The sequence below is a fragment of the Pseudomonas syringae group sp. 26L6 genome, from assembly GCF_032587815.1.
GTDB classification, from domain to species: Bacteria; Pseudomonadota; Gammaproteobacteria; order Pseudomonadales; family Pseudomonadaceae; genus Aquipseudomonas; species Aquipseudomonas amygdali.
The window spans coordinates 228,713-285,852 of record NZ_JAWHPJ010000057.1 but is presented as its reverse complement, the minus strand read 5'-3'; the positions used below and the strand labels follow the sequence as shown (position 1 = coordinate 285,852).

The 57,140-nt window shown below is 58.8% G+C and carries 54 protein-coding genes and 2 pseudogenes (2 of these 56 running past the window's edge); 27 read left to right on the top strand and 29 right to left on the bottom strand.

Annotated features, from left to right (window positions below; genetic code table 11):
- Together folE2 and RYA97_RS26245 are read right to left on the bottom strand one after the other, a co-directional pair.
- A protein-coding gene (folE2, locus tag RYA97_RS26250; protein ID WP_316893354.1) for a GTP cyclohydrolase FolE2 crosses the window boundary here: on the bottom strand, window positions 1–372 show its 5' end (the start). Its footprint begins 534 nt before the window's first position; only the first 372 of its 906 coding nucleotides appear in the window; the start codon lies at window positions 370–372; its stop codon lies off the left edge, out of view.
- Window positions 373–546: 174 nt separating this feature from the next.
- Window positions 547–1,455 (bottom strand): LysR substrate-binding domain-containing protein, encoded by a 909-nt coding sequence (locus tag RYA97_RS26245; RefSeq protein WP_004667697.1) that lies wholly within the window; start codon window positions 1,453–1,455, stop codon window positions 547–549.
- Between the two features lie 205 nt (window positions 1,456–1,660).
- On the opposite strand from RYA97_RS26245, the gene RYA97_RS26240 reads away from it, so the two are divergent.
- The 12 genes and pseudogenes from RYA97_RS26240 (at window position 1,661) to RYA97_RS26185 (ending at window position 14,498) form a co-directional block, all read left to right on the top strand.
- Window positions 1,661–3,181, top strand: a complete 1,521-nt coding sequence (locus tag RYA97_RS26240) for an ABC transporter substrate-binding protein (protein ID WP_005779677.1) — start codon at window positions 1,661–1,663, stop codon at window positions 3,179–3,181.
- A gap of 102 nt (window positions 3,182–3,283) precedes the next feature.
- Window positions 3,284–4,201: an ABC transporter permease gene (locus RYA97_RS26235; protein ID WP_003348343.1), complete on the top strand. Its 918-nt coding sequence runs from the start codon at window positions 3,284–3,286 to the stop codon at window positions 4,199–4,201.
- Window positions 4,202–4,209: 8 nt separating this feature from the next.
- Window positions 4,210–5,118 (top strand): ABC transporter permease, encoded by a 909-nt coding sequence (locus tag RYA97_RS26230; protein WP_016981365.1) that lies wholly within the window; start codon window positions 4,210–4,212, stop codon window positions 5,116–5,118.
- Between the two features lie 16 nt (window positions 5,119–5,134).
- Entirely contained in the window at window positions 5,135–6,136 is a 1,002-nt protein-coding gene (locus tag RYA97_RS26225) for an ABC transporter ATP-binding protein (RefSeq protein WP_005779681.1), read from the top strand.
- Complete coding sequence (locus RYA97_RS26220) at window positions 6,133–7,146, top strand: ABC transporter ATP-binding protein (protein ID WP_005757498.1); 1,014 nt, start codon at window positions 6,133–6,135, stop codon at window positions 7,144–7,146. The genes RYA97_RS26225 and RYA97_RS26220 overlap by 4 nt, the downstream gene beginning before the upstream one ends.
- Window positions 7,143–8,570, top strand: a complete 1,428-nt coding sequence (locus RYA97_RS26215) for a M20 family metallopeptidase (RefSeq protein WP_005744235.1) — start codon at window positions 7,143–7,145, stop codon at window positions 8,568–8,570. The genes RYA97_RS26220 and RYA97_RS26215 overlap by 4 nt, the downstream gene beginning before the upstream one ends.
- Entirely contained in the window at window positions 8,567–9,718 is a 1,152-nt protein-coding gene (locus RYA97_RS26210) for a M20 family metallopeptidase (RefSeq protein ID WP_005779688.1), read from the top strand. Before RYA97_RS26215 ends, RYA97_RS26210 begins: the two co-directional genes overlap by 4 nt.
- A gap of 125 nt (window positions 9,719–9,843) precedes the next feature.
- Complete coding sequence (locus RYA97_RS26205) at window positions 9,844–11,367, top strand: amidase (protein WP_046832682.1); 1,524 nt, start codon at window positions 9,844–9,846, stop codon at window positions 11,365–11,367.
- 329 nt (window positions 11,368–11,696) lie between these two features.
- Window positions 11,697–13,067 carry a DUF6861 domain-containing protein gene (locus RYA97_RS26200; RefSeq protein ID WP_010200327.1) on the top strand — a complete coding sequence of 457 codons (1,371 nt, stop codon included), beginning with the start codon at window positions 11,697–11,699 and terminating at the stop codon, window positions 13,065–13,067.
- On the top strand, window positions 13,067–13,540 hold the full coding sequence (locus RYA97_RS26195) for a hypothetical protein (protein ID WP_004665578.1): 474 nt from the start codon (window positions 13,067–13,069) through the stop codon (window positions 13,538–13,540). The genes RYA97_RS26200 and RYA97_RS26195 overlap by 1 nt, the downstream gene beginning before the upstream one ends.
- 101 nt (window positions 13,541–13,641) lie before the next feature.
- Window positions 13,642–14,102: pseudogene (locus tag RYA97_RS26190) on the top strand (SMI1/KNR4 family protein).
- 132 nt (window positions 14,103–14,234) lie between these two features.
- On the top strand, window positions 14,235–14,498 hold the full coding sequence (locus RYA97_RS26185; RefSeq protein ID WP_316893365.1) for a contact-dependent growth inhibition system immunity protein: 264 nt from the start codon (window positions 14,235–14,237) through the stop codon (window positions 14,496–14,498).
- A gap of 124 nt (window positions 14,499–14,622) precedes the next feature.
- On the opposite strand, the gene RYA97_RS26180 is transcribed toward RYA97_RS26185, so the two are convergent.
- From RYA97_RS26180 to RYA97_RS26695, 16 genes and pseudogenes are all read right to left on the bottom strand, one after another.
- A complete protein-coding gene (locus RYA97_RS26180; RefSeq protein ID WP_046832683.1) occupies window positions 14,623–16,992 on the bottom strand; it encodes a glucose/quinate/shikimate family membrane-bound PQQ-dependent dehydrogenase in 2,370 nt (789 codons plus the stop codon).
- Window positions 16,993–17,130: 138 nt separating this feature from the next.
- Complete coding sequence (gene phnP / locus RYA97_RS26175; RefSeq protein WP_005779697.1) at window positions 17,131–17,880, bottom strand: phosphonate metabolism protein PhnP; 750 nt, start codon at window positions 17,878–17,880, stop codon at window positions 17,131–17,133.
- Complete coding sequence (gene phnN, locus RYA97_RS26170) at window positions 17,871–18,437, bottom strand: phosphonate metabolism protein/1,5-bisphosphokinase (PRPP-forming) PhnN (protein ID WP_004665582.1); 567 nt, start codon at window positions 18,435–18,437, stop codon at window positions 17,871–17,873. Before phnN ends, phnP begins: the two co-directional genes overlap by 10 nt.
- Window positions 18,437–19,582, bottom strand: coding sequence for an alpha-D-ribose 1-methylphosphonate 5-triphosphate diphosphatase (locus RYA97_RS26165; RefSeq protein ID WP_005732942.1), 1,146 nt, complete (start codon window positions 19,580–19,582; stop codon window positions 18,437–18,439). The genes phnN and RYA97_RS26165 overlap by 1 nt, the downstream gene beginning before the upstream one ends.
- On the bottom strand, window positions 19,576–20,292 hold the full coding sequence (phnL, locus tag RYA97_RS26160; RefSeq protein ID WP_005744242.1) for a phosphonate C-P lyase system protein PhnL: 717 nt from the start codon (window positions 20,290–20,292) through the stop codon (window positions 19,576–19,578). The genes RYA97_RS26165 and phnL overlap by 7 nt, the downstream gene beginning before the upstream one ends.
- Before the next feature lie 41 nt (window positions 20,293–20,333).
- Complete coding sequence (gene phnK / locus RYA97_RS26155; RefSeq protein ID WP_005744244.1) at window positions 20,334–21,155, bottom strand: phosphonate C-P lyase system protein PhnK; 822 nt, start codon at window positions 21,153–21,155, stop codon at window positions 20,334–20,336.
- Window positions 21,152–22,024: an alpha-D-ribose 1-methylphosphonate 5-phosphate C-P-lyase PhnJ gene (locus tag RYA97_RS26150; RefSeq protein WP_162491491.1), complete on the bottom strand. Its 873-nt coding sequence runs from the start codon at window positions 22,022–22,024 to the stop codon at window positions 21,152–21,154. The genes phnK and RYA97_RS26150 overlap by 4 nt, the downstream gene beginning before the upstream one ends.
- Before the next feature lie 11 nt (window positions 22,025–22,035).
- On the bottom strand, window positions 22,036–23,115 hold the full coding sequence (locus tag RYA97_RS26145; RefSeq protein ID WP_016981356.1) for a carbon-phosphorus lyase complex subunit PhnI: 1,080 nt from the start codon (window positions 23,113–23,115) through the stop codon (window positions 22,036–22,038).
- Window positions 23,115–23,711, bottom strand: coding sequence for a phosphonate C-P lyase system protein PhnH (gene phnH, locus RYA97_RS26140; RefSeq protein WP_005744247.1), 597 nt, complete (start codon window positions 23,709–23,711; stop codon window positions 23,115–23,117). The genes RYA97_RS26145 and phnH overlap by 1 nt, the downstream gene beginning before the upstream one ends.
- A complete protein-coding gene (gene phnG / locus RYA97_RS26135) occupies window positions 23,711–24,175 on the bottom strand; it encodes a phosphonate C-P lyase system protein PhnG (RefSeq protein WP_005744248.1) in 465 nt (154 codons plus the stop codon). Before phnG ends, phnH begins: the two co-directional genes overlap by 1 nt.
- Window positions 24,176–24,189: 14 nt before the next feature.
- On the bottom strand, window positions 24,190–24,924 hold the full coding sequence (phnF, locus tag RYA97_RS26130; protein ID WP_002553871.1) for a phosphonate metabolism transcriptional regulator PhnF: 735 nt from the start codon (window positions 24,922–24,924) through the stop codon (window positions 24,190–24,192).
- Window positions 24,925–24,960: 36 nt separating this feature from the next.
- Window positions 24,961–25,749, bottom strand: a complete 789-nt coding sequence (gene phnE, locus RYA97_RS26125; protein ID WP_002553872.1) for a phosphonate ABC transporter, permease protein PhnE — start codon at window positions 25,747–25,749, stop codon at window positions 24,961–24,963.
- A 28-nt stretch (window positions 25,750–25,777) separates the two neighbouring features.
- Window positions 25,778–26,788 (bottom strand): phosphonate ABC transporter substrate-binding protein, encoded by a 1,011-nt coding sequence (phnD, locus tag RYA97_RS26120; protein ID WP_004658078.1) that lies wholly within the window; start codon window positions 26,786–26,788, stop codon window positions 25,778–25,780.
- A gap of 38 nt (window positions 26,789–26,826) precedes the next feature.
- Complete coding sequence (gene phnC / locus RYA97_RS26115) at window positions 26,827–27,660, bottom strand: phosphonate ABC transporter ATP-binding protein (RefSeq protein ID WP_005744249.1); 834 nt, start codon at window positions 27,658–27,660, stop codon at window positions 26,827–26,829.
- A 257-nt stretch (window positions 27,661–27,917) separates the two neighbouring features.
- Window positions 27,918–28,682, bottom strand: a complete 765-nt coding sequence (locus tag RYA97_RS26700) for a methyl-accepting chemotaxis protein (protein ID WP_371321914.1) — start codon at window positions 28,680–28,682, stop codon at window positions 27,918–27,920.
- A gap of 93 nt (window positions 28,683–28,775) precedes the next feature.
- A pseudogene (locus tag RYA97_RS26695) lies at window positions 28,776–29,807 on the bottom strand (cache domain-containing protein); the annotation flags it as partial.
- 333 nt (window positions 29,808–30,140) lie between these two features.
- Here RYA97_RS26695 and RYA97_RS26105 point away from each other — a divergent pair.
- The 3 genes from RYA97_RS26105 (at window position 30,141) to RYA97_RS26095 (ending at window position 33,577) form a co-directional block, all read left to right on the top strand.
- Window positions 30,141–30,968 carry an HDOD domain-containing protein gene (locus RYA97_RS26105; RefSeq protein ID WP_005744253.1) on the top strand — a complete coding sequence of 276 codons (828 nt, stop codon included), beginning with the start codon at window positions 30,141–30,143 and terminating at the stop codon, window positions 30,966–30,968.
- 159 nt (window positions 30,969–31,127) lie between these two features.
- Window positions 31,128–33,101 (top strand): DNA topoisomerase III, encoded by a 1,974-nt coding sequence (locus RYA97_RS26100; RefSeq protein WP_005744254.1) that lies wholly within the window; start codon window positions 31,128–31,130, stop codon window positions 33,099–33,101.
- A gap of 77 nt (window positions 33,102–33,178) precedes the next feature.
- Window positions 33,179–33,577, top strand: a complete 399-nt coding sequence (locus RYA97_RS26095) for a RidA family protein (protein ID WP_004658073.1) — start codon at window positions 33,179–33,181, stop codon at window positions 33,575–33,577.
- An 8-nt stretch (window positions 33,578–33,585) separates the two neighbouring features.
- Here RYA97_RS26095 and RYA97_RS26090 read toward each other — a convergent pair whose 3' ends face one another.
- From RYA97_RS26090 to RYA97_RS26080, 3 genes are all read right to left on the bottom strand, one after another.
- A complete protein-coding gene (locus RYA97_RS26090) occupies window positions 33,586–33,897 on the bottom strand; it encodes a DUF6482 family protein (RefSeq protein ID WP_029240937.1) in 312 nt (103 codons plus the stop codon).
- A 106-nt stretch (window positions 33,898–34,003) separates the two neighbouring features.
- The gene (locus RYA97_RS26085) at window positions 34,004–35,800 is read right to left on the bottom strand and encodes a methyl-accepting chemotaxis protein (protein WP_005744256.1); all 1,797 of its coding nucleotides are present in this window, start codon (window positions 35,798–35,800) and stop codon (window positions 34,004–34,006) included.
- A gap of 164 nt (window positions 35,801–35,964) precedes the next feature.
- Window positions 35,965–37,578, bottom strand: a complete 1,614-nt coding sequence (locus RYA97_RS26080) for a methyl-accepting chemotaxis protein (RefSeq protein WP_005744258.1) — start codon at window positions 37,576–37,578, stop codon at window positions 35,965–35,967.
- Between the two features lie 210 nt (window positions 37,579–37,788).
- Between RYA97_RS26080 and RYA97_RS26075 the strand changes: the two genes are divergently transcribed.
- Window positions 37,789–38,733 (top strand): DNA/RNA non-specific endonuclease, encoded by a 945-nt coding sequence (locus RYA97_RS26075; protein ID WP_005744259.1) that lies wholly within the window; start codon window positions 37,789–37,791, stop codon window positions 38,731–38,733.
- 135 nt (window positions 38,734–38,868) lie between these two features.
- Here RYA97_RS26075 and RYA97_RS26070 read toward each other — a convergent pair whose 3' ends face one another.
- From RYA97_RS26070 to RYA97_RS26040, 7 genes are all read right to left on the bottom strand, one after another.
- The gene (locus RYA97_RS26070) at window positions 38,869–39,789 is read right to left on the bottom strand and encodes a substrate-binding domain-containing protein (protein WP_005732958.1); all 921 of its coding nucleotides are present in this window, start codon (window positions 39,787–39,789) and stop codon (window positions 38,869–38,871) included.
- A gap of 17 nt (window positions 39,790–39,806) precedes the next feature.
- Window positions 39,807–41,792: a methyl-accepting chemotaxis protein gene (locus RYA97_RS26065; RefSeq protein WP_016981350.1), complete on the bottom strand. Its 1,986-nt coding sequence runs from the start codon at window positions 41,790–41,792 to the stop codon at window positions 39,807–39,809.
- 199 nt (window positions 41,793–41,991) lie between these two features.
- On the bottom strand, window positions 41,992–42,828 hold the full coding sequence (locus tag RYA97_RS26060; RefSeq protein WP_005732959.1) for a DUF1206 domain-containing protein: 837 nt from the start codon (window positions 42,826–42,828) through the stop codon (window positions 41,992–41,994).
- Between the two features lie 110 nt (window positions 42,829–42,938).
- On the bottom strand, window positions 42,939–44,030 hold the full coding sequence (locus RYA97_RS26055) for an SMP-30/gluconolactonase/LRE family protein (protein WP_005779725.1): 1,092 nt from the start codon (window positions 44,028–44,030) through the stop codon (window positions 42,939–42,941).
- Between the two features lie 122 nt (window positions 44,031–44,152).
- Window positions 44,153–44,422, bottom strand: a complete 270-nt coding sequence (locus RYA97_RS26050) for a hypothetical protein (protein WP_005744266.1) — start codon at window positions 44,420–44,422, stop codon at window positions 44,153–44,155.
- A gap of 25 nt (window positions 44,423–44,447) precedes the next feature.
- Window positions 44,448–44,966: a DUF2778 domain-containing protein gene (locus RYA97_RS26045; RefSeq protein WP_005744267.1), complete on the bottom strand. Its 519-nt coding sequence runs from the start codon at window positions 44,964–44,966 to the stop codon at window positions 44,448–44,450.
- Window positions 44,967–44,989: 23 nt separating this feature from the next.
- Window positions 44,990–45,502, bottom strand: a complete 513-nt coding sequence (locus tag RYA97_RS26040) for a type VI secretion system tube protein Hcp (protein WP_316893348.1) — start codon at window positions 45,500–45,502, stop codon at window positions 44,990–44,992.
- Window positions 45,503–45,844: 342 nt separating this feature from the next.
- Between RYA97_RS26040 and RYA97_RS26035 the strand changes: the two genes are divergently transcribed.
- From RYA97_RS26035 to RYA97_RS26025, 3 genes are all read left to right on the top strand, one after another.
- Complete coding sequence (locus tag RYA97_RS26035) at window positions 45,845–46,216, top strand: hypothetical protein (RefSeq protein WP_016981345.1); 372 nt, start codon at window positions 45,845–45,847, stop codon at window positions 46,214–46,216.
- A gap of 1 nt (window position 46,217) precedes the next feature.
- On the top strand, window positions 46,218–46,400 hold the full coding sequence (locus RYA97_RS26030; protein WP_004665593.1) for a DUF1289 domain-containing protein: 183 nt from the start codon (window positions 46,218–46,220) through the stop codon (window positions 46,398–46,400).
- Between the two features lie 106 nt (window positions 46,401–46,506).
- Window positions 46,507–47,760, top strand: a complete 1,254-nt coding sequence (locus RYA97_RS26025) for an MFS transporter (RefSeq protein ID WP_005779730.1) — start codon at window positions 46,507–46,509, stop codon at window positions 47,758–47,760.
- A gap of 6 nt (window positions 47,761–47,766) precedes the next feature.
- On the opposite strand, the gene RYA97_RS26020 is transcribed toward RYA97_RS26025, so the two are convergent.
- On the bottom strand, window positions 47,767–48,507 hold the full coding sequence (locus tag RYA97_RS26020; protein WP_005779731.1) for a carbon-nitrogen hydrolase family protein: 741 nt from the start codon (window positions 48,505–48,507) through the stop codon (window positions 47,767–47,769).
- 162 nt (window positions 48,508–48,669) lie between these two features.
- On the opposite strand from RYA97_RS26020, the gene RYA97_RS26015 reads away from it, so the two are divergent.
- The 8 genes from RYA97_RS26015 to RYA97_RS25980 all read left to right on the top strand — a co-directional run.
- Entirely contained in the window at window positions 48,670–49,971 is a 1,302-nt protein-coding gene (locus RYA97_RS26015) for an Nramp family divalent metal transporter (RefSeq protein WP_002553892.1), read from the top strand.
- Window positions 49,972–50,195: 224 nt separating this feature from the next.
- Window positions 50,196–52,307, top strand: a complete 2,112-nt coding sequence (locus RYA97_RS26010; RefSeq protein ID WP_005779733.1) for a TonB-dependent siderophore receptor — start codon at window positions 50,196–50,198, stop codon at window positions 52,305–52,307.
- A 38-nt stretch (window positions 52,308–52,345) separates the two neighbouring features.
- On the top strand, window positions 52,346–53,074 hold the full coding sequence (locus RYA97_RS26005) for a DUF4198 domain-containing protein (protein ID WP_005746838.1): 729 nt from the start codon (window positions 52,346–52,348) through the stop codon (window positions 53,072–53,074).
- 272 nt (window positions 53,075–53,346) lie between these two features.
- Window positions 53,347–54,213 carry a formyltetrahydrofolate deformylase gene (purU, locus tag RYA97_RS26000; protein ID WP_004658059.1) on the top strand — a complete coding sequence of 289 codons (867 nt, stop codon included), beginning with the start codon at window positions 53,347–53,349 and terminating at the stop codon, window positions 54,211–54,213.
- Complete coding sequence (gene folD, locus RYA97_RS25995) at window positions 54,210–55,112, top strand: bifunctional methylenetetrahydrofolate dehydrogenase/methenyltetrahydrofolate cyclohydrolase FolD (RefSeq protein ID WP_005746839.1); 903 nt, start codon at window positions 54,210–54,212, stop codon at window positions 55,110–55,112. Before purU ends, folD begins: the two co-directional genes overlap by 4 nt.
- Window positions 55,094–56,335, top strand: coding sequence for an FAD-dependent oxidoreductase (locus RYA97_RS25990; protein ID WP_016981343.1), 1,242 nt, complete (start codon window positions 55,094–55,096; stop codon window positions 56,333–56,335). Before folD ends, RYA97_RS25990 begins: the two co-directional genes overlap by 19 nt.
- Window positions 56,336–56,348: 13 nt before the next feature.
- The gene (locus RYA97_RS25985) at window positions 56,349–56,654 is read left to right on the top strand and encodes a sarcosine oxidase subunit delta (RefSeq protein ID WP_002553898.1); all 306 of its coding nucleotides are present in this window, start codon (window positions 56,349–56,351) and stop codon (window positions 56,652–56,654) included.
- On the top strand, window positions 56,651–57,140 hold the beginning of the coding sequence (locus tag RYA97_RS25980) for a 2Fe-2S iron-sulfur cluster-binding protein (protein WP_016981342.1). It continues 2,417 nt past the right edge of the window; the window shows 490 of its 2,907 coding nt (coding positions 1–490); the start codon lies at window positions 56,651–56,653; its stop codon lies beyond the right edge, outside the window. The genes RYA97_RS25985 and RYA97_RS25980 overlap by 4 nt, the downstream gene beginning before the upstream one ends.

The following is a 57,140-nucleotide window of genomic DNA, read 5'->3' as shown; positions in this document are numbered from 1 at the left end:
GCTGAGCCCTTCGGTAATCAACGCCGGGCGACGGCACAGCAGATTGAAGCTCAGGGTGAGCCGGGCGCGGCTGGAATGGCAGTCCAGGTGACTTTCGACCATGGCTTCCATCAGCGCACCCAGCGTATCGGGGCTCAGTATCTGGTACTCGGCATACCTGTCGAGGAGCCGGTAGAGCCGCGACATATGGATACCTTTGACACTCGGATCGGCCAGATCGACTTGCAGATCGACATGCGCATGGACCGGGTGCCGGACGCCCGCTTCGGCCAGCCTGACAGGCACTTCGACGCCCTGCATGCCGACCCAGTCAAGTGAAACCAGGGCCGAGGAAACTTCCGTCAGGGCAACGTCTGGGAGGGGGTTGTTCATGTGCGTCAGTCGTCTCTTTGGCGAACCTCGCCGAGGGGGCGAAGCCTGATGTTGGCGGTTCAAGGCCGCACAGCGTGCAGCCGCAAATTCGTTACACTATAACATCATGCTTATGGACTTCATCAACCAAACGCTACCAGCCCGTTACAGCGCACCACCGACGCCACCTGCGTGTCAGGTCTTTGCCAGCTCCTCGATCAGAAAATCCCGAAAGGCCGCAACCGCTGCGGGCAGGTTGCGGCCGGCCATGCTTTGCAGTTCGATACGACGCGCCTTCATGCCTTCGTCGCTGATCGGCAGCGACTTGAGCTGTTTTTCGTGTGCGCGCTTGTCCAGCGTCATCTCGCTGGACAGGCTGATACCGCCCTCCTCACGTACAAACCGCAGTAGCGCGCCAATGTAATTGCTGGTCAGCACCGGATCGAACAGCAGACCCTGCACCCCGCAACAGATGTCGAACAACTGGCGCAAGGTCGTGTCGGGATTGGTCAGGGCGATGGCATAGGGTTGCAGCTCGGCCAGCGAGACTTCGGTGCGTGAGGCCAGCGGATGGTTATGACTGACCACCGCGCAGATCGCGCCGCTGTGAATGTGCTCGACCTTGATCTCGTTCTGCGGTGTCAGGCTGAAGGTCAGACACAGGTCCGCATCCCCGGAGCGCACCCGCTCGGTGGCCTGCGCCGGAGCACAAACCTCCATCGAGAAATGGATACCCTGATACTGCCGCCGAAAACGCGCAATGCACTGCGGCAGAAAATCCAGGGCAAAGCCCTCCGAGCATGCGATGCGCACATGCCCACGCTGCAAGCCTTGCAGCTCGGTGATTTCCAGTACGACCTGCTCGGCTTCCAGCTGTGATTTGCGCGCATAGGCTGCCAAACGGATACCCGCCTCGCTAAGCATCATGCCGCGTGCCTGGCGCTCGAACAGCACGGCATCCAGCTCGCGCTCCAACTTGCTGATCTGCCGACTGACTGCCGAGGACGCGACATTGAGCCGTATCGACGCCTCGCTGATCGACCCGCAACGCGCCACTTCAAGGAAGTAGCGCAACGCGGTGGACTGTACGCCGTAGAGTTGCATCGCGGCTCCTGCGTTGCCTTTTCGGCAATGAAAGGTTCGAAATATTGTGCTTGTGGCATTGATACGCTTTGCCTAGAGTCATGTCGAGGCGCAACATCAATACAACCCAATCAAAAGAACACTGCAGCCTCGTTTCTCCCCTCTTCTCGCATTTGCGACCCCACTGCCCTTTGATACATCCACTTTGCCTTTTGGAGACGACGGCATGGGAATCAAGGGTTTCGCTCGCAGCATCGCGCTATTGAGCCTGTTCAGCAGTTTTTCCGCCCTGGCTGGCAAGGCCGACGACACACTGGTCTACGCCTCCGACAGCGAACCGGAGAACATCAGCCCCTATCACAACGACCTGCGCGAGGGCGTGATTCTCGGTCGCCTGATCTGGGACAACCTGGTCTATCGCAACCCGGACAATGGCGAGTACCAACCCATGCTCGCCACCAGCTGGAAGCAGGTCGACGACACCACCATCGATTTCCAGCTGCGCGAGGGCGTGAAGTTTCACAACGGCGATCCGTTCACGGCAGATGACGTGGTATTCACCCTCAATTACGTGGTATCGCCCGAATCCAAGGTGGTCACGGTACAAAACGTCGACTGGATCAAGAGTGCCGAAAAACTGGGTGACTACAGCGTACGCCTGCACCTGAAAAAGCCTTTCCCGCCTGCGCTGGAATACCTTTCCAACGCTGTGCCGATGTTCCCGAAAAAGTATTTCGAAGAGGTCGGGATGGCAGGCTTCAGCCGTAAACCAATTGGCACGGGGCCTTACAAGGTGACGGCCATTGCTACCGGTGAAGGCGTGAAGATGGACAAGAACCCAGATTACTTTCAGGGCAGCCCACAGGGCCAGCCGAAGATCGCTCACATCAATTTTCGCGTGATTGCCGATGCTGAAACACGTCTGGCCGAGCTGATGACCGGTGGCATCGACTGGACCTGGCGCGTAGCGCCGGATCAGGCCGAAAACCTCAAAGCCATGCCCAACCTGGTGGTCACCAGCGGCGCGACTATGCGTATCGGCTTTCTGATTCTGGATGCGCGCGGCACCTCCAGCGCCGACTCGCCGATGAAACACCTGAAAGTACGCCAGGCAATCAACTATGCGATCAACCGTGACGGTCTGGCCTCGCAACTGGTCGGTGGCGAAAGCAAACCATTGCAGGTCGCCTGCTACCCCGGTCAGTTCGGTTGCGACACCAGCGCAGCCACGGTCTACAACTATGACCCGGCCAAGGCCAAGGCGCTGCTCGCCGAAGCGGGTTACCCGAACGGCTTTGAAACCGAAATATTCGCCTACCGCGACCGCGACTACGTTGAAGCAATCATCGGCAACCTGCGTGCAGTCGGCATCAACGCCAAGCTGCGCTACCTCAAGTACGCGGCCCTGCGTGACCAGCAGCGTGGCGGCAAGGTGCCAATGTCTTTTCAGGCCTGGGGTTCGTTCTCGATTCTCGATACATCGGCCTCGGCCGGCACCTGGTTCAAGGGCAACCCGGACGACAACATCAAGGACCCGCAAGTCCAGGGCTGGCTGCAGACCGCCGACAATGCACTGGACCCGCAGGTGCGCAAGGACAATTACCGCAAGGCCTTGCAGCGCATCAGCGAACAGGCGTACTGGGCACCGTTGTTCAACTACTCGATGAACTACGCCTACGTCTCGGACCTGAACTTCAAGCCGTATCCGGACGAGCTGCCGCGCTTCGTACTGTCGAGCTGGAAATAGATCGTTAGTGAAGTTATTTGGCGAGACCTGCTGTGAGGTACGTGACGCGCCTTGCAGCATCGTCAGCCAACCCGTCATTCCCTGAACACAAGGTCACTTGCCATGTTCGGATTTCTCTTGCGCCGCCTGGGCATTGCCCTGTGCGTAGCGATCACCGTGTCGGTGATCAGCTTTTCCCTGCTGCACCTGTCCGGCGACCTGGCCACCGCCATCGGCGGGCCGGAAGCCAGCAGCGAGCAGATCGAACAGATCCGTGTGCAATACGGCCTCAACAAACCATTGGTGACCCAGTATTTCGAATGGTTGGCCGACGTGGTACGCCTGGATCTGGGTGACTCGTTCTTCTTTCAGGAATCGGTCTACAACCTGATCGCCTCGCGCCTGTCGATTACCCTCGGGCTGGGCGCAATGGCCCTGAGCATTGCGCTGCTGATTGCCATTCCGTTGGGCGTACTGGCCGCCGTGAAGCGCGACACGTGGATTGATCGCCTGGCGCTGAGCATCGCGGTACTGGGTCAGGCGATGCCGAGTTTCTGGTTTGCGCTGATGCTGATCGTGGTGTTCTCGGTCACCCTGAAATGGCTGCCGGTATCGGGCAACTCGACCTGGGCGCACTTCGTCATGCCTGCCATCGCGCTGGGTTATTACGCCACACCGGCGATCATGCGCCTGACTCGCGCCGGCATGCTCGACGTGCTCAATTCCGATTACATCCGCACAGCGCGTGCCAAGGGCCTGCGCCCCGCCACCGTGCTGTTCAAGCATGCGTTGCGCAACGCGTTGATCCCGGTGGTGGCACTGGCCGCCGTGGAGTTCGGCTTCATGCTTGGCGGCTCGGTGGTCATTGAAACAGTGTTCTCGCTGCAAGGCATCGGCCAACTGGCCTGGGATGCGATTGCCCGTGACGACTTCCCGGTGGTGCAGGCGGTCGTGCTGTTGATCGCGGTGATCTACATCGTCCTCACCCTGCTGGCCGACGTGCTCAACGCATTGCTCGACCCGCGCATTCGCGTGAAATAGGAGGCCACATGAGCACAACCACCTCATCGCCGCTGCTGATCAACGATTACCAGCCACCGGCGCGCAGTGTCTGGCGCACCCTGCGCAACAGCTTCGCGCACCGCGGTTTTGCCATCGGCGCGGTGTTGTTGCTGATCATCCTGTTCGGCGCACTGTTCGCCCCCTGGCTGGCCCCCTACGACCCTTACACGCAGGATGTAATGCTGCGCATGAAACCACCGGTATGGATGGCCAACGGCACCTGGGACTATGTGCTGGGCACCGACAAACTGGGCCGCGATTACTTGTCACGCCTGCTGTACGGCGCACGCATCTCGCTATTCATCGGTTTCTCGGCGGCGCTCATCTCTGGCGTCATCGGCACCATCATGGGCCTGCTGGCCGGCTACTTCGGCGGCAAGACCGACGCTGTGATCAGCTACCTGATCACCACGCGCCTGGCAATGCCAGTGGTGATGATCGCACTGGCCTCTGCATCGCTGATCGGTGGCTCGCTGAAAGTGGTGATCGTGCTGCTTGGCTGCCTGCTCTGGGACCGCTTTGCCGTGGTGGTCCGCGCTGCTGTGCAGCAGATCCGCGACGCTGAATACGTTGCCTCGGCCCAGGCGCTGGGCTGCTCGACGCTGCGCATTCTGGCCAGCGAAATTCTGCCTAATCTGGTCGGCGCACTGATCGTGGTTGCCACGCTGGAGATGGCCCACGCGATCCTTCTGGAATCGGCGCTGTCGTTCCTCGGGGTCGGCGTACAGCCACCGATTCCGTCCTGGGGCCTGATGATCGCCGAAGGCAAACCGTACATGTTCTTTTCCCCTTGGGTTATCGCGATTCCCGGCATCGCCCTGATGGTGCTGGTGCTGGGCATCAATCTGGTCGGTGACGGCCTGCGCGACCTGATCCTGCCCGACGGGCGCAACTGACAGAGGAGATACGCACATGGCGCTGTTGCATGTTGAAAACCTGCGTGTCGAGATTCCTCTCGGCCAAGACACGCTGCACGCAGTGCGCGGCCTGGATTTTCAGGTCGAGCGCGGCGAAATGCTGTGCATCGTCGGCGAGTCCGGCTGCGGCAAATCCCTGACTTCGCTGGCACTCATGGACCTGCTGCCGCGCAAGGCCCGGCGTACCGCAACGACGCTGAGCCTGGACGGCATCGATATGCTGACCCAGAGCGAGCGGCAGATGTGCGACCTGCGCGGCAACCGCCTGGCGATGATCTTTCAGGAGCCGATGACCTCTCTGAACCCGGCCTACAGCATCGGCGATCAGCTCAGCGAAGTGCTCACCCGACACCGCAAGGTGTCCCGCAAGGAGGCCCTGCAGCGCGCCGCGCAGATGCTCGAAAAAGTCGGGATCAGCAACGCCAGCGAACGCCTGCGTCAGTATCCACATCAATTGTCGGGCGGCCTGCGCCAGCGGGTGATCATCGCCATGGCACTGATGTGCGAACCGGACGTGATCATCGCCGACGAGCCGACCACCGCACTGGACGTGACCATTCAGGCACAGATCCTGCGCCTGATCCGCGACATTCAGAAGGAGCTGGGTCTGGCCGTGATCTTCATCACCCACGACCTGGGGCTGGTGGCACGTATCGCCGACCGGGTTGCGGTGATGTACGCCGGACAGATCGTCGAAACCGCCCCGGCGGTCGAGTTGTTCGGGAACCCGCAACACCCCTATACCCGCGGCTTGCTGGCGAGCATACCGATCCCCGGACGCACTCAACCGGGTCAGCCGCTGGGTTCGATTCCGGGGCTGGTGCCCAGCCTGGTGGGCGAGCAGCATGGCTGTGCATTTCGCAATCGCTGCTCGCTGGCAATCCCGGCCTGCGCCGAAGACGTGCCGCCAATCAATAGCCAGGACCACATGACCCGCTGCCTGTTTGCTTCAACGGGCGAAGAAACTGTATTGCACCGTGAGGGCATGACGTCATGAACAATCAGGCCCTTAACACGAGTGTCAAAAAAGACATTGCTCTGGAGCTGTGCGACATCCGTCGCGAATTCAGCATCAGCCGTGGCTTTTTCAAACCCAATGCCACTTTGAAAGCCGTCGACGGAGTGTCACTGCGCCTGATGCGCGGCGAAACCCTCGGGCTGGTCGGCGAATCGGGATGCGGCAAGAGCACTCTGGCCAAGATGCTGCTGGGCCTGCTCGCGCCCAGCAGCGGCGATGTGCTGGTCAACGGCAAACACCTCGCCGGAACCGACCGCAAGGAGATGGCACGGCGCATCCAGCCGATCTTTCAGGATCCTTACTCGTCGCTCAACCCGCGCAAGACCCTGCGCGAAATCGTCACTCTGCCGCTGATCGTGCATGACATCGGCACCCATACCGAACGTCGCCAGCGTGCCGAGGCGATGATGGACGTGGTCGGCTTGCCCAAGCGCGTGATCGACAGTTACCCGAGCCAGCTTTCCGGTGGCCAGCGCCAGCGGGTAGCGATTGCCCGGGCCCTGGTGATGCGCCCGGATGTGTTGATTTGCGACGAGCCGACCTCGGCACTCGACGTTTCGGTGCAGGCGCAAATTCTTAATCTGCTACAGGACCTGAAACAGGAATTCGGCCTGACGTACCTGCTGATCAGCCACAACCTGGCCGTCATCGAACACCTCGCCGACCGCGTCGCGGTGATGTACCTGGGGCGGATTGTCGAAGAGCGCAGCCGCGAATCGCTGTTCGCCAGACCCGGTCATCCCTACACGCAAGCGTTGCTGGACTCGGTACTAACCCCTGACCCGCATCTGGGCATTCCCGATCTGGGTTTGCACGGGACCTTCCCCAATCCTATGTCGCCGCCATCCGGCTGTGCCTTTCACCCGCGCTGCCCGGCCTGCATGGCGGTGTGCAAGGAGAAGTCTCCGGTGACTGGCCGCATGGAAGGCGGAACCGTGCGCTGCCACCTGCGCGACACCTCGAAAACCCTGGAGCTGATGCCCTCATGAGTAGCCGTTCGCACGCCATCGAAAACGTCACTGAACAGTTCGACAACGGCGCATTTTTCGCCCTGCTTGGCGAAAGCGTCGCCTATCCGACCCAGAGCCAGGAGGCCGAGAGCCTGCCGGAGCTTTATCGCTATCTGCACGAATTCATTACACCGCATGTCGAGCGTCTGGGTTTCAGCGTGGCGGTGCATGACAACCCGGTCGCCGGGCGTGGCCCCCTTATGATCGCGACCCGTATCGAAGACCCGGCCCTGCCGACCCTGCTCAGTTATGGTCATGGCGATGTGGTTCGCGGTTATGACGCGCAGTGGCAACCGGGCTTGTCGCCGTGGCAGGTCATCGAACGTGGCGAACGCTGGTACGGGCGTGGCACTGCGGACAACAAGGGCCAGCACCTGATCAACCTGACCGCTCTGGAGCAGACCCTCAAGGCACGCGACGGCAAGCTGGGTTTCAACGTCAAACTGCTGCTGGAAATGGGCGAAGAAGACGGCTCGCCGGGTCTTGGCGCGTTCTGCCAGGCCCACGCAGAAGAACTCGCCGCAGACATTTTCATCGCCTCCGACGGCCCACGCCTGGCAGCGGCGCGCCCTACCCTGTTTCTTGGCTCGCGCGGGGTGTTCAACTTCGAGCTGACGGTGAACCTGCGTGAAGGCGCGCACCATTCCGGCAACTGGGGCGGGCTGCTGGCCAACCCAGGCATCATTCTGGCCAACGCAATTGCCAGCATGGTCGATGCGCATGGCCGGGTGAAAGTCGCGGGCCTGATGCCGACAGCCATCCCCGATGCCGTGCGTACTGCGTTGGCGGATATCGAGGTCGGCGGCGGCCCCGGCGACCCGGACATCGACGCTGGCTGGGGCGACCCGGCGCTGTCGCTCAGCGAAAAAGTTTTCGGCTGGAACACCCTCGACGTTCTCGCCTTCAAGACCGGCAACCCGGACGCCCCGGTACACGCCATTCCCGGTAAAGCGCACGCGTTATGCCACATTCGCTTTGTGGTCGACAGCGATTACAACGCGTTCATTCCCGCCGTGCGTGCACACCTGGATGCGCACGGTTTCACCCAGGTCGAAGTCCGTCAGACGCGCATGGACGTAATGCACGCCACGCGCCTGTCACCCGACAGCCCGTGGGTCGGTTGGGCACTGGCATCGCTGGCCGTCACCACCGGCAAGAAGCCGGCACTGCTGCCCAATCTGGGCGGCTCGCTGCCCAATGACGTGTTCGCTGAAGTGCTGGGCCTGCCGACTGTCTGGGTGCCACACTCGTACCCGGCGTGCTCACAACATGCCCCCGACGAGCATTTGCTGGCACCGGTGGTCAAAGAAAGTCTGCAAATCATGGCCGGACTGTTCTGGGACCTGGGAACGGACGGCGTACGGCTGACCCGCGAGCATCGGATACAGGAGCTGAGTGAATGAATGAGGCACAACGGCAGGCCACCGACTGGCTGAGCGGGCAGTACGAGGCAATGGAGAAGCTGTTGCAGAGCCTGGTCGATACCGACTCCAACAGTTACGACAAGGCCGGAGTGGATGCGGTCGGCGAACTGCTCGCCGCGCAATTGCTGGCCGACGGGATCAGCGTCGAACGTATCCCGGTTGAGGGTTTCGGCGATGTGCTGCTGGCTGAATTGCCCGGCGGCCCCGGCAAGCCGGTGCTGCTGCTCGGCCATCGCGACACGGTATTTCCCAAAGGCACCACGTCCACTCGCGGCTATACCAAAAATGCCGAACTGGCTTATGGCCCTGGCGTGGCCGATATGAAAGGCGGACTGGTGCTGAACTGCTTTGCGCTGAAAGCGTTGAAGCGCATCGGCCCGCTGCCATTTCCGGTACAGATCCTCTATACCGGAGACGAAGAAATCGGCTCCGCCAGCGCTCGTGTTCACATCGAAAAGTACGCACGCCAGGCTCGCGCGGTGCTCAACCCGGAACCGGGACGCGCCAGCGGCAACGTGGTCAGTGCCCGCAAAGGCGGTGCCACGCTGATCATCGAAGTCAGCGGCCGCGCGGCGCATTCCGGGGTCAATCACGCCGACGGTGCCAGCGCGATTCAGGCGCTGGCGCACAAGGTGATCAAGCTGCATGCGTTGACCGACTACGCAGCGGGCATTACCACCAACGTCGGCTTGATCTCGGGCGGCACCTCCAGCAACACCGTTGCACCCAGCGCCACGGCGAAGCTCGATGTGCGCTTTGTCGAACTGCGCCAATGGGATGAAATTCTCGCCGCCGTCCAGGCCATTGTCGCCGAAGAGGAACTGCCCGGCACATCGGCCAGACTGCTGGAAGCCACGACCTTCCTGCCCATGGAAGCCCGGCACAGCACTGAACTGCTGAGTATTTATCAAGGTCTCGCGCAGGAACTGGGTTTCAGCGTGGAAGGTGAGTTCACCGGCGGCTGCGCCGACTCGGGCTTCACCGCCAGCCTGGGTATCCCTACCCTGTGCGGCCTCGGCCCGGTCGGCGGCAAGGTACACACCGACCGTGAGTATCTGGAGCTTGATACCCTGGTGCCCAGAGGCCAGGCGCTGGTGGCGACGATATTGGCGCTGGGGGATGCTTGAAGAGACTGCCCACGTGCTGCGCCCGACCTGGAAAAAGAGGCGCGACGCAGGTGTGTGACGCAGAGCGTCACGAAATGCATTCCCACGCGGAGCGTGCGGAACGATGACATTCGGGAGAACATTCCATGCAAAACCCATCCGAGCTCCTTGGCAAATCCGCCACCGAACTGCGTGCGCTGATCGGCAACAAACAGATCTCGCCAGTGGAATTGCTCGACGCCTGCATTGAGCGCATTGAAACCCTCAATCCGAAAATCAATGCGTTCGCCGCCACCTGTTTCAAGCGCGCCCGCGACGAGGCGCTGCTGGCCGAGCATGCAGTCCTGCAAGGCAAACCGCTGGGGCTGCTGCATGGCCTGCCAATCGGCATCAAGGATCTGGAAGAAACTGCCGGGGTACTCACCACTTACGGCTCACAATTGTTCCGCGACAACATCCCCGCGCAGGACAACCTGTTCGTCGCCCGCCTGCGTGCTGCCGGGGCAATCGTCGTCGGCAAGACCAATGTCCCGGAACTCGGCGCCGGAGCCAACACCCGCAACGTAGTCTGGGGCGCGACCGGCAACCCGTTCAATCCGGAACTCAACGCAGGCGGTTCCTCGGGTGGTTCAGCCGCCGCATTGGCTGTGGACATGGTGCCGTTGTGCAGCGGTTCAGATACCGGTGGTTCGTTGCGCATTCCCGCAGCACTGTGTGGCATCGTCGGCCTGCGACCCTCACCCGGCTTGGTACCGAGCGAACGCAAAAAACTCGGCTGGACGCCGATTTCCGTTGTTGGCCCGATGGGTCGCAATGTCGCCGACACGCTGCTGCAACTGCGCGCCAGCGCCGGGCTGGGGCAGTCTGATCCGTTGAGCTATGCCATTGCCGATGACGAATTTGCACCACGCACCGTCGACCTCAGCCAATTGCGGGTCGGCTACAGCGAAGACTTCGGCGCCTGCGCAGTCGATGACACAATCCGTGCCGTTTTCCGGGAAAAAATTAACGCACTGAGGCCGCTCTTCAAATCCTGCGAAGCCATCGACCTGAATCTGGGCAGCGCCCATCGCACCTTCGATGTACTGCGTGCCGAAGCCTTCGTTGCAGGGTTGCAGGACGCCCATGACCGCGACCCCGATGCGCTGGGACCCAACACCCGCGCCAACTTTGAGATGGGCGCCGCCATGTCGCTGCAGGACTGCGTCAAGGCGCACGGCGAGCAGAGCCGGATCTTTCGCGGTTTCCAAAAGCAATTCGAACACTACGACCTGATCCTCGCCCCGACCACGCCAGTCTCGCCCTTCCCGTGGAGCGAACTGTACCTGCGCGAAGTCAACGGTGTACCACTGGACAATTACTATCGCTGGCTGGCGCTGTGCTACACCATCACCCTGACCACCAACCCGGCACTGTCCCTGCCCTGCGGCACCGACCACAACGGCATGCCGTTCGGGTTACAGGTGATCGGCGGGTTCCGCGGCGACGCAAAACTGCTCGCCTGCGCCGAAGCGCTCGAACAGGCGACGACGAATGACCCACGCTTGTCCCGCCCACGCCCGGACCTGCAAAAATTGCTGGCCTCGGCGGTCGACCTGACGCACATCGTCACGCACCCACCGGTTTACGGCGGATCGAGAACGGGCAAGCCGGAGATTGGGGCGATGTAGTTGGGGATGTGTGAAGGAGCAAGACCAGACGCTCAAAAAACGTGCCGCACTTAACTTTTTAGCGATCAACCAAAAAAATTTTCAAACCACAGCGGTGAGAAAAAGCGCCGGTAATTCAATGCGTCACTTAGCTATCACAGTCGTGAACATCCAACTGCTATCTCATTGACATCATTGCGATCGTCGCACAAATGAGAAAAATGGCAGTATCTGAGATCGAATTGGCATGCCAGACGATCAGGCAAAGGTTACCTCTAGCGCAGGCTGTAGTCCGATGACTAAAGGATCGAGAATCGGAATTTACTCTTTTCAAGGACAGAGATGAATAAATGGATCTTTTAGCCAACGTCCCCAAATGGGACGACATCGAGCGAACACTCGATAACAAATTCAACCATCTGAATCAGTCTTTCGATCAAGGCTGGGAAAGCGCTTTCGATGGTTGGAACGGTTTCACTCGACGAGTCAGTAACGAGGCCACATTGGCCTTCGGCAGTATCGGCGGAAACCGCATCGAATCGGTGAAGTTGGCGATGGCCAAGTCCTATCCGATCATCCAGCTAAATCTGATGCGCAAATGGGCTTCCATAGACATTACGGAAATCCTTCCCGTCTTGCTGCAACTGGTCAAAGAGGTCGCCATGATCATGGGCGGCAGCGTGGCCGTCGGGACTCTTGTTGGTGGTGCGGCTGGGTCGCTAGCGTTCGGAGCGGGCGCTGTACCAGGAGCAATAGCAGGCAGCGGCATAGGCTTACAGGTCGGCAACCTGATTCTGTTGGGCATGGGGCTTTCAGCCATCGCTGATTATTTTTATCAAGGCCTCCCAGCTTGTCTCGCAACCCTTTATGAAGGCATGGTCACAGCCTGGAACGCAGAGGAAGGTGTCAAACCGCCGGGGCTCGATCCCACAGGCGCTTCTGCGTGGTTGATTGATGAGCGTATAGACGCTGCCGCGCGGCAACTTGCCAGAGGTCAGGAGCAATTAGTCATGCTCCTGCTGACTGCCATCGTTACCTACATCACACGAGGTCAGATCAAGGCCGGGATCGTAGGCAGCCTGGATGGCATTGCGGCACGTAGCGCAAAGCTTCAAGCGGACATGACTAATAAACAAATTGCGGGTTGGTTGGCTCGGAATGAGCAGAAGTTGCTGGCTCATCCTGAGTTGCGGAGGAGTGAGCCTTCACCGCTCCGGGGAGTGATGGACACCCAAGAGCCGCCAACTACACCCTCGCCATCTAATCGGCCAGATGCAAAAAAAGAATCCAACGACGTGGCAAATACCTCATCAAAACCAGAGTGGCTGCAGCGACTCGATGCAGGTAACGAGTTTAATAGAGTTCAATCAAAAAATTACCCCTACAATGAGGTCTACATACAGAGGCCTGACGGCAATGGCTATTACCGACTAGATTCATACAACCCAACAACTGGGGAAATCATATCACGTAAATTAACTCAATTTTCAAAGATATATGAATCCACCGCCAAAAGCTATATAAATGAAGCAATATCAAAGTACCCGAGTGGCTCTACTATAGCGAATGTTCCATCCAGTGGTTCTTTGGCAGGACAAAAATTACAGGGCGCTTTGATACTGGAAGTTCCACCTCAAACAGGTATAATACCCCAAACTATTTTAGACTCTGCAGACAAAGCAGGAGTTTTAATTAGAGATATCAACGGAAAGGTGTATTGATGAGTCCTTCTATTTTCTATTGCAAGTCCTGGTTCCGCCTTAAGCATCGTGCAATCGACCCTATGGACGAGGCTACCGCCAACGCTTTGCATTTGGCTAAAAAGCCTTATACAGCGTTGATAGGCTCAGACTCTAAACCAGCTTGTTTCGTAGAAATGATTTTAGACAAGAACATGGTGGGCGTTGGATTTCTGGATGACCATCAGCGCGAATACCTTACCTATCAGTTTCAATGCCTGGATTCAGAAACGCTTTTCCTCACGATGGCAACCCATCGTGAATTTGATGACGCTGGGAAAATCTCAGTTGGAACCAGCTACATCTTCAAAGAAAGCGGCGAGCTTTTGATTCGTCGGGAGCAGCTAAACCCACATAAGCTTGAGGAAGCCAAATCGCATTTCGAGCCTAAAGACAATTACGAAAAAATCCCCGAGTTCGGCGATTACTCAAACGTAACCAAAGTCAACAGATGAGCGTGGAAAGCCTCTAGCAAATACTGAACTATTTGAATTTTCAGGAGCAGATACAGGAGGTGGAACTAGATTTAACTGCGCGAATACTCACGAGTAATGAAATGACTAATTTGACAGCATTTGATCTTGGAAACCTTATGAAGACAAATGAGAATGTAGCAGCATTTTGAACACCTGCCGACGCTGTGGCCGATGAGTTGATTATTAAGGCAGAACAGCGTTTAGGTCACCCACTGCCTGACTCCTACAAATGGTTTTTACGGAATTATGCGGGAGGAGAAGTAGGCACCGAGGAGATTTGCAGTATCTACGGCATGGACTTCGATAGCATACAGGGTGGAGATATTGTCTTCCAACATATTAACGAACTCAAAAACAAGTCGACCACCCCAGAAAAATTGGTCATCAGCAGAACGGACCTTGGCGAAGTTTTCTTCTTTGACTATAATACTTACAAAACAATGAATGCCAGATCTTCTTGAAAATACCTTCAGGAGCAGCGATCCTCTATGCAGCGAATTTTTATGAGTATCTTGTCAAAAGAATAATCGCCCACTCCTAAACGCAAAGCCAAACTGCAGCCTAATAACATCCCATCAACAATTCCGCCTCGCCCATTCATATCAAGTAGATTCGCACCTTATATCATCAATTATCAAAAATTTAAGCCTGCCCCCATAACAAAAAGCCGGACATCCTCATAAAAACAGATCAATACGCCAACCTGAGCCGATTACTAGGCTGCTATTTTCATCAGGACTGGACGGAAGAGTTCTCGGACAGCAATCACGTGTTTGAAGAGATCGTAAAATGTGAACCCTTGAGCTGTTTGCGAGATAGCGTAAAAGAAATTGAGCATCTGTTAAGCCAGCCCATGACAGAAACAGACTACAGCGAAATAATGACAACCACATTGGGGTGCTATTTCGAGCCCAGCAGTGAACACACTCATTATTAGGATTGGCTATCCAAAATGGCCATTTACTTCACAAGCCAACAATAGCATCCATCTGTCCGCGAGACATCCAGCATGTGACATGACAAATCGAGGGGCAAAATCTGCCCCTCGACGTTGAAGCACGTTACTTGGGTAACGCGTAGGCAATCACGTAATCGCCACGATCCGGCGATTGGCGGGCACCGCCGGCGGTGAGCAGGATGTACTGCTTGCCGGTTTTGGGCGACACGTAGGTCATCGGGCCGGACTGGCTGCCGACTGGCAGACGGGCCTTCCAGATTTCATTGCCATTGCCGCTGTCGAAGGCGCGCAGGTAGAAGTCCTGGGTACCGGCGAAGAACAGCAAGCCCGACTGGGTAGACAACGAAGCGCCCAGCGTCGGCATGCCAATCGGAATCGGCAGGCCCATGCGGATGCCCATCGGACCTGTGTCTTTCACGGTGCCGACCGGAACCTGCCACATCAGCTTTTTGGTTTTCAGGTCAATCGCCGACATGGTGCCGAACGGCGGTGCCTGGCACGGAATGCCAACGGCAGACAGGAAGCGCTGGCGCATGGCACCAAACGGCGTGCCGGTCTGCGGCACGACGCCCATTTCGATACCACTGGCACCGGCGGCGATCTTGTCGCGCGGGATCATGTAGTTGGCCAGGCCCAGGCGCATGTCATTGACGAACATATAGTTGTTGGTCGGGTCGGCCGAGACGCTGCCCCAGTTCATGCCGCCCAGCGAGCCGGGGAACTGCAACGCAGGGTCCAGGCCTGGCGGTGTGTAAACGCCCTCGTGACGCATGCCTTTGAAAGCGATGCGGCACATCAGTTGGTCGAACGCCGTGGCACCCCACATGTCGGACTCTTTGAGGGTCTGGTTGCCAATCGACGGCATGTCCACCGAGAACGGCTGGGTCGGCGAATAGCGCTCGCCCGGCACATTACCCTGCGGCACAGGGCGTTCTTCGACACGCGAAATCGGCACGCCGGTTTCGCGGTTGAGCAGGAAAATCTCGCCCTGCTTGGTGACTTGCGCCAATGCTGGCTGCGTACCGCCCTTGCCGTCCGGGATGTCATACAGCAACGGTTGCGCCGGAATGTCGAAGTCCCACAGATCGTGGTGGGTCATCTGGAAGTTCCAGCGAACCTGACCGGTCTTTACGTCCACCGCAACGACTGACGAAGACCATTTGTCGTCCTGCTCGGTACGCGTCCCGCCGAAGAAATCGGGTGTGGCGTTACCGGTCGGCAGGTAGATCAGGCCGAGCTTGTCATCGTAGGACATGGCCGACCAGACGTTCGGCGTGCCACGCGTGTAGGTTTCGCCTGCTGGCGGACGCTTGTTGGTATTCGGGTTACCCGGATCCCATGCCCAGACCAGCTCGCCGCTGTGTACGTCGAAAGCACGCACCACGCCTGGAGGTTCGCCGGTGGAGAAGTTGTCGGCAACCCGACCGCCCACCACAACCACATTGCCCGCCACCAGCGGCGTCGAGGTCTGCTGGTAGTAGCCTTCCTTGACTTCGCCCATGTCGGTTTTCAGATCGACTACGCCTTGATTACCAAAGTCCTTGCAGGTTTCGCCGGTCCTGGCATCGAGTGCGATCAGGCGAGCGTCGCCAGTCGGCAGAAACACGCGTGTGGCGCACGCGGCGGCTGGCTGGGCAGGTGCGTCGGGTGCAGCTGCGGGTGCGGCGAAGTAGCCCAGGCCTCGGCAGCGCTGCCAGTTGGGCGCACTGCCCTGCGGGTCGAACTTCCAGCGCTGAGTGCCGGTGTCAGCATCCAGTGCGAATACTTTGCCGTAGGCGGTGCAGGTGTAGACCGTGTCGCCGACCTGCAGCGGGGTGTTCTGGTCTTCTGCACCGGCACCTGTGCTCTGCGGAATGTCGCCGGTGTGGAAGGTCCAGGCAACCTGCAGCTTGTCGACGTTGCTCTTGTTGATCTGGTCCAGAGCAGCGAACCGGTTACCTGCCGGCGTATTGCCCCAGTGTGCCCAGTCCTTCTGCTCGGCACCCGGCGCCACCGGGACAATAGGCGGCACGCTGCTGGCGCTGACCACATGGCTCGGAACGAACATGTAGCCAATGGTCGCCACAACACCGATGGCCAGCATGCCGGCCAGGCCATATGCGCCACGACCCGCCTGAGCACCCGAAGCGCGCACCAGTGCCGGGTAGATCAGCGCAATCACCAGGCCGATCACGGCAAAGGTCAATAGGCGGGACACCAGCGGCCAATAGTGCAGGCCTGCATCCCAGATAGCCCAGATGGCGGTCAGTACCAGGGCGATGCCATACAACAAAGCACCTTTGGGTTTGCGCGCGGCGATCAGCGCACCACTGATCAGCATCGCCAGTCCCATCAGCAGGAAGAACCAGCTGCCGCCCAATGTCACCAGATAGCCGCCGCCACCTGCCAGACCGAGCCCGATCAGGGCGATCAGTACTCCCAGCCCAAGCAGCAGCAACCTGCCGCCAGTTCCTGTGTCTTGCTTGTTTGTCATTTTTCAAACCTGTCGGATTTTTACAGCCGAACAGAATGTACCAAACGGTTCATAATGACAAATTGTCGCAGGCTGCCAAGCTTCTGGAACAGGCTTTTGCGGGCGATCAGCGCACAGTTTTTGCGTTTATGCGCACGCCTATAGCGCCATGCCGTCCCGACCGATCAATACATGGCCCGGCAGTCCTGGCGGCAGCCCCATCAACCACGCATCCAGCGTATGGCCGATGTGCGTCAATACCGCCTTGCCCGGTCGCAACTGGTCGATGGTTTGCAGCGCCAGGGTCAGGTCATTGTGATTGCGTGGCGGCTGAGGCTGTGGGGGCATGGAACAATCGAGAATCAACACATCCAGCGGTTGGCGTTGCAAAAACTCGCAGGTCGCGTCGGGCAAGCCGACTGTGTCGGTCAGGTAGGCAAAACGTTGCCCGTCGCCTTCAAACATGTAGCCGAACGTGGGCTTGGAGTGCGTCAGCGGCAACGCCGTGACCTGCAGTGCGCCCAGTGCCCGGGTTTCGAAGGCTGCAAACGGCTGGCTGAAATCGAGAATGCCGGGGTGCTTGTAGAGGTCGGCCAGGCCTTCCGGGTCCGCCGGGCCGTGGACCGGAATCACCAGCCCCTGGCCCCAGCGCAGATGCAGCAGGCCCTGGGCATGGTCGGCATGGTAATGCGTCTGCAGGATGCCATTCAGGCTGCGCGGCGGGAAACGTTCGGTAAGGTCGGTCAGGCCGCTGTCGATCAACCAGCGCTGATCGGCGCATTCAATCAGCGCACTGCACGGCAAGCGTCGCAGGTCCTGATTCGCCCGCGCCGCCGAGCAGGCCGGGCACTGGCAACCGTAGACCGGCACCTGTCGTGCGTCACCGGTGCCCAGCAGGGTCAGGCGCATGCGTCACGCCGCTCCATCAGGCCGATAAGCGTGGCGACGGTCTGTTGCAGATCACCCGAATTATCCAGCGGGAAGACCTGCGGATTGTTCGCCAGTAAATCCCCGGCAAAGCGCGAGTTGCGCGCTAGGCGCTCCTCGATTTCCGCAAGGGTTTCCCTGTTGCGCGCCAACAGCCGTTGGCGCAGCACGTCCTGATTGACGGTCAGCAGCACCGCCAGCAGCGTCGGGTAACGCAATTGCGCTTTCTGCAGATGCGCCCGGGAGCCGTTGATCAACACGTCGTGGCCCTCCAGCAGCCACTGATCGATCTCGATGGGGATGCCGTAGTGCAAGCCATTGGCCTGCCAGCTCAAGGCAAACGCGCCACGCTCGCGCATCTGCTCGAACTGTTCGACCGTCACCGCCTGTGCCGCCTCGCCCACCGCTTCGGCAGAACGGGTGATCACCCGCCGTACAACCCGGCAGTTGCGTTGCGCCAGCGTTTCACGGGCTGCATCCAGCAGGCTGTCCTTGCCTGAACCGGACGGCCCGATGAGATAGATCAACCTGCCAACCATCAAAACACCCTCTTGCCTTGTCGCCAGACCTTGTCGATAACCGGCAGGCCTGCATGATTGCGCGCCTGAATCAGATCAGCGCGCAGACCGATGCGAATCTCGCCCCGATCCGCCAACCCTGCCGCAACGGCGGGCGTGCGGCTGACCATATTGATCGCGTGCGGCAGCTCGCAGTCGTTGTCCTGTTCGGCCAGCATGAACGCGGCCTGCAACAGGCTGGCCGGGTAGTAATCGCTGGACAGAATGTCCAGCAGCCCGTGTCGGGCCAGCGATGCTGCCGCCACGTTACCGGAGTGCGAGCCGCCGCGCACGATGTTCGGTGCGCCCATCAGCACACTCATGCCCAGTTGCCGACAGCCGCGGGCCGCTTCGAGTGTGGTCGGGAATTCGGCGATGTTCATGCCGAAACCTGCCGATTCCTCGACATGTGCCATGGTTGCGTCGTCGTGGCTCGCAATCGACAGGCCGCGCGCCAGGCACAGTTCGACAATCGCGCGCCGGTAGCGGTCGGCATACTCGGTGGAATTGGCCACCTGTTCGACGATAAAGCGGTCCATTTCCTCATGACTCATGTGGTACTTGCCCATGTAGTACTCGCGGTACTTGGACTCCAGGGCAAATTGGCGCTGGCCGGGCGCGTGGTCCATCACCGAAACCAGTTGCACCAGTGGCTGGTCCACCAGGTCACGAAACACGCTCAGGGTATCCGGATGACTGACCTCACAACGCAGGTGCAACAGGTGCTCGGCGCGGGTCAGGCCCGCTGCGTTGGCGTCGGCAATCGCCTGAAGCATTGCGGGCAGTTGCTGCATGCGCTTGCCTTTGGGGTTGATGTCGCCAATAGACAGTGCATCGAACACCGTGGTAATCCCGGCCGCGACAATTTGCGCATCATGGCTGATCACCGCCGACATCGACGGCCAGTCGACACCCGGCCGCGGCGACAGGTGCTTCTCCAGATTGTCGGTGTGCAACTCCACCAGGCCCGGCAGCAGGTAATCGCCCTGCATGTCCTGAGCCTGGCTCAGTTGGCTGCGCCCGCTCTGAACCTCGGCAATCAGGCCGTCGCGGACCACGACTGTGCCGACGAACACCTGCTCGGCAGTCACCACACGGGCGTTACTAAAGATCTGTTCGTTCAGCATTGCAGCAACTCCTTGGCGGTGAGGTCCACCGGGCTCATGTCGAGTTGACGATTGGCGACTGCCTCACGGGCGTCGCGGTCATGAAAAATACCGATCAGTGCGGCACCGGCCTGTTTGGCCTCGTCGACCAGCTCCAGCACCACCTGACGGTTGGCGTCGTCCAGCGAAGCCGTCGGTTCGTCGAGCAATAAAACCGGCCACGGCACCATGAATGCCCGGGCGATGTTGATACGCTGCTGTTCACCACCGGAAAAGGTGCTGGGAGCCAGTGGCCAAAGGCGCTGGGGAATGTTCAGCCGGTTCAGCAGCAGTTGCGCGCGCTCCTGAGCCTGTTCGCGCGACCATCCGCGTGCGAGTGCCGGCTCCATCACTACATCCAGGCTGGAGACACGCGGAATGACGCGCAAGAACTGGCTGACATAGCCGAGCGTTTTGCGCCGCACCTCAAGCACCTGGCGCGGGGTTGCCCCGACCAGTTCGGTCCACTCGCCTTCGTGCTGTACGCGGATGCTGCCAGCGGCAGGCAGGTAGTTGCCGTACAAAGTGCGCAACAATGTGCTTTTGCCCGCGCCGGACTGCCCGCTGAGCACCAGGCATTCGCCAGCGCGCACCGAGAAACTGAGCCCGCGCAGCACATCGAGGACCACGCCGTTGTGCTGGTGCAGGGTGAAGGTTTTCGACAGGTCACGGACCTCGATCAAGGTTGTCATCGGGCTCACCTCTTCTGTACAGGCTGTTCGGACAGTGCGGCTCATGGCTGCAATACCGAGGACACCAGCAGTTGTGAATACGGATGCTGCGGGTCATCGAGAATCTGGTCAGTCAGGCCGCTTTCGACCACTTCCGAGCGACGCATGACCATCAGCCGATCAGCCAGCAACCGTGCGACCGCCAGGTCGTGAGTGACGATGACCACGGCCAGGTCCAGCTCTCGAACCAGACCACGCAACAGGTCGAGCAACCGCGCCTGCACCGACACGTCCAGCCCGCCGGTGGGTTCGTCCATGAACACCAGTCTGGGGCTGGACACCAGGTTGCGGGCGATTTGCAGGCGTTGCTGCATGCCGCCGGAAAATGTGCGCGGCAGATCATCAATGCGCAGCGGGTCGATCTCGACCTGGCTCAGCCAATCCAGCGCTGCACTGCGCAATTGCTGATAATTGCGCACGCCCTGGGCCATCAGGCGCTCGCCGATATTGGCTCCGGCAGAGACGCCCATGCGCAAACCGTCACGCGGGTTCTGCTCGACAAAGCCCCACTCGGTACGTAACAAGGTGCGACGTTGCGCCTCACTGGAACTGTACAAATCAAACCAGTTGCCATCCTTGCTTCGATAATCGATGTTGCCGCGATCCGGCGGGCAGCGCCCGCTCAACAGCGACAGCAGCGTGGACTTCCCCGAGCCGGACTCGCCAACGATGCCCAGCACTTCGCCGGGGTACAGATCGAAACTGACGTCCTGACAGCCCTTCTGCACACCGTACAGGCGAGTCAAGCCGCGTACCTTGAGCAGCGGCTGCACAGCGTCAGGAAGGCGCCCGCCCGCCGCGTCCAACGAACGTGCACTGATCATCGGTCGTTCTCCTGCTGCTTGACGCGCTGGGCGCAGTAATCGGTGTCGGAGCAGACAAAGCTCTGCGTCCCGGCATCGTCGAGAATCAGCTCGTCGAGAAAGGACTCATGGCTGCCGCAGATTGCGCAGGACTGCTCCCAGCGCTGCACTTCAAACGGGTGATCTTCAAAGTCCAGACTTACCACCCGGGTAAACGGCGGTACGGCATACAGACGCTTTTCCCGTCCCGCACCAAACAGCATCAGCGCAGGGCTCATGTGCAGCTTGGGGTTGTCGAATTTAGGGATCGGCGACGGGTCCATCACGTAACGCTCATCGACCATCACCGGGTAGGCGTAACTGGTAGCGATGTGGCCGAAGGTAGCGATGTCTTCGTAGAGCTTGACGTGCATGACGCCGTAATCGTCCAGCGCGTGCATGGTGCGGGTCTCGGTTTCCGAAGGCTCGATGAAACGCAGCGGCTCGGGAATCGGCACCTGATAGACCATGATCTGATCGGCGTGCAACGGTGTTTCCGGAATGCGGTGACGGGTCTGGATGACAGTCGCCTCGGGGGTGCGCTCGGTGGTGGCGATACCGGCCGTACGGGCAAAGAAACGCCTGATCGAGACTGCGTTGGTGGTGTCGTCAGCGCCCTGGTCGATGACCTTGAGCACATCATCGGCACCCAGGATCGCAGCGGTCAGCTGCATCCCGCCGGTGCCCCAACCATAAGGCAGCGGCATCTCGCGCCCGCCGAACGGTACCTGATAACCGGGAATCGCTACCGCCTTGAGCAAGGCACGGCGAATCATGCGTTTGGTCTGCTCGTCCAGATACGCGAAGTTGTAGGCGTCATCCCGTGCGGACCTTTGCTCTGCGGTGTTCATCGGTGCATTAGTCATTGGTCGCTCTCCGGTTGCGGTGCGGACTTGCGCAGCTTGCGGATCAACTCCAGCTCGGACTGGAAGTCCACGTAATGCGGCAGCTTGAGGTGCGAGACAAAACCGGCCGCCTCGACGTTGTCGCAATGCGCCAGCACGAACTCTTCCTGCTGGGCCGGCGAGCGGACTTCTTCGTTGAATTCCCCGGCGCGCAACGAGCGGTCCACCAGCGCCATGCCCATTGCCTTGCGCTCTGCGTTGCCGAATGCCAGGCCGTAGCCACGGGTGAACTGCGCAGGTTCGCTGGCCGAGCCGACGAACTGGTTGACCATCTCGCACTCGGTCACTTCGATGTCGCCGATCACAATCGAAAAACCCAGTTCTTCAGGCTCTATCCAGACCTCTACCTCGCCGATGCGGATTTCCCCGGCGAACGGATGGTTGCGGCCGTAACCACGTTGGGTCGAATAACCCAGCGCCAGCAGGAAACCCTCATCGCCACGGGCCAGCGCCTGCAAACGCTGGGCACGACTGGACGGATACTCCAGCGGTTCGCGGGTGATGTCCGCGACGCTCTCGCCATCGTCCACTTCAGGTTTGATCAACCCTTCTTTGGCCAGCAACCCCAGCACTCGCGGGCAGGGTTGCAGCGTTGCATCCGGCGCCACGTCCGGGCCAGGGTGCTCGCCTTCGGCCAGCAAGGTGAAATCCAGCAGGCGGTGGGTGTAGTCAAATGTCGGGCCCAGCAATTGCCCGCCGGGGACGTCCTTGAACGTGGCAGACAAGCGCCGGTTGAGCTGCATGTTCGAGGTGTCGATGGGCACGCTGGCGCAAAAACGCGTCAGCGTCGTTCGGTAGGCGCGCAGCAGAAAGATCGCTTCGATCAAATCCCCCGCCGATTGCTTGATCGCCAGTGCGGCCAGCGGCGGGTCGTACAGCGAACCCTCGCTCATGACTCGCGCAACCGCCAGTGGCAACTGCTGGCGGATCTGCTCGACATCGAGCTCGGCAATGCTTGTATCGCCACGGCGCTTGTTGGCCAACAGGCGGTGGGCGTTATCGATGGCCTGTTCGCCACCCTTCACGGCGACGTACATCAGGCACACTCCTGCACGCGGGTGCTGCGTGGCAAGCCGAGCATCTGGTTGCCCGACACAAAGAACACGTCCAGCCCACAGGGGAAGACATTCCGTGCTTCACGCTCGGTCCAGAACGCTTCGTCCAGCGGCAAGGCCACAGAATTTTGCTGCTCGATGCCGGGACCGCTCCAGGCAAGGGTCTGTCCGCCTTGCAGGCCTGGCAACTGAATCAGCAAGGTGCAGGACTGATCAGGGTAACGGTCGTTGCCGGTATCGAAACCGTGCAGGTCCCCGACAGTCGACGCATCGAGCAACGCGAAACGGGCAGCACTCCGGTCAGTGACAATCGGGCTGCCGCAATGAAAGGCAATATTCGCGCGAATCGCCGGGGTATCAAACTCAGGGGCAAGCCAGAGCGGAGTGTCCAGGTCCAGCAGCGCCAGGCACAAGGCATGAGTGGCACTGTCCAGGCCCTGCAAGGCAGGCGGCTGATGTCTGGTGGGCAGGGTCTGGATCACACCCGGACCGCACAAAGCCTTGAGAGCTATGCGAAAACTGCGCTGGGCATCCAGCACCGGATCGGTGAAGGCAGGTTGCAGAAGGACGGCATTCATCAGTCTTCTCCTCGGACCAGGGTAAAGAATTCCACTTTGGTTGCAGCGGCTTCTGCGTCCTTGCGTGCCCGACGCTCGGCTTGCGCACGCGCCAGGGGCTCGATCAGTTCGGATAGCCACCAGGCCTGTTGCGCGCCTTGCAAATGGGCATCAGCCAGCGCCGCCAGTTCGGCATGGCGCTTGTCGCGTCCGGCCAGGTAGCTGTAACCCGTGCGCCCATCGGCCAGACGGACCACGCAGCGGGTAACGCTCATCTCGCCAAGATTGAACGCCGAACCGGTGCCGCCCATGCGACCACGCACCAGGGTCATGCCGATTTCCGGGGCACGGATTATCTGGTAATCGGTGTCGCGCAACGCCGCCTCGTGACGCTGCAACTGTTCGCGGCTCGGCTCATCGACAAGGGCGCGCGCCAGTACGCCCATCCAGTGCTGCCGCGCGGCCGTTTCAGGGGTTGCTTGCATGGAACACCTCGATGTCAGTCAGTCGTTGGGGTGACGGCGATCTGGTTGAACGCCACCTGATACTGGAAGCGGTCGCAGCGGCTGGCCGAGCGGGAAAGCTCCACCGGCCGCCCCGATCGGTCACACGAAACCGTCAACACCGTCAGCGCCGGCATGTGCCGGGGCATCAGCAGCAGCCCGGCCTCTTCACGGGACGGCAGGCGGGCTCCGATCAGGCTCTGCGCGCGGCTCAGCGGCAACTCGCGCTCAGCCAGATACTGGCGAACCGAGCCACCCTGATAGTCAGCCAGCACATCGCTGTAGCGGGCGCTGTAGCGATGGCAGATCAGGCTCACAGGCTGGCCATCCAGCTTGCGTAACGTCTGCATTTCGATCAGCGGCGCATGCTCGGCCAGCCCCAGATGCAGCGCATCTTCGTGACTGGCGAGGCATTCGCGGCGCAACAGCAGAATCGCTTCCACGCCGATGCCTTGTGCCGACAGCGACTGGCTGTAGGCGCTGTCGGCCTGCATCGGGTAGATCAACGGACGTTCCAGCACTTGCGTGCCCTTGCCTTGGCGTCGCAACACACTGCCCTCACGGACCAGTTCATCGACCGCTCGGCGGATCGTATGGCGGTTGACACAGAAGCGTTCGGCCAACTGAAACTCGGCAGGCAGATAATCGCCGGGCCGATACGAGACCAGCTCATCGCGCAGGGTTTCAGCCAGTTCGAGGTACATCGGCTCAGCTTGTCTAGACAACTGCATGATTAAAAAAAGTGTTCATTGAACACCCCTCTTCTGTCAGATGAATTGCTTGCGCAGGCGCTGCGACATGATGTCGATGACGCTTACCACAACGATGATCACCAGCAGCACGGCGCTGGTCTGGACGAACGCAAAGGCCCGGATATTCTCCCAGAGAATGACCCCGATGCCGCCTGCACCGACCATGCCCACTACGGTCGCCGAGCGCACATTGGATTCGAACCGGTATAAAGCATAGGAGATCCATAGCGGCATAACCTGAGGAATTACACCGTAGATGACTTCCTGTAAAGCACTGGCACCGGTCGCACGTACCCCTTCGACAGGACCAGGCTCTATTGCCTCGACGGCTTCGGCGAACAGCTTGGCGAGCACACCGGTGGTACTGATCCAGAGGGCCAGCACCCCGGCAAACGGCCCCAGCCCGACCGCGACCACAAACAACATCGCAAAAACCATCTCATTGATCGAGCGAAAGGCGTCCATGCAGCGCCGCAATGGCAGGTGAATCCACCACGGCGTGATGTTCTCGGCGCAAAGAACGCCCAGCGGTATCGAACAGACAATCGCCAGCGCCGTACCCCACAGGGCAATCTGGATGGTCACCAGCATTTCCTTGAGGTAGCTGCGCCACTCACGGAAGTCCGGCGGGAAGAAATCGGCGGCGAAGGTCGCCATGTTCGACGAGTCTCGAACCAGCGTCATCGGGTTCATTTCCGCGCCCTGCCAGGCCCAGGCCAGTGCCGCAAGCAACAGCCCCCAACCCAGGTAACGAGACCAGTTGGGCTTGCCCGCAGCCTGGGCATAGGCAACTTGAGTGGTCATGGCGAACTCCTGATAGTGATCGATTGGCTCAACCTGCAGAGCTGTCTGCCGTTTTCTGGTTCAGCTCGGTGATGCGCTCCTGCAACTTGTTCAGGCTGGCGTCGATGTCCTTGAGGCGGGTCGCTTTCTCCTGAGCATCCAGCGTGGTGCTGGCGGCCACCTCAGTACGCTGTTTGAACAGCTCAAGCTGGCGAATAGGCAACAACTGGTCGTCGCTGGACTTGAGGAACTTGCCCATCTGCATGTTCTTCAGGACGGTTTTCTCTTCAGCGGTATTGCCATAATCGGCGAAGAAATCACGGATCTTCGCCTTGTTTTCGTCCGACAGAGCTTTGCTCCAGACAATCGGGTCGGCTGGAATCAGCGGCGACTTCCAGATCACCTTCAATTGCTCGACCTTGTCCGGTTGAGTCACGGCCAGGCGGTCCCAGCTTTCGGTATTGAAGGTCGCGACATCCAGCTGACCTTTGGCAACACTCAGGGCATTGACCTCATGGCTGGAGTTCAAGGTGCGCTTGAAGGCGGTGGAGGCATCCACGTGGTTTTTGGCAAATACGTAATAGCCAGGCACCAGATAACCCGACGTGGAGTTCGGGTCACCGTTGCCGAAGGTCAGACTCTTGGCGTTCTTGAGCATGTCTTCGACGGAGTTGATCGGGCTGTCCTTGCGCACGATCAACAGGCTCCAGTAGCCCGCATCGCCGTTGGCGGCAGACGTCTGGGCAAAGATCTCGCCATTGGAGCGGTCTACCGCTTCCATCGCGGCCTTGTTGCCCAGCCAGGCCACATCGACCTTGTTGAAGCGCATGCCCTGAATCAGACCGGCGTAGTCCGAAGCAAAGGTGGCATTGACCTTCAGACCGGTTTTGCGGCTCATGTCATCGAGAAACGGCTGCCAGATACTTTTCAGGTTCTGCGATGACTCGGTGGACATGATGCCGAAATTGATGGCTTTTTCTTCTGCAGCCTGGACCGTGCCCAACGCGCAGGCGGTCAGCAAGGCGGCAGAGGCGAGAAGACGACCGATACGCTTGAACATGCAGGCTCTCCTGATAAATAGGGTGATGTTGAAAAGCTTCAGACTTTGGCCAGTTCCAGACGCGGCTTCTGCCGAACGCGACGGCTTCGTTCGGTGATCATCAGGCTCGCGTCCGCGTCTGCACCGTAGAGGTCATTGAGGAACTGTTTGCTGAGATCCTGCGCCAGGCCATCAAAATGGATCCGCCCGCCCTTGAGGGCCACGGCACGCGGGCAATAGCGCACCGCGTAATCCACCTGATGCAGGGTGACGACGACGGTCTTGCCATCGCTGCGATTGATGTCGGCAAGAATTTCCATGACCCTGCGGGCCGATTCGGGGTCCAGCGAGGCAATCGGTTCGTCGGCAAGGATCACTTCGGCGCGCTGTGTCAAGGCACGAGCAATCGCCACTCGTTGCTGCTGGCCGCCAGACAGGGTCGAAGCCCGCTGGGTGGCAAGATCTGCCAGCCCTACCCTGTCCAGCGCGGCCATCGCACGCTGTTTTTCCTCGCGATTGAACAGCGCCAGACTGCCGCGCCAGCGCGGCATGCGTCCCAGACAACCGAGCAAAACGTTGTCGAGCACACTGAGGCGATTGACCAGATTGAATTGCTGGAAGATATAGCCGATATCGGCGCGCAGACGTCGCACCTGACCGTTGAGACGACCGGACGACTGAACCTCGCGCCCCAGCACCTGAACCTGACCGCCATTGCTGCGATCACAGTACGCCAGGCCGGCAAGATGGCGCAGCAAGGTTGATTTGCCAGAGCCGGAAGCGCCAATCAGCGCAACCATCTCACCCGGTTGTATAGACAATGCAAGGTCAACCAGCGCACTTTTGTGCGAGAAGGTCTTGTTCAGGCCCTGTACATGAATGGCATCGTTCATGAGGCTTCTCGGTCTGCGCACGACCCGGGACAGGTCGTATTCGGTTGTCAACCAAACTGAACCTGTGTTGTTGCAGCCTCATGAACCGTGAGTGACTAGCTGATAACAGTTTGTCGCAGAAGGTGTTGCAGCGTCACGAAATGCATTACCACGCGGAGCGTGGTAACGATCATCATCGTGGTTTGAGCCCTATTTACAGGCCCATCGTAACCTGTACATCACGATGAGCCCTCCGCTTGGTACAGACAGCTGCCGGATCAGATCCGGAAGCTGCCGACCAGTTGCTGCAAGCGGGCAGCCTGCTCTTCCAGCGAGTTGCAGGCGTCCAGGGTCTGGCGCAGGTTGTCGACACCCAGCTGGTTGAGGGTGTTGATATGAGTGATGTCGACATTGATCGACTCCACCACCGAGGTCTGCTCCTCCGTTGCTGCGGCCACCGACTGGTTCATGCCGTTGATCTCTTCGATACGGCGGGTCACGCTGCCCAGGCGCTCGCCAGCGAGGTTGGCGATGCCTACGCTGTCCTCGCTCTGACGCTGGCTTTCAGTCATGTTGACCACTGCCTCACGAGCGCCGACCTGCAGCTCTTCAATCATCTTCTGCACTTGTTGCGCCGAATCCTGAGTGCGGTGCGCAAGGTTACGCACCTCGTCAGCCACCACGGCAAACCCGCGCCCGGCTTCACCGGCACGCGCCGCCTCGATGGCCGCGTTGAGCGCCAGCAGGTTGGTCTGCTGGGAAATGCTGGTGATCACTTCGAGAATCTGCCCGATGTTGGCGGTCTTGCCATTCAGGCTTTCGATGTTCACGCACGACTCGCTGATCTTGCCGGACAGCTCGTTCATGGCCTTGATGGTCTGCTGCACAACGTTCTGGCCGTCGCTGGCCAGGCCGCTCGCATCGCTCGACTGCTGCGAGGTGCGCGCAGCATTCTGGGCGATTTCCTGGGCAGCGGCACCCAATTCGTTGATCGCCGCTGCCACGCTTTCAGTGCGGTTGGCCTGCTGGTCGGAGTTGTCCATCGACGCGTTGGAGACCTTGACCACTTGTGTGGCCACCGCCCCCAGTTGCGCGGCAGTCGAGGCCACTTCGCGGATCGAGGTATGGATACGTTCGACAAAATGGTTGAACGATTGCGCCAGGGCACCGAATTCGTCCTGCGATGTGATGGCCAGACGCTTGGTCAAATCGCCCTCGCCATCGGCGATATCACGCATCGCGCGGCCCATCTGATGCAAGGGTTGCATCAACACCCGGATCAACAGGCCCAGCAGCAGGATGATCACCATCACCACAACCACCATCGCAGTGATGGCCGAGGTACGGAACTCGGTCAACATGGCGTAGGCGGAATCCTGCTCCAGTACCAGTGCCACGTACCAGTTGGCCGTCGAGACACCTTGAACGGGCGTGAAGGAAATGATCTCCGGCTTTTTACCGGAGTCGATTTCACTCACCCCGGCAGCAATTTTCGGAGTGTTGGTCGGGTAGGCTTCACTGATGTTCTTGAGCACCAGTTTGCTGTCCGGGTGCACCAGAATCTTGCCGTCGGCACTGACCAGAAACGCATAACCATGGCCATCAAAGTTCAGCGAGTTGATGATCTTGGTGACGTTGTCCAGAGCGATATCAGCACCGGCCACGCCCACGAACTGATTCTGAAACTTGACCGGTGTGGCCATGGTCATGACCAGCTTGCCGGAAGATGCCGCGATGTAGGGTTCGGTCACAATGGTGCCGGGCGCATTCTGTGCCGCCTTGTACCAGCCACGTGCACGCGGATCGTAGTCAGCGGGGCGATTGGCCGACGGCACCGAGAACATCACGCCATCGGTGCTGCCAAAGTAACTCAACTGAAAACTTTCGCTGTAGGCAGGCAGGCCAATGGCGCGCTGCAACTGTGGCAGCTCCTTGCCATCCGCGGCGACTTGCTGCGACATCGATTGCAGCAATTGCATGCGGCTTTCCAGCCAGGTCTGGATGTTCTGCGTGGTGAGCGTACCCAGTTGTTGCAACTCGGACCTGACGCTGGATTTGAGCGACTGACGTTGTCGATAGTCATTGATGACAATGAACACACTGAACGCGACAACCACAATCAATGCGGCGGCGAGAAGAATTTTCTTGCTGAAACCCAGACTTTTCATAGCGGTTACTTCCACGGCAAAAACCAATAAGGACGATCTCTGAATCGCCAATCAAACTTCCAACTGTGCCGTCCTTTTCACGTAACAACCTACAGGCCGTTCAGCAACCGGAGTCGATACACCAGCACCTGCCATGTCGATCATCAGGCAGGTTCAGGTACCGAAACCTTACAGAGACGCTTGTATCGCCATATCGGCCGCGATGGACGAGTCCTTGATTATTTTTTTCAAAGCGTGCTGAGACCTGTCTCCCACAATCGACGGTGAAACGTGCAGAGCCGGAAAAACTGGCTATGGTGAACTCATCCCCGCCGTGCAGAGGATGGTCTTGCCATGCTGAGTATCGAAAAACTTTTTGACGATTTGCACAGTCTCCCGAGCATCCCCAAAGTGGCTCAGGACCTGATGCTGCAATTTGACAACCCTTCCTCGAACCTGGAAAGCATTGCCCGAAACATCGAGAAAGACCCGGTGATTGCTGCCAAGGTGCTGCGCCTTGCCAACTCGGCGCGGTTTCGCGGCTCGCGAGAATCCTCCAGTATCGAAGACGCGGCCATGCGCCTGGGTTTCAACACCCTGCGCACCCTGGTAATGGCCTCGGCAGTGACCGGCGCGTTCAAAGCCGGGCCGAGTTTTGACCTCAAAGGGTTCTGGCTCAAAAGCTTTCAGGTGGCAGGGATCTGCCGAATGCTGGCGAAACAGACGGGTGTCGACCCAGAAATCGCCTTTACCTGCGGGGTCATGCATAACATCGGCGAACTGCTGATCCAGACCGGCGCCCCCGACGTTGCAGAGCGCTTGAACAACGCAGCCAAGGCCGGTACACCGGGGCGTGCAGCCAACGAAACCCTGCAACTGGGTTTCAGCTACCCGGAAGTAGGCGCAGAGCTGGCCAGTCGCTGGCATCTGCCAGAGCTGATCAAACAGGCTATCGCCTATCAGGCAACACCGCTGAAGGCTCCGGCCGACGCACCGCTGCCAAAGATCGTCGCTCAGGCCATCACCATCTCTGATGCACTGGAAGCCCACGGCGGCGCAACTGCGCAAGCGCAGCAGGCCTGCGGCGGGCCATTGATGGAAGGAGTCGATCTGGACGCACTGTTTGCCGGGCTGCCAGCGGTGCTTGAAGCCGACAAGGCGTTCTCCGACCTGTTGAGCTGAGCCGGCACACTCTCCGCGGCTGCAAGAGCGGTCATGGCGTGAGTGCTTCACCCCATGGCCCTCCTCACTTATCTGTATATCCATACAGATAAAACTTGCCCGTAGCGTATTCAACGTTCATCCTTGCAGCCCTTGCACCGGTAATCGACGACGGTAGTCATGCGGCTGTTTCTTTGCGAAAAACCCTCCCAGGCCAAAGACATTGCGGCTGCGCTCGGCGCGACCCGGCGTGGCGACGGCTGCTGGGTGGGCGCCAATGCCACTGTGACCTGGTGCATCGGCCACTTGCTGGAAACCGCCCCGCCCGACGCCTACGATGCGCGTTACAAACGCTGGGTGCTGGAAGACCTGCCCATCATTCCGGAAAAGTGGAAGATGCTCGTCAAGCCGAGAACTGCCAGCCAGTTCAAGGCAGTCAAGCGATTGCTGGGCGAAGCTCAAGAGCTGGTGATAGCCACCGATGCCGACCGCGAAGGCGAGATGATCGCCCGCGAACTGGTCGAACACTGTCGCTATCGCGGGCCGATTCAGCGTTTGTGGCTGTCGGCACTCGATGACGCCTCCATCCGCAAGGCGCTGGCAGCGCTCAAACCCGGTGCCGATACGTTCAGCCTGTATCACTCGGCACTGGGTCGATCCCGTGCCGACTGGCTGATCGGCATGAACATGAGCCGCCTGTTCACCCTGCTGGGTCGCCAGTCGGGTTATCAGGGCGTATTGCCAGTCGGGCGGGTACAAACCCCGACCCTGCGGCTGGTGGTGGACCGTGATCGCAGCATCGCCAACTTCGTACCGGCACCCTACTGGGCCATTGACGTCAGGCTGTTGCACGACAATCAGGCTTTTATCGCCCAATGGCGCGCACCGTCCGACGCCTGCGACGATCAGGACCGCTGCCTGAATCAGCCGCTGGCGCAACAGGCTGCCGAAGCGATGCGCAGTGCGGCCAGCGCACGGCTGGTCAAGCTGCGCACCGAGCGGATTCGCGAAGTTGCCCCGCTGCCTTTCGATCTGGGCACCCTGCAGGAAATCTGCTCGAAAAAGCTCGGGCTTGGGGCGCAGGAAACCCTTGATATAGCTCAGTCGCTGTATGAAACACACAAGGTCATCACGTACCCGCGCAGCGATTGCGGTTACCTGCCGAACAGTCAGCATGGCGAAGCCGCGGGTATCATCGCAGCGCTGTGCAAGGCAGACCCGACGCTGGCCAGCCTGTCGCCACACCTTGACCCGCAACGCCGATCGCGGGCCTGGAATGACGGCAAAGTGACTGCCCACCACGGCATCATTCCCACTGCTGCCGTGCGCGGCGTCGAGCGTCTGACCGGCAAGCCGCGAGCGGTGTACACCCTGATCAGGGCGCGCTATCTGGCGCAGTTCCTGCCCAACCACGAATACGACCGTACCCAGGCCGACTTCGACTGCGCAGGCCATGCGCTGCGGGCGGTCGGCAAACAAATTGTCGAGCCAGGCTGGAAACGTGCCATGCCCGAGGCACTGGCACCGGCCAAGGGTCGCGAAGCGCCTGCGCCGCAGCCGTTGCCGGCATTGTTCCAGGGCTGCGAGTGCGCCGTCGCTGAGGTCATCCTCAAGGACCTCTGGACCCAACCGCCCAAACCTTTTACCGAAGGCGATCTGATCAAGGCCATGAAAAACGTCGCCAAACTGGTGGAAGACCCGCTGCTCAAGCAAAAGCTCAAGGACACAACCGGCATCGGTACCGAAGCCACCCGCGCCGGCATCATTCAGGGCCTGCTGGACCGTGGCTATCTGACCAAACAGGGCAAGGCACTCTGCGCAGCGCCCGCAGCATTCAGCCTGATCGACGCCGTCCCCCGCGCCATCGCCGACCCAGGCACTACAGCGATCTGGGAACAGGCACTCGACATGGTACAGAGCGGCGAAATGAGCCTTGAAGAGTTCGTCGCCAAACAGGCAGCGTGGATGAGCAAACAGGTCAGCCGCTGCGTCGGCATGCGCATGAGCATCAGCGGCCCGGCCAGCCCGGCAGGCGTTGCGCCGCCCTGGAAGAAAAAACGCAAGACCGCGAAGCGCAGCACTGCTACGTCCTCTGCTGCAACGGGCACTGCGGCGAAAAAACCGCGACGTACAGCCAGACCGGCGGCCAGATGACTGGCTCATATACAACCCGATCAGCCATCGCATAGTCGGGTGTTACACACTCAAGCGTTACAAACAGGTGTTACAACATGTCAGACCGAGAGATCATCGTTCCGCCCACCATGCAGCCGATTATGGACCGAGCAGGCTATGCACCCGCAGTCAGAGTCGGCGACACTCTTTACTGCGCCGGTCAGGTGGGGCGCACACGGGAAATGGAAGTCATCCTCAACCCCGAAGCGCAGTTCATCGCCTGCTGGGAAAACCTGCGCACGGTACTGGCTGAGGGCGGCTGCACGTTCGACGATATAGTCGACATGACGACTTATCACGTAGCCATGAGCGAGCACATGGCGGTGTTTCGTGACGTGAAAAACCGTATATTTCCGCGGGGCCAATGTGCATGGACCTGCATCGGCGTTGCCGAGCTGGCGCATCCCGGGCTGCTGCTGGAAATCAAGTGCATCGCGGTCAGGCGCAGCGCCTGACATCGCGATCAGTGGCTTGAGCGCAACGGGATCTCCTGGCGTGATGACTCTGCCTGAGCGCTGCCCAGACCGACCATTTCGTCGTGAGCCACAGCCTGGGTCAGGAACAGCTTTACATCAGATACCGAAGAAAGCACCTTGCGCGCCTCTTCCACCGAGGCAACGTGCAAGGTTTTGCCAGTCGAGTCTTCCACCGGTACAGACTTGCCGTCCAGTTGTGCATGGAGCACATAGGAACCGCCCTCGATGGAGATCAGATCGAGTTCACGAACCTTTTTATCCTTCGCATGTTTTGTCAGATCTTGAATGTTCAAAGTCACACCTCCGGTGGCGTTCTGAAAATCAGCGCCTTGTAGAAGTGGAGCTTTTACCGGCGCGAACGTTCAGTCGTGTTGCATGCCTTATCGACGCAACAGTAACGCTGCCTCACTTGCCCAGCAACAGCGCCGCGTCGAAGCCCATCCGCAAGTTGCCCCAATGACGCCCTTCAAAAAAGAACGGCACATCGATTTCGGTCATGATCTCGCCGGTATCACGCAGGTAGGTCTGCAATAGAAAACGCTGCTGGTTGCCCGCAGCACGCAAGCCTATCGGGTCGGAGAACATGCGCTTGTTGCGGCACACCGGCAAGTCGACGGCACGGTCGCCGGTTGGTTTCAGTGACACCCAGCTGTTGTTGACCGGGCAGTAACCTTTGTTATCCACGATAAAGGTGACCTTGCCGCCCCGGGTGCCCTTGGTGAGTTTGTCGCACTCTTCCTGACAGACTTGTGCGAAGCGTTCTGTGTAACCGGTCATGTACTGCTTGGGGTCGGTGCCAGGAATCAGCTTGTAGCTCTGATCGAACAGATTGACGCCTTGTTTGTGCAGCTCGGCCAGCCGCACCTGCAGGATGTCCCGGCACTGACTCGCGCGGGTAATGGCAGCGTCCAGTTCGCCATGCCCCAGCACGAAACGCCCCAGCAAGGCCTGAACCTTCTCGGCTACACCGGACAGGTCACGGGTGGCGGTAGCAGAGTGCTGCATACGCTGGTCGATAGCCTGGCTGTCGGAGTAAATTCGCGTCACCCGTTCGTTGATGCCTGTGTTGGTGGTTGCGAACTGCTGGATATGCGCAGCGATGTCGGCCAACTTGTCATTGGTGGACTCGAAATCACCGATCATGCTCTCGAAATGGCCGGATGCGCGCTCTACGACCTGTTGCGTTTCGCGGGCGCTGTGGCTGATCTGAATGGTCTGTTCGTGGGTGGAGCTGACCTCCTGAAGCATCGCGTCGATGTTCCGGGAGATATCGTCAGTGGCTTTACTGACGTTCTGCGCCAGGGTGCGCACCTCATCCGCCACCACAGCAAACCCTCGACCGCTTTCACCGGCCCGCGCCGCTTCGATGGCCGCATTGAGCGCGAGCAGGTTGGTCTGCGAGGATATCTGCTGTATGAGCCCGACAATCGACTTGATGCTTGAAGAACGCTCATTCAAGCCGGATACCAGCCCACCGAATTCATTGAGACTGCTGGATATCTGGCTAATGTTTCCAGTCACCTCCAGCAATTCGGCATAAGAGTCACGCGCCATGCTCAGGTTCTGCGCAGTGGTCGTGGAAATGCCCTGCGTCTGCTGCGAGACGTCCTCAATGCTGCCCACCGCCATATTGCTCTGGTCCATCACCTCTCTGGCGAAACGCGCCTGATCGGTCGCGCTGTCGCTGGAATCACTGATGTTTTTCAGCGAGCGTGCCGATTCGACTGCGATCTGCACCGTCAGCGCCTGAATACTGCTGATAACCTCGCGCTGCTTGGCCAGAAAACGATTGCAGGTACTGGCCAGCACTCGAATTTCGTCATGGGTCAATAATGGCAAGTCACGGGACAGGTCGCCCTCGCCGTTGGCGATTTCTTCGAGTGCGTGAGTCATGAACATCACTGGACGCACAATCAAATGGCGGAAGTACCAGACCATGAAACTGACCATGACCAGCGTAAACAGGGTGCTCAGCAGGATTGCGTTGCTGAGGACATCCAGTTGGCCCTGAATTTTGCCCAATTCGGCCGCATCCAGTTGCGTGCCGTGGAGTTGCAGCATGATGTCAGAGCGGATGTTCAGAGCCACCCAGTACAGCAGCGCGCTGAACAGGACCAGCAGAAAAAGGCTCGAGAGCTTTTTGGTCAGTGTGTCGAAAAACTGCTTTTCGACTGACTCGTATAAGGCCTTTAACGTCTGCATGTCGCTGCTCCTGGGGTGAAAAATGATTCATCCACGAAAATTAACGCTTGTCGGTGCCGAAGATTCAATGGCTGAACCGGCCGATACAGGCCTGTGATGCCCCTGCGCGACTCGACCGGGGGTCGAATGCGCCGGAGAGTACTGCACGCTGAGGCTATTTGATATCAAAGACGGAAACGATCCACCGATTGCGAAAGCTGTCCGGCCATTGCCGAAAGTTCGTCGGTAGTGCTGGCGGTCTGCCCGATGACCCGGCTATTGCCCTCGGACATACTGGCAATCATCTCCACCTGGTGAGCGATTTCGTTACTGGCCAGGCTCTGTTCACCAATGGTGCGAGTGATGTCGTTGACCAGCTGTGTGGTGCTCAACGTGGCCTCCAGTATCTCGCTGATCGAGCGTTGCACTTCGGCGGTGACGGCCATGCCCTTGTCGACCTGGGCAACGCCTGCTTCCATGCTGGTCACCGCCTCGCGGGTACTTTGCTGAATACGAGCGACCATCGCGGTGATTTCCTGGGTCGAGGTGCTGGTGCGCCCCGCCAGATTGCGAACTTCGTCGGCAACTACGGCAAAACCTCGACCCTGCTCGCCAGCGCGTGCAGCTTCAATGGCTGCGTTAAGCGCCAGCAGGTTGGTCTGATCGGCAATGCCCTTGATCACCTGAATAATATTGAAAATTCCTTCCGAGTCCTTGTCCAGCGTACGGATAACCTGCGCCGACAGCTGCGCCGAGCGGGCAATGCTGTCCATGTCACTGACCACCTGATGAATAACCCGGCCACCATTTTTCGCCAGTGTTTCAGCCTGATTTGCCATCTCCAGTGCGTGGCCGGCATGCCGGGTGATTTCTTCGATGCTCGCCGTCATCTCGCTGGTCGCTGCCGACATGGTGCCCGCTGCCGAGCTCTGCTGCCGACTGCTGTCGGCCACTTCATGGCAGCCACTGCTGAGCTGGCGGCTCATACCGCTGACGCCATGCGCGTTGCTGCGCACCACTTCGATCATCCCGCGCAGGTCGCGCTGCATGACCGCCAGACTGCGAATCAGCATGCTGGCCTCATCACGGCCACGGGGCTCGGCGATTGGTTCACTGAGATTGCCGTGAGCAATGCTGTCGGCAATGCGGCTGGCAGAGGCAAGAGGAATCATGATGCTGCGGGTTACCCAGCGGCCCTGAACCAGAAGCAGCAGGATACTGGCCACCAGCACCACAACCAGAGCGATGTTGGCGCTGCGGATTGCCTGACGGGCACCTTCGCCGCTTGCCTTGAAGTTCTCCTCGATCAGGTCGCTGAGACTGGACATCTGCTCTTCCAGTTGCGTGAAGGCGCTGGTGAACGTGCCCAGTTCCTGTTGCGCTCGTTCCGGATTAACCAGAGCCAGACCGACAATACGCTCGCCACTGGCAATATAGGTATCGAGGCTGGGCTTGATCCTGTTCAGCTCCGCCTTGATCGCTTCGGTGATGGGAAGTTTGAGGTTATCGTTCAGCACAGCGCGAAAATGTGCAGCATGCTCATCAAGGGATTTCTGCACCTCTTCACGCGTGCTGTTGCTTTTGCCCAGGCCGACCAGCATTGCCGACAGCACATCGGCACGCAGCGCATCGTGCATCATGTCGGCTTCCAGATGATTGCTGAGCGCGGTCATGCTGACCTCGCTGTCGATCATCGCCGTCTCCGTGCGCGTATTGCCCACATAGTTGACCAGACTGATGATCAGAACCGTCAGCACGCTGGTGCCAATCAACAACAATAGACGTAGCTTTATCGACATCCTGATGTCCCCTGCGATCAGTGAAATAACATGAACTGCGGAGTGCTCTTATTCAGAGCTTATCGACGCCTGTTACCCGTAACTTGAACCCGTTTACAGTTTTTTACTGTATGAGTGCCCGCGAACGATCGATTACCCGGCCTGACGTCGACCTGTAACGCGGCTATGGTGAACTGTAATGAACTCACGCCCACCGCAGGAGCCAACCAAGTGTCTGACAAAAAACCCGCTATCGATCTCACCTACCGACCACGCCTCGCCGACCTCAAGCCACTGCTCCCTTCGGCCGAATTGCTTGCACCGCAACCTCTTGCATCGCCACGCACCACACCGGCGAGCGAATTGCAGAAACGTAAGGGGTATGTCGAGAATTTTCTCGGTGACTTCGTCGTGCCATGGCCCTCGACCGACGCGGAGCTGGCACCGGATGTCTATCCGCTGGACAACGCTGGAAATCGCCTCGATTACACCCACTTTTCAATCACCATGTCCCGCAGTCGGCGTCTTGCTCTGTATGTCGGTGTCAATATCGACGGTGCCAGCAGCGTCGAGGTCAAGCGTGGCAAGGATTCGTGGTCTTTTGATGGCAGGCTGCCTGCCGAGGCGCAGATCGGCGAAAGCCTGTACGCCGACAATCTGCTGGATCGCGGTCATCTGGTCAGGCGTCAGGACCCTAATTGGGGCAAGGAAGCCGAAACGGCCAACAGCGATACCTTTCACTTCACCAACTGCTCACCGCAGATGGCCGCCTTCAATCAGAAGACATGGCTGGAACTTGAGGACTACATCCTTGAGAACACGCGACGCTGGAAATCCCGGGTAACCGTTTTCAGCGGGCCGGTGCTGCGCGAAGACGACCGCAGCTACCGCAACGTCAAGATCCCTTCGGCATTCTGGAAGGTCGTGGCGTTTCTTGGCGACGACGGCAAACCTTCGGCCAGTGCCTACATGATCGACCAGAGCAGCGAGCTGGGTAAGCTGGAGATCGTATTCGGTCCACTCAGAACCTGGCAGCGCAGCGTCCTGCAGATCGAAAAACTCACTGGCATCAGCTTCGGCGACCTGGCCAGCTACGATGGTTTCTCCAACGAAGAGCGCCTGACCGGCACACGCATCGAAGCACAGATTCGCGGGCCGCAGGATATCCGGTTATAGCGCGTTATAGACAAGCCCTGAGATACCGTAGAGTGGGCTTGTGCCCGGAAAGCGTCGAGCTTCCGGGCTAATTGAAACAACGCTGAGCGCTCCGCGTGCGGTTCACTGGAAAGACAGTCAGTCCACACCGCGGCCCTATTCGAACTGCTGGCGATTCTCCGGGGTGATGAGTTTGAAGGGTACCCAAATGACCGGAGATGCCAGTGTTTCGCCACGCGCCATGCTCAGCGCGGCATCTACTGCGCCGTTGGCCTGGCCGACCGCATCCTGAAACACGCTGACGGCCATCTTGCCCTCGGCCATCAGCTTCAAGCCGTCCGGGGTGCCGTCGATGCCGCCCACCAGATAATCCCTGGCATTCTTTCCGGCCTTCTCCAGCCCCATGATCGCACCGATCGCCATTTCGTCGTTGTTAGCCGCGACGATAGAGAAGTCCACACCCTGCTTGACCCAGTCAATCACGATTGTCGCGGCCTGGCTGCGCTCCCAGTTGCCGATTTTCTTCTGCACGACCTTCATGTTCGGGTACTTGGCGACCACCTTTTCCACGTCCTCGGTGCGCATGACCGACGACTTGTTACTCGGATCACCCACCAGAATCACCACGTTACCCTTGTAACCGGCACGACGGGCCAGCTCTTCCATTTGCAAAGTGCCGGACTCCAGTTCGTCAGAGCCGACAAATGCCGTCAGCGCAGGCCACTTGGCAGGTTCCGGATTGCGGTTGACGAATACCAGCGGAACCTTGGCTTCGTTGGCCAGACGCATCATTTCCGCTGCACTTTTGCCGTTCACCATAGCAACAACGATGGCGTCGACTTTCGAATTGACCAGGTTGCGGAATTGACGCATCTGCAACTCCACGTCGTCCTGGCCGTTCTCCATGAAGATGTCGGCATCCAGCAGCGCCACCTGCTTTTCCACGCCGTGGCGCAGAATGGTCTGAAAATTGTCGTTGTACTTGGCCATACCCACGCCGATCAATGGCGTGGCCGCCTGTGCCAGGCCCGCGACCAGCAGGCTTGCACTCAGGGAAATCGATAACCACTGTTTCATGTTCTGACTCCCGGGCATCAAACGCTGAAATGATGGAGCAGCTCGCGCTGATCCCTGGCCATTTTCGACAGGTCCTGACTGCTGCTCGCAGACTGTTCGGCACCGTCGGCGGCCTGCTGGGCAGAATCGTTGATGTGCGTGACCATGCGACTGGTTTCCTGCACCGTTGCGCTTTGCTGCTCGGTGGCAGCTGCGATCTGGATATTCATGTCGCGAATCGTGTCCACCGCCTCACCCATTTCCACCAGCAACTGGTCGGCACCGGAAGCCAGCGTCACGCAATGATTGGACTGGATCTGGCTTTCGTTCATCACCTGCACAGCCGAGTGGATCTTGCTCTGCATCTGGCCGATCATTTCCTGAATCTCGCTGGTCGAGGTCTGGGTGCGACTGGCCAGCGAGCGTACTTCATCGGCCACCACCGCAAAGCCCCTGCCCTGCTCGCCAGCGCGTGCCGCTTCGATGGCCGCGTTGAGCGCCAGCAGGTTGGTCTGCTCGGCAATGGTACGAATGGCATCGACAATACCGTCAATGTTTTGCCCGTACTTCTGCAACTCGTCGGTGACCGCAGACGCCTTGTTGACCTGTTCAGCCTGCTGACGAATGTTGACGATGGTTTCAGCCACGCGCTTCTGCACCTTGTCGGTCAGTTCGCTGGTGCTGTCCACCGCTCCACGCGTGTCCTGAGCACGACGGGCCACTTCTTCCACGGTGCTTTCCATTTCATTCATGGCCGACGCGGCAGAATTGAGACGGTCTTTCTGCTCGTCGACCACGCGGGTAGTCTGCTCACTGATCTGGGCGTTCTGACTGGCAGTCAACGCCAGGGTGTCGGCAGAGCCGATCAACTGCCGAAACGTCTGTTGCAACGACTGGGTGAACTCATTGAGGTAACCGCCCAGCTCGCCGAACTCGTCGCGACGGCTGACATCGAAACGCACCCGCATGTCGCCGCTGGTGAGGGTCTTGAGCACCTCGCGAAACGCCGCCAATGGACGCCGAAGGCTGAACGCGACCCAGGTACCGATGACTGCCGCTGCAACTACCGCCAGCAGGCAAGCGATCAACAGCAGGCTGAGGCTGGTGGCGATGGTCGAATCCGCACCCGCCTTGGCCTCGTTGGCCACCGCCAGTGACTGATTACCGAACTCGCCGATCTTGTCCAGTGTTGCCTGAAGCCGGGTTTCCGCCGCCTGGCGCTGTTTACCAACCTGCTCGGCGAGCGCCGCCTCCTGCCTGTAGGCCTGATAAACGCCGTCACTGCCGGTGAGGTCGTTGAGCAGGCGGTTGACCATCACACCAGCGATACGACCGCCGCGTGGATCTACTGCCTTGAGTTCGCGCGCCCGAGTACTGATTACCTCATCCTGCAGGTTGAGCACACGCTGCAAGGTCTGGATATCCGGCGTCGCCGCGTGGGCAGCCAGCCCCTCGTAGGATTTGCCGACTTCCAGCAACAGCTTTTCACCTGCGGCCACGTTATCCGCAGCCCCTGCACTGCGCTCGCGGGCAATGTAATCACGAAGATAACCGGTCAGTTGGGCGCCCTGGCTGCTGCTGTAGCCCTGCAATACCCGGCTCTGGAGTGACCGCAAAACGTGCTGTCGATGGCTGGCAATCAGGGTCTGCGCCTGTTCGGCATAAGCCGCGCTCAACTGACGCTGCTGATTCAGGTTGTCGCGCAGTTCAGCGCGGTCGCCGATGTAGGCAGGCGTGCTGTCCAGCAACTGATTGAACCGGGCCATGCTGTCGTTAAAGGGCTGCTTGCCATCGTCAATCTGCTTGGGGTCAGTGCTGACCAGAATCCCGAGCAGTGCCTGATTGGCGCGCAACACATGTACATAAAGCTCGCTCGCCGCCCTGCTCAAGGGTGCCGACTGCCCGGTAATGATGCTGATCCGGTCGCTTATGGAATGGGTGCTTTGGTAGCTGATACCTGCCATGGCGAGCAGCAGCACAACCAGCACGGCAAACCCACCGATCACTCGCTGAAGAATGGTCATGGCTATCCTCTTTTATTTTTATTGCGCCGAATCTGATCCGGGCCTGCGTAGAGAACGTCAGTCCGGAAAATGATCGGAGCTCAAGAGAGAATGTCGGCCGGGCGGAAGGCGACTTGAGGCATGGTTCACATTATCTTTATCGAAAAAAGGGCCGCCTGACCTGAAAGATCACGCAGCCCTCTGACTACCCCAATGGAGATCAGCGGAAATGACGCGCTACCGCCTCCGGTGCATCAGGCACATCCATGTTGATCCTGCGCCATGCGGCCTGGGCGAAGCTGTACACCGAAAACGCGATCAGACCCAGCGCCACGATCAGTAGCACCAGACCACCGGCAGGCAGATCCTGCAAACCGTTGAGCGCATCCTTCATGCCCGGCGGGTGCATGGCCTGATAGCTGGAACCGCTTACGGCCAGCAACACTGCAATTTCGATAAACGCCACGCCGCGGGCGATCAGCCCGAAGCGCGACACTGGACGCACATATTTCATGACGTCTTCATCAGCCTCGAAATACTTCTCGAAAGACGCCTTGTAGCCCTTGATGATATGCACAATGCCCAGCGCCAGTGGCACCAGTGCCACGACGTAGACCAGCAGGTTGGAGTGATCCCAGGACAGAAGCGTTGCCAGCAGGTCCTTGGCCTGACCACCACCCGATGAGCCACCGGAGCTCTTGAGCCCGCTTACCAGCAGGCCCAGCGCGAAAAACGCCAATGCCCCATAAGTAAAGCCGCCCACCAGAAGACCGCCACGAATCACCAGCCCCTTGAGTTCGCGGCCATGATGGTCCACATCACGCGTGGCCTGCAGCACACGCCATGCGGCGAACGCCAGTAGACCGACAATTACCACCCCGACCAGCACGCTGCCGAACGGCTGGCTCAACAGGGCTTCAAGACTGCTGTGGCTGTCGGCAGGCTGTGAAGATCCCTGCGCCGCCAGTACCGCGAACAAACCAATAATCAGATAAACAACACCACGGGCGGCATAACCGCCTCGTGCAAGTAGAACAAGGCCGCGTTGCGCCGACATAAATAACTATCCCTGAGAGTAATTACAGGAACAGACCCGGCATGTTCACAGGGGTTCGACCCGATTGACGGCGTGCGCACATTGCACGCCGTCAATGGGCTCATGACCCTTCAGGCAAACGTGGCGCCTCGCGTATTCACGAACACCGAGTAAAGTGAATGGCTGCTGGCCATGAACAGCCGATTGCCCTCTCGCCCGCCAAAGCAGACATTGGCGCAGCGTTCGGGCAGGCTGATGTGGCCGATGGCCTTGCCTTGGGGGTTGAACACTCGCACGCCGTCGAGTTTCTCCATATCCGCCTTCGGATCACCGTTACCTCCCCAGCCGCACCACAAGTTGCCGCTTTCGTCGCATTTGATGCCGTCGATGGCCGCGTAGTCCAGACCTTCGATGTGTTTACGCCGCTCGCCCAGCGTGCCATCTTCGTTGACCGCTATCGCCCAGATGAGGCCGTGGGGTTTGGCGCGCCCTTCGACCACATACAAGGTTTTCTCGTCCGGCGAGAAGCACAAACCATTTGGACCTGCCAGATCATCGATAACCCTGGAGACCTTGCCGTTCGACGGGTCTATGCGATAGACGCCGAAGGGTTGCTCCTGCTTGACCTTTTGACCTTCATAGTTGCTTTCGGCCTGGAAGGTAGGATCTGTGAACCAGATAGACCCATCGCGTTTGCAGGCGATGTCGTTGGGCGAATTGAAAGGCTTGCCCTCGAAACTGTCGGCCAGCACGGTAATACGACCGTTGTATTCGGTACGCGTCACCCGCCGTCCTTCGGTGGTGGTGCTCGACCCCTCACAGACCAGCAGCCTGCCCTGGCGATCGCGGCACATGCCATTGGAAAAGTTCGAATGCTCGCGGTACACCGACAGCTGACCCGTTACCTCGTCCCAGCGCATGATCCTATTGTTGGCGATATCGCTGACCAGCAAGTAGCGACCGTCTCCAATCCACACCGGCCCTTCGGCCCAGCGCATGCCGCTGGCCAGCTTCTCGACGCTGGCATTGAATATTCGTATTTGGGTAAAGCTGTCATCCAGAACACTGACCAATGGGTCGGGGTAGCGCTGGGTCAACGGCTGAGCGCTGGAAAGACGCGGCAATGCGCCAATGGCGGCGACCGTGGCCGAAACAGCCAGTGATTGTTTCAGGAAGCCTCTACGGCTTTGGTCTGCGGTGGTGGTTAGGGGTGAGAAATCCATGGTGCGTCTCCTTGTTGTTATTTTTGGAACGGCGCCCGCCTTGCAGCCGCAAGGCATCCTACAAGATATCTTCAGTCACGACAGGGCTCTGGTAAACCTCCAATTCCCATGCCCTGCGTTTATCACCTTACTGATCTGAATCGACAAAGAGTTTTAGCCGCACCCCGTACAATAAATGTTGACGGCACCAACATCACCAATACCATTATGACAAGAAGCATGAACTCTCCATTTTCTCCGCCGATTATACCCAAAGCACTTGCAGCCGAAACATGCATATCGAGGCCTGTTTCAGTTTGAAGCAGCCAGCCCATCAGGCCTAGCGCGACAAGCCATTTAGTGAGCAGCGCAGCCAACACTAAAATTAGCGTGCTCTTTGTGATGAGCTTCATTATTTTTTTCATTGAGATATCTTCACTATTCGCTAAAAGCAGACACATCTATTACGCCATAGTACTTCAGATTCGTCCCCGGAAGAATTTCGCCATGCTGACTGCGAAGAAAATTTTTAAGCTCATCGAATCCAATCTGAGAGTTAAGAGTGATACAGCCTTGGCTTATACCACGCGGCCCAACGGGATGAAGCCTAAACGCGCCTCGTCTTATGTTATCAATGGTTGTCTGATCATCAACCTCTCCATCATCTCTGTAAAGACCAAACCACTCCCCCCTATCTGTACCAGCTAAAAAGTCCTGTATAGGCTCTTTAATCCAACCAAGACTACCCCCACTTTGCCGATCAACAATAAAATATCGACCAACTGGAATTGCACCCTTTCCCTCCACAGACTGATACTTCGGACTGTTGACAAAAAGGACGCCCATACCCGAGAAAGCTTCATAGGTAGCTTGCCCGCAACGCAAATTGCTTACAGGCTCACCATTTAAAGAAAAACTGCAGTATGCGATATTAGGATTATTGGTATTTCCAGACATGCGACGCCCGTCCCTTGCCAAAATTAAGCGTAAACCTTATTTTTTATACCATCCCATCCGCCAACAACTTGCCCGCCACCTTGACCGTCGGAGCGCTTTTGCTGAGTATAAAGCATTTTTATTCGCCCATAATTAAGGCGTATAGTTTCGGTTGGAAAACCATTCTCTACCGAACCATTACCATTGAGAGATACCGACGAAAGTATAACCTCTTCAAGTTTAATCTCTAGGTATTTTATTTTTTCCGACCCCGCACGATTTACAGCAATAGTAACCTCTTTAAAATGCTTTCCACTACAGCAGGCCTCATGAAGCTTAGGTGTAGACTTATCCACAGCCTTACGAAAGAAAAAATCGCTCATACTGGCTCGACCACTGCTTGCACCGCCGGCACTTGTTGCAGTCGCTGACGCTGACGCTGACGCTGACTGGCTGGCACCAACATCGAAATCAGAAAGTTCGATCCAATCTTTAAATACCGCATCAAGAGATTCGCCCGGAATACCCTCAATCTGCATATAAGTGTCAAGCGCCATAGTAAAAACCCCTATCAAAACGAAGAAAACCCTTTACTAACTGAGTCTTGTGATTTTGAAAGCCACTGATTAACCGCGTCAGAATCGTAAGCATTCATGCATCAAGTAAAAGACTACATGAGCATACTCGCCAAAACCATCATCTTTATCTGAAGATGATGAAGGAATGATCGTCAAAAAAAGTTTAAATACAAACATCGATTTTTTTGCGTGCCGCATTCGAACTGGTTAAGTTACCTGTCAGCACGGTATCCAAAAAAATCATGATTGCTCGGTACTGCGAAGCTGCCGACAATTCAGGTATCGTACGCAGCTATCCCTTTTACTGCCCGAGCACACCAGATGCCCTCAAGCAAACGCGAGCAGGCCCGCACTGAGCGCCAGCTTGTTACAGCGCTGACGCATGCCTGTGAAACGGCCAAAACGGAAATGCCCGGTTTCTGCTGGCTGACTCACGAAGTTGATTACGCAGCCTTCCCTGCCAGCTTGCAGGTGGTATGGGTGTTCGACACGCTGGCCGACAAGAACGCTGCGCTGGCGCGCGGGCTGGTGGAGCGGATGATCGGTCTGACGGTTGAGGCACTTGACGATGCACAGGTTAGCCTGTCGAATGCAGCTGCTCATGTGCATGTCGACTGCGAAGAGCAGTGCCTGCGCGAGAACGGTGGCGACTGGCAGCAGCGTATCAAGCGCAAATACGCCAGGCGGAGTTGATATGGCAAAAGACATTGAAAACCCGTGCATTTCCGTGTGCCAGCTCAGCGGCGATCTGTGCGTGAGCTGCGGGCGTACCAAGGACGATATCCGCAAGTGGAAACGCATGAAACGTCCGGAAAAGATGGCCGCCGTGCAACGTGCCACACAGCGAATGAAAAGCCTGCAGAAAAAGAACGTGTGAAACCGAAAATTTCATCTTCGGTGCGGAAACTTCTTTAAAACGGCCCCGGTCAGTATTACCCGTGACTCGGCTACCTGGAGTCTGACGAATTACGGGAAATCCGCTCTTGGCCAGTCATGCAGATCGCCGCAACACCCTTTCACTGGATAGCCTGAATTTCTTCCTCGCCGATGTGCGTGACGGCCTGGGGCCTTACCTGGCGATCTATCTATTGGCCGTGCATAAATGGGACCCGGCCAGCATAGGCGTGGTGATGACCATCGCAGGTATCGCCGGGCTGCTGACCCAAACCCCTGCTGGCGCGCTTATCGACCGGACGCCTTACAAGCGCGCCATGATTGGTGTGGCGGCGCTGCTGGTGACCCTGAGCTGCCTGATTCTGCCTTTCACTTCGTCCTTCTCGGTCGTCGCCCTGACCCAGGCGCTGAGCAGCATCGCGTCCTCGGTGTTCGCACCGGCCATCGCGGCCATCTCTCTGGGCATAACCGGGCCGAAAGCCTTTACCCGCCGTACCGGACGCAATGAAACATTCAACCATGCCGGTAATGCCTGCGCAGCCCTGTTAGCGGGCGGCTTTGCCTACCTCTTCGGGCCTATTGCGGTGTTCTATCTGATGGCAGCGATGGCCCTGGCGAGTGTTGTCGCGATCAGCTTCGTTTCTGCCGATGCCATTGACCACGACGTCGCCCGGGGTTTTGATGCGAACCACGACTCTCACGGTGCTCAGCCTTCCGGACTTGCTACGTTGCTGAGCAACAAGCCGCTGCTGCTGTTCGGCATCTGTTGCGCACTGTTCCATCTGGCCAACGCGGCCATGTTGCCACTGGTCAGTCAGAAGCTTTCGCAAATCAATATGCAGATGGCGACACCGCTGACCTCGGCGTGCATCGTCGCAGCCCAGCTGGTCATGGTGCCAGCCGCGCTGCTGGTGGGGATGAAAGCGGATGACTGGGGACGCAAGCCGCTGCTGCTGGCAGGCTTTCTGATTCTGCCGATTCGTGGTGTGCTTTACACCCTGTCAGACGACCCCTACTGGCTGGTGGCGGTGCAGATGCTCGACGGCATTGGTGCCGGCCTGTTCGGCGCGCTGTTTCCATTGATGGTCAAGGACCTCACTCAAGGCAGCGGACGTTTCAATGTAAGCCTCGGGGCACTGTCCACTCTGTTCGGACTGGGCGCGGCGCTGAGCAACGGCCTGGCCGGTTTCGTGGTACATGCAGCAGGCTACAGCGCTGCGTTTCTGACCCTCGCGGGTGTGGCGGCGGCGGCGTTTTGCCTGTTGCTGGTGGCCGTACCGGAGACACTTTCACGTTCGAATAATGAACCTGACCTCAAACCTGACCACGCGGTGAGCACGTAAATCTGTTTACGCCACCCGAACCTGCCAGCCTTCGCGCTGGCAGGTCACGATGACCAGCCCGCTTCCTGCGCCCTGCATCCCGCCTATCCAGCGCCCTGCCCCGTCCCATAGGCCGCTGCGGCCTGCTGACTCCCAGCCGCCAGTCGGTGCTCCGTGATTGGCCACCAGCACCGGCAGGTTATGACGTCGGGCATGCCCCGCGAGCAGCTCTGCATCCTGCGCATAGCCACCCGGCGAAATCAGCACGCTCGCTGCATACACCCAGGCGCCACCTGCTGCCATACGCTGCACATGCGCAGGCTGCGTGAAGTCGGCACACACGCATAGGCCGATCTGTTGCTGATCAATGGGCAGATAGCAGTCTTTGTCTCCAGCACTGAACACCTTGTCCTCACCGGGATGCAGGTATTGCTTGGCATAGGTAGTGACGTCGCCGTCAGCGGTGAAGGTCAGCGCACCAATCAGGATGCTGTCATTTGCTCCTTTGAGCGGTACGCCAATGGTGGTCACCAGGCGCAGCTTCATGGCCAACGCCTTAATCGGCTCAAGACGGGCGTCGTCCGCATGCAACGCCAGCGCTCGGGCCAGATCGGGTTCGTAGCCTGTCAATGAGAGCTCGGGAAACAGCAGGTAACTGGCCCCAAGATCAGCGGCGCGCTGCATGAACGCGAGGTGCCCGGCGAGGTTCTGTTCGATATCGCCCCTTGCAGAGCAGAACTGAGCAACAGCGAGTATCGGAAACTTCATGGACTCTCCTGAGAACACAGTGGTGACAAGTCGGACATTATCTAACACGCGCTGCCCGGTTCACACCTGGTTACATTTTCAACCACGACCAATGTTGTACGACGTCTTATCTTAGCTGGCAGTGAATGACATCTCATTACAATAAAAACGGAGATTCAACGCATGCCTCATACCCCGTCTCTCAAAGAAACAGCTACACCCGCCAGCGAACCTCGTCTCAAAAAACTCGCCAAACTGCTCGGCCCCGGCATCATCGCGGTACTGTCCTGGCTGGGCGCGGGTGATCTGATCACATCGTCGGTGGCAGGTGCCAGTTATGGCTACGCCATGATGTGGGTGCTGGCGATTTCGCTGTTGCTCAGGTTCCTGATCGTCAACATCATTGCCCGCTTCCAGCTCTGCAATAACCAAGGCATGACCATTCTGCAGGGCTATGCGCAACTGCATCCGCTGTTTGCCTGGTTCATGCTGGGCTACGCGTTGTTGATGGGCCATCTGATCAACGCCTACATGATCAAGGGTGCCGGTGAAGCGCTTGCCATGCTGCTGCACATCAATCAGCCGTTGCTCTGCTCGGTTGCGGTGGTGATCGCCGTATGGCTGCTGGTGGGACGCAATATCTACACGATGATCGAAGGCGTCATGAAGGTATTGCTGGCAATCATGACCCTGGCGTTTCTTACCCTGGCGATCATGTCCGGTCCGGATGTCAGCGGCATCATCAAAGGCACTATCGGTTTCAGCATTCCACCCGATGAAGGCGTGCATGGGGCGCTGCTGGTGGCGGTCTCGGTGATCGGTGCCGTAGCCGGCTCCATCGCCAACTTCGTCCACCCTTACGTGATGCGTGAAAAAGGCTGGACCGGCCCCGAGCACAAACGTATTCAGCGCAACGATCTGCTGTTCGCCGTGATCGTCGGCATTATCATCAACCTGGCCATCTGGGTGGTGGGCGTCGAAATTTTGCGACCCAACGGTATTCAGGTGAACACCCTGGCTGATCTGGGCAAGGCGCTGGAGATATTCTTCGGCCCGCTGGGCTGGTACATCTTCTTCATCGGTGTGTTCGCCACGCTGTTTGCCAGTATTTCCGGCAAAACCACCGCCTTCCCGATGCTGATCACCGATGCCTTCCAGCACATTCGCCCGAAGCGTCGCGAACGCTACGGCAAAGTGTTCCACAACGACCCGATGCACAAATGGTTCATGCTGTTCATTCTGGTCACCCCGCTGATCTGGTCGCTGCCCGGCATGCCGGACTTCGTGACCCTGACGCTGGGCGTCAACGCACTGAACATCGTGGGGCTACCGGTCATCTCGCTGGGGCTGCTGATCATGTCCAATCAGAAGTCGCTGCTGAGCAAGGAATACCGCAACAACTGGTTCGAGAACATTGCGCTGACCTTTGCGACCGGACTGGCCTTGTGGGTGGCGTTTCAACTGGGGACAGAGTTGCTCGCCTGAGCAGATAGAACGCTACATGTGCGCGGAATAAACCGTCTTCGAGTCCATTTCCGTCCATGGAAATGGACTCGGTTTCAGTATCGAATCTTCCCCCTACCTCAAACCCTACCCTCACGCGTCAGGCTCCTGTCGATGGGTACAACTGTCACATCCCGCCAAAAACAAACAGAAATAATTCTCAACGGAGATGTTATATTGTATCTATTATCATCAGGAAGTCTCACATGTCGTCTCGTAGAATCGCGTCTCTGGCAGGCTTGGCAATCGGGGTTTTTGGCAATACCGGCTATGCGGAGGAACATCCGCAAACCATTGAACTGGAAAGCGTCAACGTAACCTCCGACTATCAGTACGAGACAGCCACCAGCCCGGTTCAGGGCTATCGCGCTACCCGTTCGGCCACCGCCACCAAAACCGATACCGCCATCCAGGACATTCCGCAGTCGATCAGCGTAGTGCCCGCTTCGGTGCTCAAGGACCTGGGCAGTAACAGTGTCGAGCGCGCGCTTGAGTTTGCCGGGGGCGTGTCGAAGCAAAACAACTTCGGAGGCCTGACGCTCTACGAATACAGCATCCGCGGCTTCACCACCTCCGAATTCTACAAGGACGGCTTCAGCGCCAACCGCGGCTACCCTGCCACGCCGGATGCCGCCAACATCGAGCGTATTGAAGTGCTCAAAGGCCCCGCTGCCAGTCTGTATGGCCGTGGCGACCCTGGCGGGACGGTCAACATTGTCACTAAAAAACCCCAGCGTGAAGCATTCACCACCCTGCAAACCAGTGCGGGCAGCTGGGATCGCTATCGCACCGCACTGGATGTCAACACACCGCTGGATGAGGAACGCAGGCTGCTGTCTCGTGTCAATCTGGCCGTCGAAGACAACAACAGCTTTCGTGACCATGTCGAAAGCAAGCGGGTCTTCCTCGCCCCCTCATTCAGTTGGCAGTTGAACCCCGACACCAGTCTGTTGGTGGAAACCGAGTTCGTGCGGCAGACATCGACTTTCGACCGGGGTGTGGTCGCCCCCAACAATAAATGGAGTGGCGTGTCCCGCTCGACCTTCCTCGGCGAACCGGACGACGACATCGACAATGACAACAACATGGTTCAGTTTGCCATTGACCATCAACTCAGTGATGTGTGGTCGCTGCGTCTGGCCAGCCACTACAAGCAAGGCGAAATGTCAGGTTTTGCCAGCGAGGCACGCCCCCTGAATGCCGACGGTCGTACCGTCAACCGTCGTTACCGCGAACGCGACAACAACTGGCACGACAGCATCACCCAACTGGAATTGCGCGGCCATTTCGACGCGATCGGTCTGGAGCACGAAGTGCTGATCGGCACCGAATACGAGAATTACCGCAAGAACGAGCGGGTGACCACCATTGCAGGCAGCCCCTATGCCATCGACATCTACAACCCGGTGTATGGCCAGCCGAAACCCAATGGCGCGCGTTCCGGCACTGATTTCTACGAGCACATTGAAAGCCGTGCGCTGAACCTGCAGGACCAGATTGTCTTTACCGACAAGCTGCGCGGGATGATCGGCGCGCGCTACGAGCACTTCGATCAACAGGTCGATGACTTCACTACCAATGCTACCTCCGGGCAGCGTCACGACGCGTTCACCCAGCGCGCCGGGCTGCTTTATCAGCTCACACCGCAGGTTGGCCTGTTCGCCAACGCATCCACCTCGTTCAAGCCGAACAATGGTCTGGACGCCGCCGGCAAAACCTTCGACCCGGAAGAAGGCATCGGTTATGAGGCCGGGATCAAGAGCGAACTGTTCGACAACCGCCTGAGCACCACCCTCGCCGCCTTCCACATAGAAAAGGAAAACGTTCTGGCCCTGGACCCGGGCACCGACACCAATCGCGCCGTGGGCAAGGCTCGCAGCCAGGGTTTCGACATGCAATTCACCGGACAAATCACTGACGCGGTGCGGATCATCGGAGCATTCGCCTACATTGATGCCGAAGTCACCAAGGGCGACCGGACCATCCCGGCAGGCAGTCGCATCCTCGGGGTCGCCAAACACAGTGGCAGCCTGTTGAGCGTCTATGAATTTCAGGAAGGCGTATTGCGCGGTTCGGACGTGGGCGCGGCATATACCTACGTCGGCGATCGTTCCGGCCAGTCCGGCACCGACTTCGAGCTGCCGGCCTACCAGACCGTCGACCTGCTGGCTCACTATAAAGCCAGCGAGAACGTGACAGTGGGCTTGAACCTCAACAACATTTTCGATGAAAAATACTACGAGCGCTCCTACAGCAATTACTGGGTCGCGCCCGGCGAACCGCGTAACTTTACGGTCAGCCTGACACTCGGCCTTTGACTCCTGTAACCCTCGCTTCACAACAATAAGGATGCACCATGCTGTCAACAAAACCTTTCATGGCCTTGGGCCTGCTCGGCGCATTGTTCGCCAGTCAAGTAAACGCACACGGCCTGTGGACCGAACAGCGGCGCGGCAATATAGAGGTGGTCTACGGTCATGGTGCGGAAGACAACGCGTTCAAAGCGCAAAAAGTCAGCGGCGCATGGGCGTATGACCAGCAGGGCAAAATGATCCCGGTGACGGTACAACGCCTTGAGGATCACGCGCGACTGGTGCCGCTCAAGCCGCCCGCCGTGATGACGGTGGCGCTGGACAACGGCATGTGGACACGCAACGCCGAGAAAAAGTGGATCAACGAAGGCCGCAGCAAAGTGCCCAATGGCACCGACTCGATTCATACCTTCAAATACAGCGTGGCAATCTACGCAGAAGACGCGCACCTGCCCTCGTTCAGCAAATTGAATTTTGTGATCGTGCCACAGGCTGATCCATTGAAGGTCGGGGTTGGCAAACCCTTACCGGTACGCGTACTGATCGACGGCAAACCCGCCGCCGGTATCAAGCTGATCGGCGATTACCGCAGCGCACCAGACGTGGTCAGCGCCGAAACCGACGCCCAGGGCCTGGCCAGCGTGATCGTGCGCAACGAAGGGCTGAATATCATCGCTGCCGAGGTCACGCAGCCGGTCAAGGATAATGTCGATATCGCCGAGCGCGGCTTGTTTACCTCATTAACGTTTGTCGGTGAGGCGCATCACGACTGACCCTTACTGCTTCCTGAAAACGCCCGCCCTGGGCGTTTTCTGCCTCACGGCAACTGAAAAAAAGGCACCGGCTCCCCACCACGCCAACTCCCCATATTCCCTTTAGTAAACAAAGTTTCCAGAAACCTCTGGACGCTGCTTTTCCTTTCGCCTATAAAACAGCCTTCAAGAATATTAAATTCCTGTAGAGAATTTTATTCGCCACTCAAAAACCTCTGTATCTGACTTTTGCCCCCTTTGCCGAGCTGCCGCCCTATTCCAGAGGACAAGCCATGCAACACGAGAAGAACCATTTCATCCTGAAGATCAGCTGCCCGGCGACCTCCGGCATTGTCGCGGCAGTGGCTTCCTGCTTGGCTGGCAACGGCTGCTACATCGGTGAAATGGCCCAGTTCGACGATGAGTACAGCGGCACCTTTTTCATGCGCGCAGTGTTTCGCTTCAACGACGGTCACGACGGCGACATCCAGCAGTTGAAAACCGGTTTCGATGTGGTGGCCAAAGACTTCGCCATGCAGTGGGAACTGCATGACACGCGTCGCCCGATGCGCGTTTTGTTGATGGTCAGCAAGTTCGATCACTGCCTGACAGACCTGCTGTACCGCTACCACAAGGGGGAAATGGACATGACCATCACCGCCATTGTGTCCAACCACTTGGACTTGCGGCCGATGGCCGAGCGGGAAGGCATTCGTTTCATTTACCTGCCTGTGAGTAAAGAAACCAAGGCTGCGCAGGAAGCTGCGCTGATGAAGGTGGTCGACGAAACCGGTACCGAACTGGTGGTGCTGGCGCGCTACATGCAGATTCTCTCCGACGACCTGTGCAAGCAACTGGCGGGTCGGGCAATCAATATTCATCACTCGTTTCTGCCAGGTTTCAAGGGCGCCAAGCCGTATCACCAGGCTTATGAGCGCGGCGTGAAATTGATCGGTGCCACTGCGCATTACGTCACCAGCGACCTGGACGAAGGCCCGATCATCGAGCAGGAAGTGCAGCGTGTCGATCACGTCTACCTGCCTGAAGATCTGGTCGCAGCAGGCCGTAACAACGAAACCATCGCGCTGTCGCGGGCAGTCAAGTACCACCTTGAGCATCGGGTGTTTCTCAACACTGACCGAACGGTGATCTTCCGATGAGCGCGCGCATCATCGATGGCAAGGCAGCCGCCGCTCGTGTTCTGGAACAAGTCAGCACCGAAGTGAAAATCTTGAAGGCCGACGGCATCGAACCGGCACTGGCGGTCATTCTGGTCGGTAACGACCCGGCCAGTGAGGTGTATGTGCGCAACAAGATCCTGCGCGCCGAGGAAGCAGGCATTCGTTCGCTGGAGCACCGCCTGCCTGCCAAGAGCAGCCAGGCACAGGTGCTGGCGCTGATTGCCGAACTGAACGCCGACGACTCGGTAAACGGCATCCTGCTGCAACTGCCACTGCCGTCGCACATGGAAGAAGCCCGCGCCTTGCAGGCCATTGATCCGGGCAAGGACGTCGATGGCTTTCACAGTGAAAACGTGGGCGGCCTCAGCCAGGGACGCAGCGTACTGACGCCCTGCACGCCCAGCGGCTGCATGCACTTGCTTGAAGAGACCTGCGGCGATCTGAGCGGCAAGCATGCGGTGGTAATCGGTCGTTCCAACATCGTCGGCAAACCCATGGCCGCCCTGCTGCTGCAAGCGCACTGCTCGGTGACGGTGGTGCATTCGCGCAGTAATGACGCCAGGGCCTTGTGTCAGTTGGCCGACATCGTCGTGGCAGCGGTTGGCCGCCCGCGCCTGATAGATGCCAGCTGGCTCAAGCGCGGCGCGGTGGTGATCGATGTCGGTATCAACCGCATCGAGGATCAAGGCCGCAGCCGCCTGGTGGGCGATGTCGATTTCGACAACGCCCTGAGCGTGGCTTCTGCCATCACACCGGTACCCGGTGGCGTCGGGCCGATGACCATCGCCTTTCTGATGAAAAACACAGTGACTGCTGCTAGGCAGCAAGCCCTCGCACAGCGCAGCCAATCGGAGGCCGTATGCCTTTCAACCTGTTGAAATACGGGCTCAGCCCGGAGTATCCGGTCGAGGTGGATCTGCCTGCGCCCAAGGAACTCAAGCCTTCCTACGACGTGGTGATCATCGGCGGCGGTGGTCATGGCCTGGCGACCGCGTACTACCTGTCGAAATACCACAGCATCACCAATATAGCCGTGCTGGAAAAAGGCTATCTGGGCGGCGGCAACACGGCGCGCAACACGGCGGTTATCCGCTCCAATTACCTGACCAGCGAAGGCGTGAAGTTCTATGCCGAGTCGGTGAAGATGTTTCAGGGCCTGTCCAACGAGTTCGACTTCAACATCATGTATTCGGAGCGCGGCCAGCTAACCCTCGCGCATACCGACGCCACCGTACGCTCGTTCCGTCAGCGCGCCGAGGTCAACAAGCATTTCGGCGGCCGCACCGAAATGATCGACCGCCAGCAGATCCGCGAACTGGTGCCGAGCCTCAATCTGGACCCTGGCCATCTGCCGGTGCTCGCGGGCCTGTGGCATATCGACGGCGGCACCGCACGTCATGACGCGGTGGCCTGGGGCTATGCCAAACAGGCGGCCAAGCGCGGCGTCGAGATTCATCAACTGACCGAAGTGCAGGAACTGGTAATCGAGAATGGCGCCATCACTGCTGTGAAAACCAATCGCGGCACCATCCAGTGCGGTTGCGCCGTACAGGCGGTCGCGGGCATGAGTTCGCAGATGATGAAAAAGGCCGGCATTCGCTCACCGATCCAGACCTTCCCGCTGCAAGCGATGGTCACTCAACCCTTCAAACCGTTCCTCGACCCGTTGGTGAGCTCGTCTGCCCTGCACTGCTATGTCCAGCAGACCAGTCGTGGCGAGGTGGTGTTTGGCGGCGGCTCGGACCCGTATCCGCTGTTCAACACGCGCTCGACGCTGGACCTCAAGGAAAGCCTGCTGGCACACGCCATCGAGATGTTTCCGTTTCTGGCCAACGCCAAATTGATGCGCCAGTGGGCCGGAATCACCGACATGACCCCGGACTACAGCCCGATCATGGGGCTTTCGCCGGTCAAGAATTATTACCTGGACGCAGGCTGGGGCACCTGGGGCTTCAAGGCGACGCCGATCTGCGGCAAGACCATGGCCGAACTGGTGGCCAGTGGCGGCAAGGTGCCCGAGTTGATCAGGCCATTCGCGCTGGAACGCTTCTCGACCTTCCAGCAAGTCAACGAAATGGGCGCGACAGCGGCCAGCCACTGACGGAGAGCGACACATGAAAATCATGACCTGCCCGCTCAACGGGCCGCGCAACATCAGCGAATTCACCTACGGCGGCGAATTCAAGCACATGCCTGACCCGCAAACCTGCAGCGATGCGCAATGGGCCGATTACGTGTTCAACAGTGAGGACACCCTGGGCGTGGTGCGCGAGTGGTGGATGCATAACCCGTCCAGCTACTGGTTTCTGGCCGAACGTCATACCGGCAGCGACGAGATCATTCGCACCTTCGACCCGCGGGAAATATTTACCGCACGTATCGACTTCGCTCCCCTCCCATCCAAGGAGATCGCAGGATGACCACCCCAGCCCGCTTGCCCGAGCCCATGGGCCTGCTGATCGATCGCAACCAGCCGCTCACCTTCAGCTTCGATGGCAAAACGTATCAGGGCCTGCAAGGCGACAGCATTGCCAGCGCACTGCTGGCCAATGGTCGCTTTCTGCTCTCGCGCTCGTTCAAATACCATCGCCCGCGCGGACCGCTGAGCATGGCCGGACAGGACGCCAACAGCCTGATCCAGTTGCCACACGAGCCTAACGTGCTGGCCGACACTTTTGTCTTGCAGGATGGCTTGCAGGCAACCGGACAGAATTTCAGCGGCTCGCTGGACCACGATAGGGATGCCTGGCTGGGCAAGTTCTCGAAGTTCATGCCGGTGGGTTTCTACTACCGCTCGTTCTACAAGCCCAAAGGCATGTGGAAAGTCTGGGAGCCGATCATTCGCAAGAAAGCGGGCCTCGGCGTGCTGGATCTGGACTTTCAGCCTGAATACTACGACAAGGCCT

Coding starts and splice junctions, on each gene's coding strand:
- RYA97_RS26245 (WP_004667697.1), bottom strand. CDS start 1,455: ATGCAACTCTACGGCGTACAGTCCACCGCGTTGCGCTACTTCCTTGAA.
- RYA97_RS26240 (WP_005779677.1), top strand. CDS start 1,661: ATGGGAATCAAGGGTTTCGCTCGCAGCATCGCGCTATTGAGCCTGTTC.
- RYA97_RS26235 (WP_003348343.1), top strand. CDS start 3,284: ATGTTCGGATTTCTCTTGCGCCGCCTGGGCATTGCCCTGTGCGTAGCG.
- RYA97_RS26230 (WP_016981365.1), top strand. CDS start 4,210: ATGAGCACAACCACCTCATCGCCGCTGCTGATCAACGATTACCAGCCA.
- RYA97_RS26225 (WP_005779681.1), top strand. CDS start 5,135: ATGGCGCTGTTGCATGTTGAAAACCTGCGTGTCGAGATTCCTCTCGGC.
- RYA97_RS26220 (WP_005757498.1), top strand. CDS start 6,133: ATGAACAATCAGGCCCTTAACACGAGTGTCAAAAAAGACATTGCTCTG.
- RYA97_RS26215 (WP_005744235.1), top strand. CDS start 7,143: ATGAGTAGCCGTTCGCACGCCATCGAAAACGTCACTGAACAGTTCGAC.
- RYA97_RS26210 (WP_005779688.1), top strand. CDS start 8,567: ATGAATGAGGCACAACGGCAGGCCACCGACTGGCTGAGCGGGCAGTAC.
- RYA97_RS26205 (WP_046832682.1), top strand. CDS start 9,844: ATGCAAAACCCATCCGAGCTCCTTGGCAAATCCGCCACCGAACTGCGT.
- RYA97_RS26200 (WP_010200327.1), top strand. CDS start 11,697: ATGGATCTTTTAGCCAACGTCCCCAAATGGGACGACATCGAGCGAACA.
- RYA97_RS26195 (WP_004665578.1), top strand. CDS start 13,067: ATGAGTCCTTCTATTTTCTATTGCAAGTCCTGGTTCCGCCTTAAGCAT.
- RYA97_RS26180 (WP_046832683.1), bottom strand. CDS start 16,992: ATGACAAACAAGCAAGACACAGGAACTGGCGGCAGGTTGCTGCTGCTT.
- phnP (WP_005779697.1), bottom strand. CDS start 17,880: ATGCGCCTGACCCTGCTGGGCACCGGTGACGCACGACAGGTGCCGGTC.
- phnN (WP_004665582.1), bottom strand. CDS start 18,437: ATGGTTGGCAGGTTGATCTATCTCATCGGGCCGTCCGGTTCAGGCAAG.
- RYA97_RS26165 (WP_005732942.1), bottom strand. CDS start 19,582: ATGCTGAACGAACAGATCTTTAGTAACGCCCGTGTGGTGACTGCCGAG.
- phnL (WP_005744242.1), bottom strand. CDS start 20,292: ATGACAACCTTGATCGAGGTCCGTGACCTGTCGAAAACCTTCACCCTG.
- phnK (WP_005744244.1), bottom strand. CDS start 21,155: ATGATCAGTGCACGTTCGTTGGACGCGGCGGGCGGGCGCCTTCCTGAC.
- RYA97_RS26150 (WP_162491491.1), bottom strand. CDS start 22,024: ATGAACACCGCAGAGCAAAGGTCCGCACGGGATGACGCCTACAACTTC.
- RYA97_RS26145 (WP_016981356.1), bottom strand. CDS start 23,115: ATGTACGTCGCCGTGAAGGGTGGCGAACAGGCCATCGATAACGCCCAC.
- phnH (WP_005744247.1), bottom strand. CDS start 23,711: ATGAATGCCGTCCTTCTGCAACCTGCCTTCACCGATCCGGTGCTGGAT.
- phnG (WP_005744248.1), bottom strand. CDS start 24,175: ATGCAAGCAACCCCTGAAACGGCCGCGCGGCAGCACTGGATGGGCGTA.
- phnF (WP_002553871.1), bottom strand. CDS start 24,924: ATGCAGTTGTCTAGACAAGCTGAGCCGATGTACCTCGAACTGGCTGAA.
- phnE (WP_002553872.1), bottom strand. CDS start 25,749: ATGACCACTCAAGTTGCCTATGCCCAGGCTGCGGGCAAGCCCAACTGG.
- phnD (WP_004658078.1), bottom strand. CDS start 26,788: ATGTTCAAGCGTATCGGTCGTCTTCTCGCCTCTGCCGCCTTGCTGACC.
- phnC (WP_005744249.1), bottom strand. CDS start 27,660: ATGAACGATGCCATTCATGTACAGGGCCTGAACAAGACCTTCTCGCAC.
- RYA97_RS26700 (WP_371321914.1), bottom strand. CDS start 28,682: ATGGACAACTCCGACCAGCAGGCCAACCGCACTGAAAGCGTGGCAGCG.
- RYA97_RS26105 (WP_005744253.1), top strand. CDS start 30,141: ATGCTGAGTATCGAAAAACTTTTTGACGATTTGCACAGTCTCCCGAGC.
- RYA97_RS26100 (WP_005744254.1), top strand. CDS start 31,128: ATGCGGCTGTTTCTTTGCGAAAAACCCTCCCAGGCCAAAGACATTGCG.
- RYA97_RS26095 (WP_004658073.1), top strand. CDS start 33,179: ATGTCAGACCGAGAGATCATCGTTCCGCCCACCATGCAGCCGATTATG.
- RYA97_RS26085 (WP_005744256.1), bottom strand. CDS start 35,800: ATGCAGACGTTAAAGGCCTTATACGAGTCAGTCGAAAAGCAGTTTTTC.
- RYA97_RS26080 (WP_005744258.1), bottom strand. CDS start 37,578: ATGTCGATAAAGCTACGTCTATTGTTGTTGATTGGCACCAGCGTGCTG.
- RYA97_RS26070 (WP_005732958.1), bottom strand. CDS start 39,789: ATGAAACAGTGGTTATCGATTTCCCTGAGTGCAAGCCTGCTGGTCGCG.
- RYA97_RS26065 (WP_016981350.1), bottom strand. CDS start 41,792: ATGACCATTCTTCAGCGAGTGATCGGTGGGTTTGCCGTGCTGGTTGTG.
- RYA97_RS26060 (WP_005732959.1), bottom strand. CDS start 42,828: ATGTCGGCGCAACGCGGCCTTGTTCTACTTGCACGAGGCGGTTATGCC.
- RYA97_RS26055 (WP_005779725.1), bottom strand. CDS start 44,030: ATGGATTTCTCACCCCTAACCACCACCGCAGACCAAAGCCGTAGAGGC.
- RYA97_RS26050 (WP_005744266.1), bottom strand. CDS start 44,422: ATGAAGCTCATCACAAAGAGCACGCTAATTTTAGTGTTGGCTGCGCTG.
- RYA97_RS26045 (WP_005744267.1), bottom strand. CDS start 44,966: ATGTCTGGAAATACCAATAATCCTAATATCGCATACTGCAGTTTTTCT.
- RYA97_RS26040 (WP_316893348.1), bottom strand. CDS start 45,502: ATGGCGCTTGACACTTATATGCAGATTGAGGGTATTCCGGGCGAATCT.
- RYA97_RS26035 (WP_016981345.1), top strand. CDS start 45,845: ATGCCCTCAAGCAAACGCGAGCAGGCCCGCACTGAGCGCCAGCTTGTT.
- RYA97_RS26030 (WP_004665593.1), top strand. CDS start 46,218: ATGGCAAAAGACATTGAAAACCCGTGCATTTCCGTGTGCCAGCTCAGC.
- RYA97_RS26020 (WP_005779731.1), bottom strand. CDS start 48,507: ATGAAGTTTCCGATACTCGCTGTTGCTCAGTTCTGCTCTGCAAGGGGC.
- RYA97_RS26015 (WP_002553892.1), top strand. CDS start 48,670: ATGCCTCATACCCCGTCTCTCAAAGAAACAGCTACACCCGCCAGCGAA.
- RYA97_RS26010 (WP_005779733.1), top strand. CDS start 50,196: ATGTCGTCTCGTAGAATCGCGTCTCTGGCAGGCTTGGCAATCGGGGTT.
- RYA97_RS26005 (WP_005746838.1), top strand. CDS start 52,346: ATGCTGTCAACAAAACCTTTCATGGCCTTGGGCCTGCTCGGCGCATTG.
- purU (WP_004658059.1), top strand. CDS start 53,347: ATGCAACACGAGAAGAACCATTTCATCCTGAAGATCAGCTGCCCGGCG.
- folD (WP_005746839.1), top strand. CDS start 54,210: ATGAGCGCGCGCATCATCGATGGCAAGGCAGCCGCCGCTCGTGTTCTG.
- RYA97_RS25990 (WP_016981343.1), top strand. CDS start 55,094: ATGCCTTTCAACCTGTTGAAATACGGGCTCAGCCCGGAGTATCCGGTC.
- RYA97_RS25985 (WP_002553898.1), top strand. CDS start 56,349: ATGAAAATCATGACCTGCCCGCTCAACGGGCCGCGCAACATCAGCGAA.